This window comes from Prevotella sp. tf2-5 (assembly GCF_900115435.1).
In the GTDB taxonomy this organism is placed as follows: Bacteria; Bacteroidota; Bacteroidia; order Bacteroidales; family Bacteroidaceae; genus Prevotella.
The window spans coordinates 57,672-115,342 of record NZ_FOWK01000006.1 but is presented as its reverse complement, the minus strand read 5'-3'; the positions used below and the strand labels follow the sequence as shown (position 1 = coordinate 115,342).

At 47.7% G+C, this 57,671-nt stretch carries 50 protein-coding genes; 23 read left to right on the top strand and 27 right to left on the bottom strand.

The annotated features are described in order from the left end of the window. Nucleotides 1–47: 47 nt before the first annotated feature. From BM257_RS08035 to BM257_RS08025, 3 genes are read right to left on the bottom strand one after another with little or no spacing between them, the layout of a single operon-like run. Nucleotides 48–1,472, bottom strand: a complete 1,425-nt coding sequence (locus tag BM257_RS08035) for a TolC family protein (protein ID WP_092070822.1) — start codon at nt 1,470–1,472, stop codon at nt 48–50. Nucleotides 1,473–1,475: 3 nt separating this feature from the next. Beyond that, nucleotides 1,476–4,631, bottom strand: coding sequence for an efflux RND transporter permease subunit (locus BM257_RS08030; protein WP_092070820.1), 3,156 nt, complete (start codon nt 4,629–4,631; stop codon nt 1,476–1,478). A 33-nt stretch (nt 4,632–4,664) separates the two neighbouring features. Next, nucleotides 4,665–5,798 (bottom strand): efflux RND transporter periplasmic adaptor subunit, encoded by a 1,134-nt coding sequence (locus tag BM257_RS08025; protein ID WP_092070816.1) that lies wholly within the window; start codon nt 5,796–5,798, stop codon nt 4,665–4,667. Nucleotides 5,799–6,030: 232 nt separating this feature from the next. Here BM257_RS08025 and thrS point away from each other — a divergent pair, with 232 nt between their 5' ends. The 5 genes from thrS (at nt 6,031) to glmM (ending at nt 12,126) form a co-directional block, all read left to right on the top strand. Further along, on the top strand, nt 6,031–7,974 hold the full coding sequence (thrS, locus tag BM257_RS08020; RefSeq protein WP_092070813.1) for a threonine--tRNA ligase: 1,944 nt from the start codon (nt 6,031–6,033) through the stop codon (nt 7,972–7,974). A 49-nt stretch (nt 7,975–8,023) separates the two neighbouring features. Then, nucleotides 8,024–8,965 (top strand): glycosyltransferase family protein, encoded by a 942-nt coding sequence (locus BM257_RS08015; protein ID WP_092070810.1) that lies wholly within the window; start codon nt 8,024–8,026, stop codon nt 8,963–8,965. Then, nucleotides 8,965–9,999 (top strand): DHH family phosphoesterase, encoded by a 1,035-nt coding sequence (locus BM257_RS08010; RefSeq protein WP_092070807.1) that lies wholly within the window; start codon nt 8,965–8,967, stop codon nt 9,997–9,999. The genes BM257_RS08015 and BM257_RS08010 overlap by 1 nt, the downstream gene beginning before the upstream one ends. 66 nt (nt 10,000–10,065) lie before the next feature. After that, complete coding sequence (locus tag BM257_RS08005; RefSeq protein ID WP_092070804.1) at nt 10,066–10,722, top strand: DUF4827 domain-containing protein; 657 nt, start codon at nt 10,066–10,068, stop codon at nt 10,720–10,722. 12 nt (nt 10,723–10,734) lie between these two features. Then, the gene (glmM, locus tag BM257_RS08000) at nt 10,735–12,126 is read left to right on the top strand and encodes a phosphoglucosamine mutase (RefSeq protein ID WP_092070801.1); all 1,392 of its coding nucleotides are present in this window, start codon (nt 10,735–10,737) and stop codon (nt 12,124–12,126) included. 163 nt (nt 12,127–12,289) lie between these two features. Here the strand turns inward: glmM and BM257_RS07995 are convergent, their stop codons facing one another. From BM257_RS07995 to BM257_RS07965, 7 genes are all read right to left on the bottom strand, one after another. Next, complete coding sequence (locus tag BM257_RS07995) at nt 12,290–13,120, bottom strand: hypothetical protein (protein ID WP_143096804.1); 831 nt, start codon at nt 13,118–13,120, stop codon at nt 12,290–12,292. Between the two features lie 4 nt (nt 13,121–13,124). Continuing rightward, complete coding sequence (gene trmB / locus BM257_RS07990; RefSeq protein WP_092070795.1) at nt 13,125–13,895, bottom strand: tRNA (guanosine(46)-N7)-methyltransferase TrmB; 771 nt, start codon at nt 13,893–13,895, stop codon at nt 13,125–13,127. Continuing rightward, nucleotides 13,892–14,500: a DUF975 family protein gene (locus BM257_RS07985; protein ID WP_092070792.1), complete on the bottom strand. Its 609-nt coding sequence runs from the start codon at nt 14,498–14,500 to the stop codon at nt 13,892–13,894. The genes trmB and BM257_RS07985 overlap by 4 nt, the downstream gene beginning before the upstream one ends. A 24-nt stretch (nt 14,501–14,524) precedes the next feature. Further along, a complete protein-coding gene (locus BM257_RS07980; RefSeq protein WP_092070790.1) occupies nt 14,525–15,541 on the bottom strand; it encodes a branched-chain amino acid aminotransferase in 1,017 nt (338 codons plus the stop codon). Nucleotides 15,542–15,623: 82 nt separating this feature from the next. Beyond that, entirely contained in the window at nt 15,624–15,806 is a 183-nt protein-coding gene (gene xseB, locus BM257_RS07975; RefSeq protein ID WP_092070787.1) for an exodeoxyribonuclease VII small subunit, read from the bottom strand. 5 nt (nt 15,807–15,811) lie between these two features. Continuing rightward, nucleotides 15,812–16,984, bottom strand: a complete 1,173-nt coding sequence (xseA, locus tag BM257_RS07970) for an exodeoxyribonuclease VII large subunit (RefSeq protein WP_092070785.1) — start codon at nt 16,982–16,984, stop codon at nt 15,812–15,814. 58 nt (nt 16,985–17,042) lie between these two features. Then, complete coding sequence (locus BM257_RS07965) at nt 17,043–18,443, bottom strand: S8 family serine peptidase (protein WP_092070782.1); 1,401 nt, start codon at nt 18,441–18,443, stop codon at nt 17,043–17,045. A 194-nt stretch (nt 18,444–18,637) separates the two neighbouring features. On the opposite strand from BM257_RS07965, the gene BM257_RS07960 reads away from it, so the two are divergent. The 3 genes from BM257_RS07960 to dnaB are packed head-to-tail and all read left to right on the top strand — an operon-like array spanning nt 18,638 to nt 23,411. Continuing rightward, nucleotides 18,638–19,861, top strand: coding sequence for an S-adenosylmethionine:tRNA ribosyltransferase-isomerase (locus tag BM257_RS07960; RefSeq protein ID WP_092070779.1), 1,224 nt, complete (start codon nt 18,638–18,640; stop codon nt 19,859–19,861). Between the two features lie 54 nt (nt 19,862–19,915). After that, nucleotides 19,916–21,838, top strand: coding sequence for an NAD(+) synthase (locus tag BM257_RS07955; protein ID WP_092070776.1), 1,923 nt, complete (start codon nt 19,916–19,918; stop codon nt 21,836–21,838). Between the two features lie 40 nt (nt 21,839–21,878). Then, nucleotides 21,879–23,411 (top strand): replicative DNA helicase, encoded by a 1,533-nt coding sequence (gene dnaB / locus BM257_RS07950; protein ID WP_092070773.1) that lies wholly within the window; start codon nt 21,879–21,881, stop codon nt 23,409–23,411. A 2-nt stretch (nt 23,412–23,413) separates the two neighbouring features. Here the strand turns inward: dnaB and BM257_RS07945 are convergent, their stop codons facing one another. Genes BM257_RS07945 through dnaN form a run of 6 tightly spaced genes read right to left on the bottom strand, consistent with a single transcriptional unit; the run spans nt 23,414 to nt 30,931 of the window. Then, nucleotides 23,414–25,084 (bottom strand): serine protease, encoded by a 1,671-nt coding sequence (locus BM257_RS07945; RefSeq protein WP_143096803.1) that lies wholly within the window; start codon nt 25,082–25,084, stop codon nt 23,414–23,416. A 5-nt stretch (nt 25,085–25,089) separates the two neighbouring features. Then, nucleotides 25,090–26,754: a DNA repair protein RecN gene (gene recN, locus BM257_RS07940; protein ID WP_092070769.1), complete on the bottom strand. Its 1,665-nt coding sequence runs from the start codon at nt 26,752–26,754 to the stop codon at nt 25,090–25,092. A gap of 3 nt (nt 26,755–26,757) precedes the next feature. Beyond that, nucleotides 26,758–27,663, bottom strand: coding sequence for a type IX secretion system protein PorD (locus tag BM257_RS07935; protein ID WP_092071067.1), 906 nt, complete (start codon nt 27,661–27,663; stop codon nt 26,758–26,760). 17 nt (nt 27,664–27,680) lie between these two features. Beyond that, nucleotides 27,681–28,889 (bottom strand): bifunctional phosphopantothenoylcysteine decarboxylase/phosphopantothenate--cysteine ligase CoaBC, encoded by a 1,209-nt coding sequence (coaBC, locus tag BM257_RS07930; protein ID WP_092070767.1) that lies wholly within the window; start codon nt 28,887–28,889, stop codon nt 27,681–27,683. 3 nt (nt 28,890–28,892) lie between these two features. Next, nucleotides 28,893–29,750: a 3'-5' exonuclease gene (locus tag BM257_RS07925; protein ID WP_092070765.1), complete on the bottom strand. Its 858-nt coding sequence runs from the start codon at nt 29,748–29,750 to the stop codon at nt 28,893–28,895. A gap of 56 nt (nt 29,751–29,806) precedes the next feature. Continuing rightward, nucleotides 29,807–30,931 carry a DNA polymerase III subunit beta gene (dnaN, locus tag BM257_RS07920; RefSeq protein ID WP_092070762.1) on the bottom strand — a complete coding sequence of 375 codons (1,125 nt, stop codon included), beginning with the start codon at nt 30,929–30,931 and terminating at the stop codon, nt 29,807–29,809. Between the two features lie 165 nt (nt 30,932–31,096). On the opposite strand from dnaN, the gene BM257_RS07915 reads away from it, so the two are divergent. Next, nucleotides 31,097–31,501: a DUF3127 domain-containing protein gene (locus BM257_RS07915; RefSeq protein WP_092070760.1), complete on the top strand. Its 405-nt coding sequence runs from the start codon at nt 31,097–31,099 to the stop codon at nt 31,499–31,501. A gap of 757 nt (nt 31,502–32,258) precedes the next feature. Here BM257_RS07915 and rpsA read toward each other — a convergent pair. Both rpsA and proS read right to left on the bottom strand, forming a co-directional pair. Further along, entirely contained in the window at nt 32,259–34,040 is a 1,782-nt protein-coding gene (gene rpsA / locus BM257_RS07910) for a 30S ribosomal protein S1 (protein ID WP_092070758.1), read from the bottom strand. 227 nt (nt 34,041–34,267) lie between these two features. Beyond that, entirely contained in the window at nt 34,268–35,749 is a 1,482-nt protein-coding gene (gene proS, locus BM257_RS07905; RefSeq protein WP_092070756.1) for a proline--tRNA ligase, read from the bottom strand. A 111-nt stretch (nt 35,750–35,860) separates the two neighbouring features. On the opposite strand from proS, the gene BM257_RS07900 reads away from it, so the two are divergent. Then, nucleotides 35,861–36,532, top strand: coding sequence for a YiaD family glycine zipper/OmpA-like lipoprotein (locus BM257_RS07900; protein WP_092071064.1), 672 nt, complete (start codon nt 35,861–35,863; stop codon nt 36,530–36,532). Next, complete coding sequence (gene mtgA, locus BM257_RS07895) at nt 36,532–37,224, top strand: monofunctional biosynthetic peptidoglycan transglycosylase (RefSeq protein ID WP_092070754.1); 693 nt, start codon at nt 36,532–36,534, stop codon at nt 37,222–37,224. Before BM257_RS07900 ends, mtgA begins: the two co-directional genes overlap by 1 nt. An 11-nt stretch (nt 37,225–37,235) precedes the next feature. On the opposite strand, the gene pyrF is transcribed toward mtgA, so the two are convergent. The 4 genes from pyrF to BM257_RS07875 are packed head-to-tail and all read right to left on the bottom strand — an operon-like array spanning nt 37,236 to nt 42,733. Next, nucleotides 37,236–38,090 carry an orotidine-5'-phosphate decarboxylase gene (gene pyrF / locus BM257_RS07890; RefSeq protein ID WP_092070751.1) on the bottom strand — a complete coding sequence of 285 codons (855 nt, stop codon included), beginning with the start codon at nt 38,088–38,090 and terminating at the stop codon, nt 37,236–37,238. Nucleotides 38,091–38,093: 3 nt separating this feature from the next. Continuing rightward, complete coding sequence (gene prfA / locus BM257_RS07885; protein ID WP_092070748.1) at nt 38,094–39,203, bottom strand: peptide chain release factor 1; 1,110 nt, start codon at nt 39,201–39,203, stop codon at nt 38,094–38,096. Nucleotides 39,204–39,222: 19 nt separating this feature from the next. After that, nucleotides 39,223–40,023 carry a TrmH family RNA methyltransferase gene (locus tag BM257_RS07880; protein ID WP_092070746.1) on the bottom strand — a complete coding sequence of 267 codons (801 nt, stop codon included), beginning with the start codon at nt 40,021–40,023 and terminating at the stop codon, nt 39,223–39,225. A gap of 1 nt (nt 40,024) precedes the next feature. Beyond that, nucleotides 40,025–42,733, bottom strand: coding sequence for a valine--tRNA ligase (locus BM257_RS07875; protein WP_092070743.1), 2,709 nt, complete (start codon nt 42,731–42,733; stop codon nt 40,025–40,027). A gap of 115 nt (nt 42,734–42,848) precedes the next feature. Here BM257_RS07875 and mazG point away from each other — a divergent pair, with 115 nt between their 5' ends. The 8 genes from mazG (at nt 42,849) to BM257_RS07835 (ending at nt 48,598) form a co-directional block, all read left to right on the top strand. Beyond that, on the top strand, nt 42,849–43,703 hold the full coding sequence (mazG, locus tag BM257_RS07870; protein WP_092071061.1) for a nucleoside triphosphate pyrophosphohydrolase: 855 nt from the start codon (nt 42,849–42,851) through the stop codon (nt 43,701–43,703). Between the two features lie 10 nt (nt 43,704–43,713). Beyond that, nucleotides 43,714–44,376, top strand: coding sequence for a lipocalin family protein (locus tag BM257_RS07865; protein WP_177216054.1), 663 nt, complete (start codon nt 43,714–43,716; stop codon nt 44,374–44,376). A 7-nt stretch (nt 44,377–44,383) separates the two neighbouring features. Continuing rightward, a complete protein-coding gene (locus tag BM257_RS07860) occupies nt 44,384–45,298 on the top strand; it encodes a ribonuclease Z (RefSeq protein WP_092070737.1) in 915 nt (304 codons plus the stop codon). Nucleotides 45,299–45,372: 74 nt separating this feature from the next. Continuing rightward, on the top strand, nt 45,373–45,690 hold the full coding sequence (locus tag BM257_RS07855; protein ID WP_255405646.1) for a T9SS type A sorting domain-containing protein: 318 nt from the start codon (nt 45,373–45,375) through the stop codon (nt 45,688–45,690). Between the two features lie 152 nt (nt 45,691–45,842). Further along, nucleotides 45,843–47,243: a L,D-transpeptidase family protein gene (locus BM257_RS07850; RefSeq protein ID WP_177216053.1), complete on the top strand. Its 1,401-nt coding sequence runs from the start codon at nt 45,843–45,845 to the stop codon at nt 47,241–47,243. Beyond that, complete coding sequence (locus tag BM257_RS07845) at nt 47,243–47,788, top strand: RNA polymerase sigma factor (protein WP_092070731.1); 546 nt, start codon at nt 47,243–47,245, stop codon at nt 47,786–47,788. The genes BM257_RS07850 and BM257_RS07845 overlap by 1 nt, the downstream gene beginning before the upstream one ends. A 39-nt stretch (nt 47,789–47,827) precedes the next feature. Continuing rightward, the gene (locus BM257_RS07840; RefSeq protein WP_092070728.1) at nt 47,828–48,160 is read left to right on the top strand and encodes a hypothetical protein; all 333 of its coding nucleotides are present in this window, start codon (nt 47,828–47,830) and stop codon (nt 48,158–48,160) included. A gap of 12 nt (nt 48,161–48,172) precedes the next feature. Continuing rightward, nucleotides 48,173–48,598: a hypothetical protein gene (locus BM257_RS07835; protein ID WP_092071055.1), complete on the top strand. Its 426-nt coding sequence runs from the start codon at nt 48,173–48,175 to the stop codon at nt 48,596–48,598. On the opposite strand, the gene nth is transcribed toward BM257_RS07835, so the two are convergent. Beyond that, nucleotides 48,534–49,202 carry an endonuclease III gene (gene nth / locus BM257_RS07830; RefSeq protein WP_092070725.1) on the bottom strand — a complete coding sequence of 223 codons (669 nt, stop codon included), beginning with the start codon at nt 49,200–49,202 and terminating at the stop codon, nt 48,534–48,536. The genes BM257_RS07835 and nth overlap by 65 nt on opposite strands. Before the next feature lie 206 nt (nt 49,203–49,408). Between nth and BM257_RS07825 the strand changes: the two genes are divergently transcribed. Next, nucleotides 49,409–50,110, top strand: a complete 702-nt coding sequence (locus BM257_RS07825) for a glycoside hydrolase family 25 protein (RefSeq protein ID WP_092070722.1) — start codon at nt 49,409–49,411, stop codon at nt 50,108–50,110. Here BM257_RS07825 and BM257_RS07820 read toward each other — a convergent pair whose 3' ends face one another. The 4 genes from BM257_RS07820 to BM257_RS07805 are packed head-to-tail and all read right to left on the bottom strand — an operon-like array spanning nt 50,111 to nt 54,798. Continuing rightward, nucleotides 50,111–50,911, bottom strand: coding sequence for a nucleotidyltransferase family protein (locus tag BM257_RS07820; protein ID WP_092070719.1), 801 nt, complete (start codon nt 50,909–50,911; stop codon nt 50,111–50,113). Then, nucleotides 50,912–52,195: a Na+/H+ antiporter NhaC family protein gene (locus BM257_RS07815; RefSeq protein WP_092070716.1), complete on the bottom strand. Its 1,284-nt coding sequence runs from the start codon at nt 52,193–52,195 to the stop codon at nt 50,912–50,914. Nucleotides 52,196–52,204: 9 nt separating this feature from the next. Then, nucleotides 52,205–53,701, bottom strand: a complete 1,497-nt coding sequence (locus BM257_RS07810; RefSeq protein ID WP_092070713.1) for a UxaA family hydrolase — start codon at nt 53,699–53,701, stop codon at nt 52,205–52,207. A gap of 26 nt (nt 53,702–53,727) precedes the next feature. Further along, on the bottom strand, nt 53,728–54,798 hold the full coding sequence (locus BM257_RS07805; protein WP_092071052.1) for a LacI family DNA-binding transcriptional regulator: 1,071 nt from the start codon (nt 54,796–54,798) through the stop codon (nt 53,728–53,730). A gap of 12 nt (nt 54,799–54,810) precedes the next feature. On the opposite strand from BM257_RS07805, the gene BM257_RS07800 reads away from it, so the two are divergent. The 3 genes from BM257_RS07800 to BM257_RS07790 are packed head-to-tail and all read left to right on the top strand — an operon-like array spanning nt 54,811 to nt 57,657. Beyond that, nucleotides 54,811–56,370, top strand: a complete 1,560-nt coding sequence (locus BM257_RS07800) for a DUF5113 domain-containing protein (protein WP_255405645.1) — start codon at nt 54,811–54,813, stop codon at nt 56,368–56,370. Then, complete coding sequence (locus BM257_RS07795) at nt 56,357–57,073, top strand: DUF5932 domain-containing protein (RefSeq protein ID WP_092070707.1); 717 nt, start codon at nt 56,357–56,359, stop codon at nt 57,071–57,073. The genes BM257_RS07800 and BM257_RS07795 overlap by 14 nt, the downstream gene beginning before the upstream one ends. Continuing rightward, a complete protein-coding gene (locus BM257_RS07790) occupies nt 57,070–57,657 on the top strand; it encodes an AbgT family transporter (RefSeq protein WP_092070704.1) in 588 nt (195 codons plus the stop codon). Before BM257_RS07795 ends, BM257_RS07790 begins: the two co-directional genes overlap by 4 nt. The last annotated feature ends 14 nt before the right edge of the window (nt 57,658–57,671 follow it).

Below are 57,671 nucleotides of genomic sequence, written 5' to 3'. Positions count from 1 at the left end.
AAGGAGTACCCTTTACTTTCTTACTTGTTACCTTTTCAGTACTTCCTTTATTTCGATCCTCCTCCTAAGGCGATATAAAGTCCTATGACGGCATCGGCAGCATCATACATATTCATTGCCTGAGCGAGTTGTGCGTCCAACAGCGACTCCTGAGCCTTCAGCACTTCAAGGTAGTTCGCCTTGCCGTTGTCCATCAGTTCGTGAGTACCTTTATAAGCTTCGTTCAGCACTTCCACCTGACGAGTATAGTACTGATGTTTCTCGCGGGCAGCCATGCAGTCAGCCATTGCCTCGTTCACCTGGTTACCAGCATTGATAACGGTCTGCACATACTTCTTCTGCAGGTCCTCTTCCGTCAGTACGGCAATCTTCTTATTGGCAATTAATCTGCCACGTGCGAAGATCGGCTGTGTCAACTGTGCTACGGCACTCAGCAAGATCTTGCCAGGGTTGACGATGAGTCCGCCAGCAGAGTTAGTCCATCCTGCAGAGCCGTTGAGGGTGATGCTGGGGAAGAAAGCCGAACGAGCAGCTTGTGTATTATAGAACGCCTCCTCCATGGCATGGTTTGCCATGCGGATGTCAGGACGCATCTCAAGCATGGTGGCAGGTACGCCAATTCTCAAGAACTTCGTGTCGAACATACGCTCAACTTCATCACCATGAGCCTCAGCATGGTGTAGGGGAGAACTTCCCCATTTCTGACGATTGATATGCTGCGGCGTAATTGCCAGCAGTTGACAGATAGCATTCTCGACAGCCCTGATGTGGCGTCGTGTGTCCACTATCTGTGTCTTCACACTCAGATAGGAAGCCTCCATCTGATTGACGGCAGTGCTATAAGCCTTACCATTCTCCCAGAGCGACTTCTCTGTCTCAAGAGATGCGTTCCATAGTTCGTCAGTCTGCGTAAGAATCTCTAATTGTCTGTCGAGTACCTGCAACAGAAAATACTGTTGTGCCGTCGTAGACACGAGGTTGGCACGTACCGCCTCCTCACGCATTTTTGCCTGCAGCATCACAGCTTTTGCCGCACGTTTCTTATTGGTGATGGATCCGAACACATCAATATCCATTGACAATTGCAACGGAATGTCGTAGGTCTTTGATGCCTTGCCCCCATCGAAACTGGCAATAGTACCCGATGGAGAGAAATAGAGTGCCGGCAGGTAAGCCAGCCGGGCTGCTTTCAGAGACGCCTCACTCTTCTCCACGGCAAGGCGTGCGGAGTTCAGATCAGTATTATTAGCGAGTGCCTGTTCGATGAGCTGTTGCAGCATCGGGTCAGTAAAGAACTCCCTCCACGATGTCTGTGCGATGGTCGTCTCACTATTGGCAACCTTCAAGTCCTGACTGGCGCCAAAGGCATCAGCCGGTGTTTCCACCTTCTGCTCATACTTATTATATATGCCGCAGCCCGTAAGCATCATGCCTACGGCTGCGACTGCGATCATATTCTTAAGTTGTTTCATAATTTACTCCTCCTCTTTTTTTGTTACGACATGACCTTGGAAACGCTCATGCAGTTTCTGGAACACGATGAAGAAGGCCGGCACGACGAAGAGCAGGGCAACAGTACCGATGCTCATACCGCCGATGACGCCAAGGGCGAGGGCACGGTTACCATTGGCACCGGCACCACCTTCGATGACAAGTGGTATCATACCGATAATCATCGTTGCCACGGTCATCAAGATAGGACGCAGACGCTCCTTACATGCCTCGAAGGCTGCCTCAGGAATGGTCAAGCCCTGTTTGCGACGCTCAGTGGCGAACTCGGTAATCAGGATAGCCGTCTTTGCCAACAGACCAATCAGCATAATCACACCAGTCTGTAGGTAGATATTGTTATCCATACCAGGAATACCTTGTGTGTAGCCCAAGTATGCAAATATGAAGGCACCCATCAGTCCGAAAGGCACACTGAAGAGTACTGCCAATGGTGTGAACCATGAGTTATACAGAGAGGCAAGGATGAGGTAAATCAAGATGGCACAGATCATATAGATGAGTGCTGTGGCATTAGAGCCGGCAGTCTCCTCTACCTCACGCGACATACCGCTGTACTCGTACGTGGCTGTTTTGGGCATCTCCTTCTCGAACACCTCGGCAATGGCCTTATGAGCGTCGCCCTCAGTGTATCCACTGCCGGGGGATACGATACAGGTGATGCTCTGGAACAGGTTGAAGTGCTCGATATTAGACGGACCGACAATCTGCTTCAGCGAGACGAACTGGGAGATGGGGGTCATCTTGCCGCCTTTCACCTGCATGAAGATATTTCGCAGCGACTGCGGGTCGAGACGATACTCGGGTGACGCGGCAGCCATGATACGGTAGACCTTACCAAACTGGTTGAAGTTACCGATATAGGCGCCACCGCAGAAAGAGCCAAGGGTATTGAGTACAGCTTCAGGTGTCACACCGGCACGGTCGCACTGGGCGGCATCGACATCAACCCGATACTTCGGGAAACGCTCAGAGTATGTTGACATGGCAGTGGCTATCTCCGGGCGTTCAGACAGTTTGGCAAGGAATTGCTCTGTCTTCTTGGCGAATTCCGACAGGTTACCGTCGGTGGGATCTTCTACCATGAGCATGATGTCGTTACTGGTACCATAGCCTGGAATCTGAGGCATCTCGAACGGAATCACCCGCAAGTTCTTGATGTCTTGGCAGTCAAAGTAGAAACGATACCTGACGAGAGTTATCAGGTGGTTCATGCCAGGACGGTCATCCCAGTTCTTCAGACGTACCACCATCGAACCGTAGTTGGAACCGGCACCCGATATCATACCATAACCACAGACTAAAGCGAAACTCTCCAGTTCGGGAATATTCTTCACCTTAGCCTCCACCTGCTTCGCCATCTCACGGGTCTGTTTCAGTGTGGAGCCTTCCGGAGCTTGTATCTCAACCAAGAACACACCCTGGTCCTCCTGCGGCACAAGACCTGAAGGCAGGCTCTTCATGAAGAACACCAGCAGCACGGCAGCCAGCGCCAGCACGCTCCAAGCCAATATGGGGCGCTTGATGAACTTCTGGACACTTTTACTATACTTATTATATATAGCATTGTAGCTGACTTCATATGCTTTCTTGGTGTAGTAGGTAAGACCCTTACCTTCCTTCTTGCCTTCCGTCATTCTCATCATGATAGCACAGAGGGCAGGACAGAGTGTGAGGGCAGAGATACATGACAGACCTACGGACGAGGCAATCGTGATACCAAACTGCGTGAAGAACGTACCTGAGGTACCCGGCATGAAGGTCACGGGGATGAACACAGCCATGAATACCAAGGTACACGATACTACGGCTACCGACACCTCGTTCATAGCCTGACGGGTGGCTTCGCGTGCATCGCTGATGCCGCCCTCCATCTTTGCCATGACCGCCTCCACTACTACGATGGCATCGTCCACCACCGTACCGATGGCAAGCACCAGTGCGAACAGCGTCAGGATGTTGAGTGAGAAACCGCATATTGACACGACGGCAAAGGTACCCAACAGCGACACGATAATAGAAATGGAAGGAATAATGGTAGCTTTGAGGTTCTGCAGGAAGAAGAACACTACAAGCACCACAAGGATGATGGCGATAACCAGCGTCTCCACCACATTGTGGATGGCAGCGAAGAGGAAGTCGTCACTGGTCATCATGGTCACGAACTCCAGACCGGCAGGCATCGTTGCCTTCATCTCCTCAAACGTTTTGTTGATGCTGGCGTTCACCTGAGTGGCATTAGCACCTGGAGCCGCAAACACCATGCAGAGAGCACCTGGCTTGTCCTGGATGTTCGAGGTGAAGTTGTAGCTCATGGCACCGATCTTCACCTCAGCGACGTCGCTCAGGTGAAGTATGCCACCACCACTGGTACGCAGCACGATGTTGTTGAACTCCTCGATGCTCTTCAGCGTACCCTTATATTGCATAGAGTACTGGTAGGAGTTCTCAGACTGTTCACCCAAAGAACCCACACCAGCCACAAAGCTCTGTCCACCGATGGCAGCGAAGATGTCGTTAGGGGTCAGTCCGTACTGTGCCATCACGTCGGGCTTCAGCCAGATACGCAGGGCGTACGTGTTACCTAAGCTCAGTACGTTACCCACACCGGTGACACGCATCAGTTTCGGCTTGATGTTGATATCTATGTAGTTCGACACGAAGTCCTCGTCGTACTTGCCGTCAGCACTCCTCACAGCGAAGATGCGCAGGATGTTGTTCTGTCGCTTCTCCACCTTCACACCGACCTTGTTCACGTCAGCAGGCAACAAGGCCTGTGCACGTGTTACGCGGTTCTGCACGTTCACCGTCGCCATATCGGGGTCGGCACCCTGCTTGAAATAGACGTTGATTTCCACCTCACCATTCGACGAGGCTTTTGAGGTCATATAGGTCATGTCATTCACGCCATTGATGGCCTCCTCAAGTGGCTGGATGACCGACTTCATCACTGTGTTCTCGTCAGCACCAGTGTAGCTGGTTGTGACATTGACCGTAGGCGGTGCAATGTCGGGATATTGCTCTACTGGAAGTGTGCTCATCGAGATGTAGCCCACCAGCGCTATCACGATTGAGATGGCACAAGCCATCACATATCTGTTAATAAAAATATTATTCTTCATAATTCAGAATATCGATATTACGTGATCACGATATTACTTTTCACTCTTCGCTCCCTCGGGAAACAGCACTTTCTGACCCTCCGTCACGTTGTTGGCACCCACGGTAACGATGCGGTCACCCACATTCAGACCGCTGGTCACGATGAATTCCTTACCGTTACCAGTATCCTCTGTGGTTACCTCCACAGCTGTTGCCGTACTGTCAGCATTCACCTTATAGACCTGTGCCTTATCCTGCAGGCGTACCACGGCATACTGTGGAATGACGATAACAGATTTCTCAGCGAAAGGCATGACGATGGTACCCTGAATACCTGAGTACAGATGACCATCAGGATTGGGGAACGATACCTTACTGGTCAGCGAGCCCGTCTCTGCATTAACAACACCAGTAAGACTGATAATGCGCCCTTTGTGGGGATACTCCGTACCATTCTTCATCACAAAGGTTGCCTCAGGCAGTTGGGCGATATACTTGTCCAACTCGGCTGCTTTCATACCCTCCTTCACCATAGCCTCTACAATGGCTTCCGTCACAGAGAACTCAGCATACATCGTGGTATTGCCACTCAGCATGGTCAACTGCGTCATAGGTGATACCTGATCACCAACTCGCACGGGAATCTCACCAATGATACCAGACACGGAGGCCGTGATGGTGCAGAAGCCAAGGTTTACCTTCGCACGGTTTACTGAGGCACGAGCCTGAGCCACTGCTGCCTGTGCCTGCTTGTAGGAGTTCTCAGAGTTATTCAGCATATAGCTGCTCACTATCTTCTTGTCGAACAGGTTCTTGTTAGACTCATACTCCAGTTTAGCAGAATTCTCCTGTGCTAAAGCTGCCTGCAGGTTAGCCTGTGCTGCCTCCAGCTCCAACTGGGCATTGCGTGAGTCGATGATGAAGAGTGTCTGACCCTTCTTCACCTGCTGACCCTCCGTCACGCAGATCTTCATTAACTGACCACTTACTTGTGGCGTTACCGTTACATCGTTCTGACCTTTCATCCTGGCACTGAACTTGTAAGGCAGTTCTATGTCCGACTTCTTCACTGTCATCGTTTCGAACGACGAATCTTTCATTTGGGGCATGTCAACGCCACATGAGGTCAGACCGCCGACCATCATAGTGAGTGTGAGAAACCATTTTACAGAATCTTTTCTTTTCATTTTAATTAATTATTATGATTGTTTTATATTATTTGTTTTAGGGGGATGACAAAGGAACTATTTGCTCTTGTCATTTAAGTCATTGAAATGCAAAGGTAACCAAAAAAATCAAAAAACCATAGAAAACTTTATTTATTTTAAGTTATAGTATAAAAAATGTGTTTTTATTTGGTGTTTTGGTTGTTTATTAGTACTTTCGCAGGCGATTTAAACTTAAACATATATTGTAGATATGATCAACATTACTTTTCCGGACGGGTCTGTTCGCTCGTATGAGCAGGGCGTTACCGGACTTCAGATTGCCGAGAGTATCTCACCAGCTCTGGCACGCAGCGTGATTGCCTGTGGTGTGAATGGGGAGACCGTGGAACTCAATCGCCCTATCAATGAGGATGCGACGATTGAACTTTACAAGTTTGATGACGAGCAGGGTAAGCATACCTTCTGGCACACATCAGCCCACTTGTTGGCTGAGGCACTGCAGGAGTTGTATCCTGGTATCCAGTTTGGTTTCGGACCTGCCGTGGAGAACGGCTTCTTCTATGACGTGCTGTTGCCTAATGGCGAGATGATCAAGGAGAGCGATTTCCCGAAGATTGAGGATAAGATGCGTGAACTTGCCTCTAAGAAAGAGCCTGTTGTTCGCAAAGAGGTGGCTAAGGCAGACGCCCTGAAGGAGTTTGCCGCTGACGGTCAGACTTATAAGTGCGAGCATATCGACCAGGATCTGGAGGATGGCAGTATCACAACCTATACACAGGGTAACTTCACCGACCTCTGCCGTGGTCCGCACTTGATGGATACAGGCGAGATCAAGGCAGTGAAACTGACGAGTGTCGCTGGTGCTTTCTGGCGTGGTGACGCTACCCGTGAGCAGATGCAGCGTCTGTATGGTATCTCGTTCCCGAAGAAGAAGATGCTCGATGAGTATCTCGTGATGTTGGAGGAGGCTAAGAAACGCGACCATCGTAAGATTGGTAAGGAGATGGAACTCTTCATGTTCTCCGACAAAGTAGGTAAGGGTCTGCCTATCTGGCTGCCAAAGGGAACGGAGCTGCGCCTGCGCTTGCAAGACCACTTGCGTAAAGTTCAGAAAAGATTTGGTTATCAAGAGGTTATCACTCCGCATATTGGTTCTAAGAACCTCTATATTACCAGTGGTCACTATGCCCATTATGGTAAGGATTCTTTCCAGCCGATCCATACCCCTGAGGAGGATGAGGAGTATATGCTGAAGCCGATGAACTGTCCTCACCATTGTGAGATCTTCGCTTGGAAGCCCCGTTCCTATCGTGACCTTCCCTTGCGCATCGCTGAGTTCGGAACGGTATATCGTTATGAGCAGAGTGGTGAGCTGCACGGACTGACCCGTGTACGCTCCTTTACACAGGATGATGCCCACCTGTTCTGTCGTCCAGACCAGGTGAAGCAGGAGTTCCTGAATGTGATGGATATCATCGGTATCGTACTGTCTGCCTTCGGATTTAACTTCGAGGCACAGATCTCCTTGCGTGATCCTAACGACCATGATAAATATGTAGGCACTGATGAGGACTGGGCTCTTGCCGAGAAAGCTATTGTTGAGGCTTGTGAGGAGAAGGGCTTGCCTGCCAAGGTAGAATATGGTGAGGCTGCTTTCTATGGTCCTAAGCTCGACTTCATGATCAAGGATGCCATCGGTCGTCGTTGGCAGCTGGGTACGATCCAGGTAGACTACAACCTGCCGAAGCGTTTCCAACTCGAGTATACCGACGAGGACAACCAGAAGAAGACACCAGTGATGATTCACCGTGCTCCGTTTGGAAGTATGGAGCGTTTCTGTGCCGTGCTCATCGAGCATACCAGTGGACACTTCCCCTTGTGGCTGACACCAGATCAGGTGGCTATCCTGCCATTGTCTGAGAAATATAACGACTATGCGAAAGAGGTGGCTAAGAAGTTCGACCTCGGTGGTGTTCGTCCTACTATCGATTTGCGTAATGAGAAACTCGGTCGTAAGATCCGTGATAATGAGTTGAAGCGTATTCCATATATGGTCATCGTCGGTGAGAAAGAACAGGCTGACGGTACTGTTGCTGTTCGTCCGCAGGGTGGTGGTGAGCAGAAGGTGATGACGATCCAGGAGTTCATCGACCATATCAATGCTGAAGTCGCTGAGATGACGAAGGAGTTCTGATTCGGATAAAGTTATAGTTTAAAGTGTAAAGTTTATAATTTAGAGATTTATGAAACCGACATTATTTCTATTAGCTGCTGGTATGGGAAGCCGCTATGGCGGTCTGAAGCAGTTGGACGGTCTGGGTCCCAATGGGGAGACCATCATGGACTATAGTATCTATGATGCTATCCAGGCAGGATTCGGCAAGATAGTATGGGTTATCCGTAAGGATTTTGAGGAGCAGTTCCGTACCCAGATTCTCTCGAAATATAAGGGACATGTTCCCTGTGAGCTGTGTTTCCAGGGTATTGACGCCCTGCCCGAAGGCTTCAAGGTTCCTGAGGGACGTGTGAAGCCTTGGGGTACCAACCATGCTGTATTGATGGGCAAGGATGTGATCAAGGAACCATTCTGTGTCATCAACTGTGACGACTTCTACAACCGTGATGCCTTCATGGTGATTGGCAAATACCTCTCAGAGCTTCCTGAAGGTGCCAAGAACCAGTATGCGATGGTAGGTTTCCGCGTAGGTAACACGTTGAGTGAGAATGGTACCGTGGCTCGTGGTATCTGTACGAAGAATGACAAGGGACACTTGACGGATGTCGTAGAGCGTACGGAGATCGTACGTTGTGCGGAGGATGGCTCCAATGCCGGTGCCGCCACAGAACCGATCCGTTATAAGGACGAGAATGGCAAGTGGGTGGTCGTAGACGACAATACCCCTGTATCTATGAATATGTGGGGCTTTACGCCTGACTATTTCGAGTATTCTGAGGCATACTTCAAGGAGTTCCTGAGTGACCCGAAGAATATAGAGAACCTGAAGGCAGAGTTCTTTATCCCATTGATGGTCAACAAGCTCATTACAGAGGGTACCGCTACCTGTGAGGTGCTGGATACCACTTCTAAATGGTTTGGTGTGACTTACGCCGCTGATCGTGAGGATACGGTGAAGCGTATCCAGCAATTAGTCGATGAGGGTGTTTATCCGAATAAATTATTCTGATGCTGAAAGAGATCATGACAGAAGGGGAGTGCAGTCAACTGCGCTCCCTTATCGATACCGCGGAGACCATTGTGTTGTGTTGCCATGTGAATGCGGATGGTGACGCATTAGGTTCCATGCTGGGATGGGCAGAGGTGTTGCGAGGAATGGGGAAAGACCCGCTGATCGTTGCGCCAGACCAATATCCCGATTACTTGAAATGGTTGCCGAATACGGAGAAAATCGTACGCTATGACAAGCGTAAGGATTATGTCGATATGGTATTGAAAATCGCTGATCTGGTGTTCTGTCTTGACTTCAATACCCTGTCTCGGACGGAGGCTATGGCAGCTGCATTGGCAAGTTCCCCGGCGAAGAAAGTGCTCATAGACCATCATTTGGAACCTGACGTGGATGCTGTCCTGACCATCTCACATCCGGAGATGTCGTCTACTTGTGAACTGGTGTTCCGGATAGTCTGGCAGATGGGGCTGTTCGAGCAGCAGGGGAAGCATTTCGCCATTCCTGTCTATTGTGGAATGATGACGGATACTGGCGGGTTTACCTATAACTCCTCCTCTCCTGACATCTATTTTATCATCAGTCAGTTGCTGACCAAGCATATCGACAAGGACAAGATCTATCGTCATGTCTATCATAACTATAGTGAGCACCGTATCCGTATGGTGGGTTATGTGCTTTGTCATAAACTGGTAGTCGATGAGCAGCGTCATGCTGCGTTTTATACGTTGACCCGTGAGGACCTGCAGCGTTTCCATTTTATCAAAGGCGATGCGGAGGGCTTGGTCAATATGCCGTTGCAGATCAAGGGACTGAAACTGAGTATCTCTCTGCGTGAGGACTCGGAGCGTGATAAGCTGATATGGATCAGTCTTCGCTCTGTTGACGATTTCCCATGTAATAAGATGGCGGAGATGTTCTTCAATGGGGGAGGGCATCTGAATGCCTCAGGAGGAAAGTTGATGTGTACGATGGACGAGGCTGTTGAGGTGGTCAAACAAGCCATCCTTCACTTTGAAGACACGTTAAAGTAGCCTAATATTGCAGATAATTGTTTTTTTATTTGTAATTTTGTGCCCGAAATATAATGATAGCGTAAAATGAAGAAAGTTTATAGTCTGTTGGTATTGCTTTGCGGCATCCTTTTTCTTACCAGTTGTAATAAGGGTGAGACCTATTCTGACCTGAAGGATGCGGAGCGTGAGGCGATAAATCGATATATCTCTAAGAATAATATCAAGGTGATAAGCCAGACACAGTTTACTGATCAGGGAGAGACGACGAATGTCGCCAACAACGAGTACGTCTATCTTGAGAGAAGTGGTGTCTACATGCAGATCGTCCGTAAGGGATGTGGCGAGAAGGTGAAAGACGGCGAGACATTGGAGATACTTTGTCGTTTCTCAGAATATAATATTAAGGAAAACAAGCTGGTGACGAGAAATGACATCGTTTATTTCTATGACGCTTCTTATGGAAACTATTCCTCTCTTCCTGACAAGATGATGGTGGAGCGTATTGGTAATACTTACACAGGGTCTTTTGTATATGGTTTGATGAGCTATACTCATAGTTCCACCTCCGTTCCTGCAGGCTGGCTGGTGCCGTTGACGTATGTGAACATTGGACGTCCTGTCAATGATGACGACGAGATTGCCAAGGTTCGCCTGATCGTTCCTCATTCCCAGGGTACGGTGGATGCCTCATCCAGTGTCTTCCCTTGTTATTACGAGATTACTTACGAAAGAGATAAATAAAACCAAGAAAACATGACACTTATTAAATCCATTTCTGGTATCCGTGGAACGATAGGCGGTTCTACGGGCGATACCTTGAACCCTCTTGATATCGTGAAGTTCACCACAGCCTATGCACAGTTTATCCGCCGTAACGGGAAGGGTTCCTCCAACAAGATCGTGGTGGGACGTGATGCCCGTATCTCCGGCGAGATGGTGAAGAATGTGGTATGTGGTACTCTGATGGGAGTAGGGTATGATGTCATCAATATCGGTCTTGCCACTACACCTACTACAGAGCTTGCCGTCAGGATGTCTGGTGCCGATGGTGGTATCATCATCACTGCCTCTCATAATCCTCGTCAGTGGAATGCCCTCAAATTGCTGAATAGCGAGGGTGAGTTCCTGACTGCGGCAGACGGTGCTGTCGTCCTTGACATTGCTGAGAAGGAGAATTTCGAGTATGCGGATGTCGACCATCTGGGACATTATATGGAGGACAATACTTTTGATGCCCGTCATATCGAGGATGTCCTCCGCTTGAAGTTAGTGGACACGGAGGCTGTCAAGAACGCTCATTTCAAAGTATGTGTGGACACCATCAATAGTGTGGGTGGCATTATCCTGCCTCAACTTTTGAAGGCGTTAGGGGTGGAGTATAAGATTCTCAATGGGGAGGCTAATGGCGACTTCGCCCATAACCCGGAGCCATTGGAGAAGAATCTGCAGGGTATCATGGACGAGATGAAGACAGGAGCGTATGACCTGGGTATCGTCGTTGATCCTGATGTCGACCGTCTTGCCTTTATCTGTGAGAATGGAAAAATGTTCGGTGAGGAGTACACACTGGTCAGCGTCGCTGATTACGTGTTGTCGAATACTAAGGGTAATACCGTTTCTAACCTGTCATCTACCCGTGCCCTCCGTGATGTGACGGAGAAACATGGTGGCAAGTATACGGCTGCCGCTGTGGGTGAGGTCAATGTGACGACGAAGATGAAGGAGGTGAATGCCATTATCGGTGGTGAGGGTAATGGTGGTGTCATCTATCCCGAGAGTCATTATGGTCGTGATGCCTTGGTGGGTATCGCCCTCTTCCTGACCTCTCTTGCCAAAAAAGGTTGCAAGGTGAGTGAGCTGCGTGCCACCTTCCCTGACTATCAGATTGCCAAGAACCGTATCGACCTGACCCCGGAGACGGATGTGGATGCTATCTTGGTGAAGGTGAAGGAGATGTTTGCGGCTGATCCGACAGCACAGGTGAACGATATCGACGGTGTGAAGATTGACTTCCCCGACAAGTGGGTACATCTGCGTAAGTCGAATACCGAACCGATTATCCGTGTCTATAGCGAGGCGAACACCATGGAGGAGGCCGACGCTATCGGCAAGAAGCTCATGCAAGTGGTTTACGACATGCAGTAATTTCACCTTAGGTAGTTTCCTACCGAGAAATTATTCCGAAATGCGAAGGCGGCACCTCCTGTTTGCGAAGGTGCCGCCTTCGACCTTTGAAGGTGCCGCCTTCGACCCGAGGAAGCGGCACCTTCGAGGGCAGGAAGTGCCGCCTTCGTAAAACACCTCTATTTTAGTGATAGGTATATGTCATTCTCATGGAGACGTAGCCCTTGGGCCATTTCACCTTGTCCACGAAAAACTTTGCCGTACCTTGTGAGAGCAGGAAAAGATCAGGTCTCACTTCCTTGAACTCATATTGCATGTTATTCTGTTTCTCCTGCCAGTTGATGCGTGAGATCTGCCAGCAACCGTCAGCAATATGCACCCGCATGTTGTCGAGCTTGACAATATAGAAGGTCCTGTTGCCCACCGTATAACTGCCAACATACTTCATGCCTGTCTCCTTCTTCTTCCTATATTTCTTCTGCAGCTCCTTCACTTTCTCGCGTACCTTCTTATAGAACTGGTCGTACACGTTGGCACTCATCATCCCATCGTGCTTGAGGAACGAGGCTATCTGCTTCTTCGTCAGTTCCTGTTTCATCTCTACCATCCGCACATTCGAGGTCGTAATCCTTCCATTATTGAACAGCACATCCTCCGCCATTGTGATACTGAAATACTTATGTTCCCTGAGGGCGCTCACGATAGGACCATAACCAGCCAGACGGGCGGCGAAGGTGATAGTCCTGCGATTTGGAAATGTCGTCAGGTCAATATCCTTCTCCATTTGGCAAGTTACCGAGTAGCGCAGTGCCCGAACTCGTGTCTTGAGCGGTTTGGCATTGTCAAGCACCTTTTTCAATATGTACTCCTCGAAAGTCATACCATCTGGCAGTACTACTGTCTCAGCCAGACTGAGTGAATAGGCAATACTGTCATCCTCGTCCTGTGCGCAAACATTCAGTGTTGCGAACAAGACCGCGATAGTAAAGACGAATCGTATAACTTTCATTTCCATATTCTTATTTCGCAGTATCTAACGAGCTGCGCTTGTCACGCCGGTAGGAACGGTAGTCGTCTAATGGTATCTCGATGTCCGGTTCTACTAACTCTCCATCGTGAGGAAGGTGGAACTTCATGTATTTGATGTTCAATCCACGGTCTATCCACATCTGCTCGTAGTAGGTTTGGATGGAGGCAGCTTCTGAGAACTCAGAGTACTCGGAGTTCTCAGAGTATAAATCATTAGTGCGGAGAACTAAAGGCAGTCGGTTCTTTTCCACCATGTAAGTAGTATAGGTGAAAAGGAAATTGGAGTCTGTCTTCAGATGAATCAGTCCTCCATCTATGAGGAAGCGGCGATAGCGGTTCATGAAATAGGTGGAGGTCAGTCGCTTACGGGGGTTCTTCATCTGCGGGTCGCTGAACGTCAGCCATATCTCCGTTACCTCATCAGGGGCAAAGAAACGGTCAATAATCTCTATATTTGTACGCAGGAAGGCAACATTCCTCAGTCCTTCCTTGACAGCCTGTGTGGCACCTGTCCACATCCTCGCTCCCTTGATGTCCACTCCGATGAAGTTCATGTCAGGATAGCGCTTGGCAAGACCTACTGTATATTCTCCCTTGCCACAACCTAGTTCCAGCACGATAGGGTTGTCGTTATGGAAATACTCCTCGTGCCAGTGACCCTGCATCTCAAACGGAACGTGTTCCACCACCGAATAGGGGTACTGGAACACGTTCTCATAAGTCTCCATGTCGGCGAATTTCGCCAGCTTGCCTTTACTCATGCGTTCTCTGCTTTCAGATCCTCATAGTAGTGAGCCATTGTGCTGTTAATATAAGGAAGCAGGAAGATAAAGCCGAAGCCCAGGGTGAGACAGCACAGGATAGCCCAGCCGATGAAACTCAGTATCAGCCAGAACAGCTCCATCTTGTGTCCCTTCATCATCTCCGCACTCTTCTTCATAGCGTCAGCGGCACTAATCTGCTTGTCATCCTTCAGAATATACTCGGTCTGTGAGAACATGAGGGAAAGGATGATTCCAGGAATAATCAGCAAGAACATGCCGATAACAACACAGAGTGATACCAGGAAACCTGCGAGGAAGATACGGATGAAGTCCTTATAACCATCGAACAGACGCTCGTAGGCAATATCCTCGTTACGGATGAGATTCAGGAAATAAACAGTAATTCCCCATTCCAGGGGCAGACAGAGGATATACCAGAATCCTGAGATTCCATAACCTGTCGCTACGTCAAAGAACATAGCTGCTCCCTGACCTACACATCCACTGATCAGCAGATAGATAATGGCAGCGATGATACCATTCGTCCAATTACCTTCCAAAGAGGCAAGTGCACGATTCTTGTAACCTTGATTATTGTCCATAATAGTTTGATTTATGTTGGGTTATTATTCTATCACAACAGTCGTCCAACCGTGCTTGTCCTCTATCTCTCCATACTGGATGCCACGGAGGGTATCGAAGAGCTTCTTGGAGATAGGACCTGGCTTCTCACCGAAGTCATAACGCTTACCAGTCTCTAAGTCGTCAATGTAGGAGATAGGACTGATGACAGCTGCCGTTCCACAAGCACCAGCCTCCTCGAAAGTCTCCAGCTCCTCCTCAGGGATAGGACGACGCTCTACCTTCAGACCTAAGTCCTCTGCTACCTGCATCAGACTCTTATTGGTGATAGAGGGCAGAATAGAGGTAGACTTTGGAGTGACGTAGGTGTTGTTCTTGATTCCGAAGAAGTTGGCGGCACCACACTCGTCAATGTATTTCTTCTCCTTGGCATCGAGGTAGAACTCACAGGCATAACCCTTCTCATGAGCCAGGTTGTTGGCAAAGAGAGAAGCGGCATAGTTACCACCTACCTTATATTTACCAGTACCGAGAGGAGCACTGCGGTCGTAGTCACGTACAATCACATAAGGATTGCTGGAGAAACCGCCCTTGAAGTATGGACCTACAGGGGTGACGAAGATAAGGAAACAATATTCCTTGGCAGGGTGAACACCCACCTGTGCACTTGTTCCGATAAGCAACGGACGGATATACAGGGTAGCACCACTCTCGTAGGTGGGAATCCACTCCTGGTTGAGACGAACTACCTTCTTCACCATCTCTACGAAACGCTCCGTAGGAAGTTCTGGCATCAGGATGCCACGACAGGTGGATTGCAGACGTGCAGCATTCTCCTCCACACGGAAAATACGCACCTTACCGTCTTTGCAGCGATAAGCCTTCAATCCCTCGAAAGCCTCCTGTCCATAATGCAGACAGGTAGCTGCCATATGCAGGTTCAGATACTCGTCGGAGCATACTTCTATCTCGCCCCATTTTCCATCGCGATAGTAACAACGTACGTTGTAGTCGGTCTTCATATAACCGAACGACAGGTTTCCCCAGTCTAAGTCTTTCATATCGTAATAATTTTAGTCCTTTTTGTTATAAATTGTGTGCAAAAGTACATAATTTGTGGCACACTTGCAAATGAATTGTGCATTATTTCTCGTCATCGAGTATCTTTTTGATGTCCTCGTCCGTTTTTGTCAGTTTATCTTTACACTCTTTGATGAGTTCTTTCGCCTTTTTCAACTGCGTTGTCAACTCATCAATCCCATATTCGTTGCGCTCCATTTTCTGCACAATCTCATCCAAATCCTTTAATGCTTCTTCGTATTTCATAACCTTTAAACTTTGACCACAGAAATAATCTTTCCTTTCTCTACTATTGTCTCCATCTCGTCCCCAACTTTCAACTGTTGAGGGTCGCGAACGACCTTCCCGTTAAACAGTGTGATACTATAACCTCGCTGAAGCAACAGGGTGGGGTCGAGTAGTTCTATTCGCTGGGCGGCAAGTTCCAAATGATGCCGCTCTTGTACGATGCGTTGTTGGATAGCATGACAGATACGCTCATACCGCTGATCCAACTGGTGTTCAAAGTTCGTCTTGAACATGGTCAGCATAAATGACAACCGTTGTTGCAGGTCATTCAGATGCTGCAGGGTATCAGCGAGATGGGCGACAAGGAAGGCGGCAGCTGCTGTAGGTGTCTTCACTCTGGTGTTCGACACCATGTCGAGTACGCATTCGTCCCTGTCGTGTCCGATTCCTGTAATAATGGGTAAGGGGAAATTTGCCACATTCTCCGCAAGGGGCAGGGTGTCGAAACCACTCATGTCACTCGTCGAACCACCACCGCGGATGATGACGACGATATCATATTCCTCAGCATGCTCGTTGATCTGGTTTAGTGCCGCTATCACACTCTGCTCCACCTGTTCACCTTGCATGATGGCAGGGAAAAGGGTGGGATAGAATTGTAATCCGTATTCATTATCTTCCAGTTGTCGACAGAAATCGCCATAGCCTGCCGCAGTAGCTGCGGAGATAACAGCGATACGTTGACAGAAACGGGGTATTGTTAGCTCTCGTTGTAGGTCAAATACGCCTTCCGCTTTCAGCTGGGCGATAATCTTCTGACGGCGTTGGGCCATATCACCTAATGTAAAGGTGGGGTCGATATCTGTGACAATCCATGAGAAACCGTATGCTTCATGAAACTGCGGATAGACTTTCAACAGCACCTTCATACCGGCTCTCAGCGGTTGTCCTGTGGTACGCTCGAAATAAGGTTGCACCATTGTCCAAGTCTGTTTCCAGCATTTGGCGGAAGCCTTGGCGACAGGTGTGTTGGAGGTCTCGTCCTTCTCTACGAGTTCCATATAACAGTGTCCGCGACTCTCCCTGCATTCCGACAACTCCGCCTCTACCCAATACTCATCAGGCAGTTCCGCTTCAATAGCCTCTCTCACAAGACTGTTCAGCACTTGCAGGGTATATCGCTTCTCATTAACCATTAACCATTAACCTTTAACCTTTAATCCTTAACAATTAACCTTTAATCCTTAACCATCCTCACATTCTTCCCACCATATAGGCACGCCAGAAATTAGGTAATCCAAAGCCAGAGATATTGTCTGGATGTTCTTTGTTATTGCCAGACTGACGGATCAGTTCCATGATTTCCAAAGCGGTCTTATGAGGTAAAGCCTGCCATAGACATGCCGTCAACCCGCAGATGATAGGAGCGGCGAAGGAGGTACCCATGTCCTGGGCGATAGACCCTCTACCTGTGATAACCGTTGTGGGACTGCCAATGGCGACGATGTCTGGTTTTACACGACCGTCCTGTGTGGGTCCTACAGAGCTAAAAGGTGCATTCGTCAACAAGTCCGTGACGGCTCCTACGGTCAGACAGTCATCAGCATCAGCAGGGAAGGTGATTTTCTTCCAGGGACCCATTCCTGAGTTGCCTGCCGAGTTGACGAGTATCATCCCTTTCTTTGCCACCATCGAAGCCGAATGACTGATAAAAGTCGAGTGACCGTCGAGCTGCCACAGCTTATGTGACACATGTCCTTTGTCGAAGTTATTATAGCCCAACGAAGAGTTGATAAGGTCACAACCAACAGAGTCGGCAAACTCCGCCGCTATAGCCCAATAGTCTTCCTCCACCTCTTGCTCCGATTGTCCGTCTTCACAGCGCAGGAGCCAGTAACTTGCCTTGGGGGCTGTTCCTATATAATAATGAGGTTGCTGGATGGTCATCGTCGACAGTACCTTTGTACCATGATCTAACTCGTAATAAACGGAAGGGGATGCGGGATAGATGAAGTCACGGGTACCCCTGATGTCAACCTTGCCAAAAGCGGGAATCTTATCCACATTCTTAAAGCCGCCATCCAGTACGGCAATCATCATTCCCTCACCCATACAGTTGATGTCGTGTAGTCTGTTGCCGTTGAGGCTTTTGATCTGGGCATCAGCACGTCCGTAAAGGGTCGTCGCCACAGAGTCCCATTCGTGGAAAGACTCCTCATATCTCGTTTTGAGTGCCGTAGGCTCGATGGAGTCGGGGGCATGCCATACCAGATGACAATCCTTCACACAAGGAAGTTGACGGATACGCTGGAGCTCACTGGTGTCTTTCATCTGTGCCAGTATGGTATTGTTCCATTTGCTGGTTCCCACGACGGTCGTCTTCAGCGACTCTATCTGTCTCACATACTTAGGACTGACAGGCAGGTCGGTAGTGTCCAAGGGAAGTCCTTGTCTCTTCCTACGCTCTACAGCACGTTTTGACAGAAAGCGGGTAGGGCGTTCCAACGAGTAGGGGGTGTTCTGCTTGTCATGCAGTGTCACCCTGTAGATATATGACGGATATTCTTTGTTGCGAATCTTTTTGGCGCGATCCTGTGCCCAGCAGCTGTTGACTGCTGTTGCCAATATGGTGAGTATCAGTATAATGCTCCGCATGGTCAGTTTGAAGTTTCTTGAATGCAAAAGTACAAAGATTTTTTGAGATACGTTCGAAAAAACTCAAGATTCTCTTGGTTTTTTGCTCACTTAATCGTACCTTTAACTTCGTTGAAGGTACTCTCGTTCGAAAATGCTCAAATAAATTTGGCATTTTGCTCACTTATTCGTACCTTTGTCAGCGTTTACGGTTTATGGATACGAAAGAGATACATATAAGTGATTATAGTTATGAGTTGGCGGACGAACGCATCGCGAAGTTTCCGATGGCGGAGCGTGACCACTCAAAACTCTTGATATATAATAAAGGTAAGGTCGGAGAGGATATCTTCTACCACCTGCCCCACTATTTGCCTTCGGATGCCCTTATGGTATTCAACAACACGAAAGTGATACAGGCACGTCTGCATTTCCGCAAAGAGTCAGGAGCACTCATTGAGGTATTCCTGTTGGAACCTTCTGAGCCAGCTGACTACGAACTGATGTTCCAGACACATGGGCGTTGCTCATGGCTCTGCCTGGTAGGAAACCTGAAGAAATGGAAAGAGGGAGCACTCTGTAGGATGTTAGAGGTAGGAGGCAAGAGCATTGAGTTAAAGGCTACGCGTCGTGGAGAAGTGGGGACGAGTCAACTCGTCGATTTCGAATGGGATGGTGATGTGCCCTTCTCGGATATCATTGATGCCATCGGTGAACTGCCTATCCCTCCATATCTGAATCGTGAGACACAGGAGAGTGACAAGACGACCTATCAGACGGTCTATTCGAAGATCAAAGGTAGTGTCGCTGCTCCAACGGCAGGACTACATTTCACCGAGCGTGTCCTTGCAGATATTGATGCTCATGGTATTGAGCGGGAAGAACTGACCCTGCATGTGGGAGCTGGTACATTCCGCCCAGTGAAGAGTGAGACCATTGGTGAGCATCCTATGCACACAGAGTATATTGCAGTACGCCGCCATACGATTGAGCGGCTTATCGCCCATGAGGGGAAGGCTATTGCTGTCGGCACTACCAGCGTGCGTACTTTGGAGAGTCTCTATTACATGGGACTAAAGGTGATGGCGAATCCCAATCTGACAGAGGAGCAACTGCATGTCAACCAATGGGAGCCGTATGAGAGTTTAAAGATAAGAGTTGAGAGTCTGGCGGTGAAAGAGGTGTTGCAGGCATTGCTTGACTGGATGGATCGTCATGAGTTGACAACGTTGCATTCCTCCACGCAGATTATCATAGCTCCAGGCTACGAATATCATATCGTCAAGATGCTTGTCACAAACTTCCACCAGCCACAGTCAACACTGTTGTTATTGGTGAGCGCCTTCGTCAAAGGTGATTGGCGATGTATCTATGACTATGCCTTGTCTCATGATTTCCGTTTCCTAAGCTATGGCGATTCCTCGCTGTTGATTCCATAGCCTCGAAATCCCGAAATATCGAAATAAAGAAAAAAACCAAAATAACAATAAGATATGAAACATGGACTGATTACTGTGGCAGCCGCTGTGCCTGCCGTCAAAGTAGCAGATGTCGAGTATAACGTGCTCGAAATAGAGAAACTTATTGCCAATGCAGAAGGACAGGGAGCAGAGCTGATCTGTTTTCCGGAACTTGCCATTACAGGATATAGTTGTCAGGATCTCTTCAAGGAACAGCTGTTGCTGTCGAAGGCGGAAGAGGGTTTGATGATGTTATTGGACTTTACGCGTAAACTGAATATTATTTGTGTGGTAGGCATGCCGATACAGGCAGGAGGATTGTTGCTCAATTGTGCTGCTGTCATACAATGTGGTAATTTGCTGGGTTTGGTCCCCAAGACTTATCTGCCTAACTATAATGAGTTTTACGAGAAACGGTGGTTCGCCTCCGCACAGGACCTGAATCCGACAGACCTTTATATTGCCGGTACGCGTATTACCTTATCGGCAGAGGCGAAGGTCTTCCAGACAGCAGGAGGAGTGAAGTTCGGTGTAGAGATCTGTGAGGATGTATGGGCACCAGTGCCGCCCAGCAATAACCTGACGATGGCAGGTGCGGATATCATCCTGAATTGTTCTGCGAGTGATGAGGTTCTTGGTAAGCATCAGTATTTATGTGCTCTTCTGACCCAACAGAGTGCCCGTACCATCAGCGGCTATGTCTATGCCTCCTGTGGTTTCGGGGAGTCGACACAGGATGTCGTCTATGGCGGTAATGCGATGATTTTCGAGAATGGCCATCTCTTGACAGAGGGGGAGCGTTACTCCTTCCAGCCACAGTTGCAGATTACACAGATTGATGTGGAGCGGTTACGTACTGAGCGTCATACCAACTCGACTTTTATCAGTGCCCAGCGTGACGCGAAGGCACTCTTGATAGATTGTAAGGCGGTAGAACTCTCGGAGTTCAAGATGCTCCGTCCTGTCAACCCTCATCCCTTTATTCCTAGTAAGGAGGAGATGGCATCGACCTGCGAGGAGATTCTCAATATACAGACGGCAGGACTTGCCAAACGATTGGTGCATACCAACTGCCAGCATGTGGTGGTGGGTATCAGTGGCGGTCTCGACTCTACACTCGCCTTGTTGGTATGCGTCCGTACTTTCGATAAACTGGGACTCGACCGTAAGGGAATCGTAGGTGTGACAATGCCGGGATTCGGAACGACAGACCGTACGCATGATAATGCCACCTCGCTGATGCAGACATTGGGCATCTCACAGATGGAAGTGTCTATCGCCAAGGCGGTGACTCAGCATTTTGAGGATATCGGTCATGATATCAAGAAACACGATACGACGTATGAGAACTCGCAAGCCCGTGAGCGGACGCAGATCCTGATGGATCTTGCCAACCAGCTGAACGCGATGGTGGTGGGTACTGGTGACTTGTCGGAGCTGGCATTGGGATGGGCGACCTATAATGGTGACCATATGTCGATGTATGGTGTCAATGGTAGTGTTCCCAAGACCCTTATCCAGTATCTGATCCGTTATATAGCGGAACTACCTCAGTATAAGGCTCAGAAAGACACGTTGCTTGACATTGTTGACACTCCGATATCACCAGAGTTGACACCAGCGGATGAGGAGGGAAATATCAAGCAGAAGACGGAAGACCTGGTGGGACCGTATGAGTTACATGATTTCTTCCTGTATTACTTCCTGCGTTATGGTTTCCGACCCTCTAAGATATTCTTCCTCGCCCGTCATGCCTTTGGTAATCAATACGACAGGGAGACCATCAAGAAATGGTTGACGACATTCTGTCGTCGTTTCTTCAATCAGCAGTTCAAGCGCTCTTGTCTGCCTGACGGTCCAAAGGTGGGTAGTGTGAGCCTGTCTCCCCGTGGTGACTGGCGTATGCCAAGTGATGCATCCAGTGCGTTATGGCTGAAGGAGTGTGAGTCCCTATAATCACTATAGTTCCTATAGTCCCTATAAATAATAAAAGAATATGCCCGAACAAAATAACCAGCGCAGGACGCGAAAGACAATTCCGACGGATAACACCTATGCCCATGTTCAGCCGCAGGCAACAGAGATAGAACGTGCGGTACTTGGTGCCTTGATGATTGACAAGGATGCCTATACCGTAGTTTGTGAGATGCTCTATCCAGAGAGCTTCTATGAACCTCGCAACCAAAAGGTATATACAGCCATCCGTGACTTGGAGATGAAAGAACAACCTGTCGACGTGTGGACTGTGACGGAGCAGCTTGCCAAGCAAGGGGACTTGGAGGATGTGGGTGGTCCTGCCTATGTGATGGAACTCTCCTCACGTGTGGCTTCTTCTGCGAATATCGAGTATCACGCCCGTATCATCGCCCAGAAATTCCTGGCACGTCAGTTGATCTCTTATGCGAGCTTTATAGAGACGAAGGCTTTTGACGAGACGATAGATATAGAGGACTTGATGCAGGAAGCGGAAGGCTCACTCTTCGAGCTCACTCAGAAGAACATGAAGAAGGACTACACGCAGATAGACCCTGTCATCAAGACGGCTGTGGATGTCATCCAGAAGGCTGCTGCCAATAAAGACGGTCTGACGGGTGTGCCGACGGGTTATCACAAACTTGATGATATCACCAGTGGATGGCAGTCTTCTGATTTGGTGATTATCGCTGGTCGTCCTGCGATGGGTAAGACATCTTTCGCCCTCTCGATGGCGAAGAATATCGCTGCAGACTATCAGGTGCCGATGGCTTTCTTCTCTCTTGAGATGAGTAACACACAGTTGGTGAACCGTCTGATATCTAATGTCTGTGAGATACAAGGCTCTAAAATTCTGAACGGACAGTTACACCCTGACGAGTGGGACCGTCTGGACAAACGTGTCAACAACCTGTTGGGTGCTCCGCTATATGTGGATGATACTCCGGGCCTCTCTGTCTTTGAGTTACGTACGAAGGCTCGCCGACTGGTGCGTGAGCATGGGGTGAAGATCATCATGATTGACTACCTGCAGTTGATGAATGCCAACGGCATGCGATTCTCGAGTCGTCAGGAGGAGGTGTCTACCATCAGCCGTTCGCTGAAAGGTCTTGCCAAAGAGTTGGAGATTCCTATTATCGCCCTGTCACAGTTGAACCGTGGTGTGGAAAGTCGTGAGGGACTGGAAGGTAAGCGTCCGCAACTCTCAGACTTGCGTGAGTCGGGAGCCATCGAGCAGGATGCGGATATGGTACTCTTTGTCCATCGACCGGAATACTATCATATCTATCAAGATGACAATGGTCGTGACCTGCATGGTATGGCGCAGATTATTATTGCCAAGCATCGTAAGGGTGCTACAGGTGATGTGCTGCTGACCTTCCGGGGAGAGTTCACCCGTTTTGAGAACCCAGAGGACAACCGTCTGGGTCATCGCAAGCAAGGTACTGGTGATGACAATGGGGGAGAGATCCTCGGAAGCAGGGTCAATGGCGACCAGCCGGATATGAGTCAGTCTCCCTTTGGGAGTGGAGATAATGGACCAGTACCGTTCTGATCTTATTTGGCATATTTATCGATGAGAGATTGAGCTTGGTCATTGCCAAGCTCTTTTGCTTTCTGGAGATTCTTGGAACCTTCAGCTTTCTGGTTAGTGAGACATTGGGCAATCCCCAGGAAGAGATAACCGTCAGACTGTTCTGGTGACAGGCGGATCAACTGCTGTGCTGTCTCTATAGCTTCCTTGTGCATACCGACACGTATCTGCAAGGAGGCTTTCTCTCCATAATAAGTAGGTTCTGCAGGTTCTAACTCAATGGCTTTGTTGATGTCATTCAATGCTTGTTGGTACAGATGACCTCCTACCTCGGCAAGTTCACGCTGATAGTAGAACGGAGCTTTTAACTGTGTCTCCATTAACTGGGCATATTCGTTATAGTCATTGACGGAAAGACGATACTTCCCGTTATTATACAATGCCTGGGCTCGTGCCAGCAGATAGGGAGCGGCAGTTATGACATAAGGGCGTGAGAACTGTGCGACAGCACTGTCGAGGAGGGCAAGCTGTTGGTCGGACTCCCCTAACTGTGCCTTACACTGAGAAGCAGCGAAGAATATATCTGCACTGCGGAGGTCGCTATGGGTGAGCTGGTCATATATCTGGTAAGCATCGGCATACTGACCTTGTGCATAGCGAATCTGTGCCTGTTGTTGCAGGTAGATGGGCATTGGATTTGTCCGGTACGCCTCCTGTGACTCACTGAAAGCCTTGTCGAGCGTCCATGCGTCGAAAGGTTTGTCGTTCTGATAGAGTTCCTTCTGGTAGATGAGCTCCGCATACTGGTAATGGGCATCGTCTTTCTTCTCAGCAACCTTAACGGCTTTCTGCATATCCTCGTCGGCTTTACTGAACATCCCCTTTGCCGCCTGATAGCGGGCACGGTAGATATAGCCGTTTGCTTCATTAGGGAATTTCTGGATAAAACGCTCCAACATACTGACATATTGGTTTTCCTTCAATGATGAGGAGGCGAGGAAAAGGGTTAGGATGGCTTCATCCACCTTGTCAGGTAAGGCAATAGCGATATTAGTCTGTTTTAAGTTCGGGTCGTTGATACTCAATCCAGAGATCTTAAGGTCTGCGGCAAAGCGGGCGTCAACGGCATAGGAAATACCTTTTTGGTCTCCTGCGGATGGCTGGATCAAACCTACCACCTGACCGTTTTGGTTGAGGACGGGGCATGACACATGGCTCTCTTCTGCATTCAACTGAAGGGTATAATATTGGTAGGTGTCCTGAAACTTCTCAGCACTTTTGAGTGTTCCCTGAATACAAGAGGGTGTCTTCTTAACGGCATAGGGAAGTAACCAGATATTACTGCCATTTGCTGCCGTAGAGGCAATAGCCAAGGGTGTCGCTTTCCTGAAGGCTGTCTGGAACTTCACAACATCATAGGTGTCGTTAGCACCGAGGATCAACTCCACAGGATACTCCTTTCCCTCCGCATCGATAATCACGGCACGCTGTGCACCCTTGAAAGGGGCGAAGCTACTGATACCCACACCGTCTGGAGTAATAAAGAAACCAGTACTGCTTGCCAGTAGGGTACCGTCTGCGGCAAAGGTCTTCAAGGTGAAAACCGACTTAGCGGCTTTGGAGACCCATGACTGTGCGGAGCCAGGTAATAAGGATAAAAGGAAAAAAGGTAAAAGGATAAATATTCTCTTCATAATTCTTAATTCTTTGTTCTCAAAAGTTCTTTTGCGTTTTGAATGGCTGCGGCGGTGATATCACTGCCACTGAGCATCTGTGCTATCTCATGGATGCGCTCTTCGTCAGAGAGTAGTCGCATCTGACTAACTGTTCCCTTGGCGGTCTCTTCCTTGGATACCCGGTAGTGGGTAGTCCCGAGTGCGGCAATCTGGGGCAGGTGAGTGATGGAGATGACCTGACGGTCGTTGGCTCCCATCTCCTGCATGATCTCAGCCATACGTTCCGCAATCTTGCCACTGACTCCTGTGTCTATCTCGTCAAAGATAATGGTAGGTAGTTTGACGGCTCCACTGATCATTGCCTTCAAGGAGAGCATCACACGGGCTATCTCACCACCGGAGGCTACCTGTGCGATGGGTTGTAAGGGACTGGAGGTGTTAGCGCTGAACAGGAAAGCGATGTCGTCTTGTCCGTTCTTGTGAAGGTCGGTTTTGTTGACTTTCACCTCAAAACGGACGTTAGGCATCCCCAGTGGCACCAGACGCTCATGCATCTGCCGCTCTATCTCCTTGGCTGTTTTCTGTCGGTATTTGGTGAGCTCCTCAGCCTGTCGCAGACAATTCTTTCTCAGCTTGTCCAACTCTTCTTGCAGGGTAGAAAGTGTCTCATCACTGTTCTCTATCTGACTGAGTTGACGTTTGAGTTCATCGCGTTGCTGGATGAGTGCCGCAACAGTATCGACATGGTATTTTTTCTGTAAGTCATACAACTTGTCTAACCGCTGGTTGATACGTTCCAGCTCTGCAGGGTCGAAATCGATAGCGTCCAGTCGCGCCTCTACATCCTGGACGATGTCCTTGAGTTCTATCTGACAGCTCTCCATGCGTTCTGTCCATTCTTCTGAGGCAGGATAGACCTTCGTGATGGTTTTGATGGCGGAGAGCGATTTGCGGAGTAGGGAGAGGACCCCCTGCTCATCGGCGGAGAGATGCTGCTGGGTCTCGTAAAGAGCCGTCTTGATATCCTCGCTGTGTGTCATCGTCTCCCGTTGTTGTTCCATTTCCTCTTGTTCGTCCTCCACTAACTGGGCATTGGCAAGTTCCTCATACTGGAACTGAAGGAAGTCAAGATTATGTCTGTTACGCTCCATCTCCTCCTGTAACTCGCGTAACTGTCGCTGCTTGTCATGATAGGCGGCATAGGTCTGCTGATAGGCAGTCAGCGCATCCTGGTCTTTGGCAAGGGTGTCGACGACCTCCAGTTGGAAGTCCTGTTTACCGAGTAGCAGGTTCTGATGTTGGGAATGGACATCCACCAGCATATCACCTAATTCCTTTAATAATGCCAGGGATACTGGTGTGTCATTGATGAAGGCACGGCTCTTTCCTGCTGCAGTCAGTTCACGTCGGATGATACAGTCACTGGCGTCATAGTCAATGTCGTTATCTGTAAAGAAGGGTTCCAACTGATATCGGCTGAGATTGAAATGTGCCTCTATGACACAACGGTCGGCACCTTGTTTGATGGTCTTGGAGTCTGCCCGTTGTCCCAGTAAGAGCCCGATGGCACCAAGGATGATACTCTTACCAGCGCCTGTCTCTCCTGTAATGACGGAGAAACCAGGGTGTAACTCGATATTGAGCTCATCAATTAGTGTGAAGTTTTTAATGTATAGTTGTTGAAGCATCTCTTAGTTCTTGATTTTGTCCCATGCGTTACTTTGGGAGGCATTGATGGAGAACAGCAGGTCATAGACCTGTTGCTTCTCTTTCTGGGTTCCTTTTCCATGATAGACAGAGGCAAGCTCATCACGTTTGTAGTCTGTCCATATCTGAGGCAACAGACTCAATGGCTTGTTCTCATGAGCTTCTTTCAGAAGATTAAGTGCTGTTGTGATATTTGCCCTTCCACGCTCGGAATTATTCGCCATCTCGTCAAGTCCGGTACGATAGTAGTCATATTGTAACTGACGTAAGGGTTTCATGGCTTCATCCAGGTAATCGTTGATGATGGCAAACCGGTTGCGGCTGGTCTCGAACGCTTTCCATCCAGGGAAACCGAGGTTCTGGGTATTATTCACCAGGTTGAGACACCGCTGCAGGACATCTGTTCCACCTAGAGGGGCGAAGCTGTCGAGGTTGAGTCCGATAATAAGGTATGCGTAATAGGCGAAGAGTGCCGTCAACTGGTTGTCAATGATTTCCTCCTGGAAGTTCAGTTGGTCGTACTGCGCATAGTCGAAATGGAAGTCGTCATCCTTATTATTATATAAGGTGGAGGTATAGGTGGAGTAATAGACAGGGCGGTTTGCCTGTATCATCGCCGTAGCCTCGAAACGATTGGTGGTCTTGTCGTATTTGGTGACTGTGATATTGAAGTTACAGGTGATACGCTCATGCTTCTGAAACTGATAGTCAGTCCATTGACGCTCATTGATGAATTGCTCGAGTGCCTGTTGAAGCGTCTCAAAGACACTGGCGTCCGTTCCTTGTATCTGTGCGTGGTTAATCGTGACTTTGGCATTCAGCTCCTGTGCCGCGATATTCGCTGCGATGAAGAGATTAAACAATGATAGAATTAAAATGCTACGCTTCATCTTATACATTTATCATTTTACATTGTCTTTGCTAATTCATTGACAATATCAGTGGCAACCTCACACTTGGGCTTACGAGGGAAGTCTTTCTGTCCCTGGCGGGAGATGATGCTGATCTGATTCTCATCAGACTGGAAACAGGTACCCTCATTACGTAATGAGTTTAAAACGATAAAATCGAAATTCTTCCGTTCCAGTTTCCCTTGTGCGTTCTGTTGCTCGTCATTGGTCTCCAGGGCGAATCCTACCAGCCGCTGGTCAGTCTTCTTCATCTTCCCTAACTCCGCGGCAATGTCGTGAGTGGGCTTCAGACGGATAACCAGATCGTCTTTCTCACGTTTGATCTTCTCTGTGGCAATCGTCTCTGGACGGAAATCCGCAACGGCGGCGCATAGGATAGCGGCGTCACAGGAGCTGTAAAGACGGATCGCCGCTTGATACATCTCCTCACAGCTCTCCACGTCAGTACGGTGAATCCGTGGATGACTGGTCGTCAGTGCCACAGGTCCTGCGATAAGCTCTACCTCCGCTCCCTGACGGGCACATTCTTCTGCCAGGGCAAACCCCATCTTGCCACTGGAGTAGTTGCCAATGAAACGGACGGGGTCTATCTTCTCATAGGTGGGACCTGCTGTGATGAGGATGCGCTTCTCTTTTAGTTGAGCGTTGAGCGTTGAGGGTTGGGCGTCGAAAAATTCGGATAGTTTCTCCACGATTCTCTCAGGCTCTTCCATACGTCCTTTCCCTTCCAGTCCTGAGGCAAGGAAACCACTCTGCGGCTCGATCATCTGATTGCCGTATGACAGCAGTTTCTTGATATTCTCCTGTGTGGTGGGATGTTGGTACATGTCCAGATCCATGGCAGGGGCGATGAAGACAGGAGCCTTCATGGACAGGTAGGTGGTGATCAGCATGTTGTCTGCCACACCATTTGCCATCTTACCAAGGGTGGAGGCTGTGCAGGGTGCGATCAGCATGGCATCTGCCCACAGACCTAATGCCACATGGGAATGCCAGGTGCCGTCCCGTTGGGAAAAGAAATCGCTGATGACTGGTTTCTGCGTCAACGCAGAGAGGGTGATAGGAGTGATAAACTCCTTTCCGGAAGGAGTGATGACCACCTGCACCTCAGCACCTGCCTTGATGAGTCCCCGGATGATATAGCAGGCTTTGTATGCAGCAATAGAGCCTGTGATTCCTAATACGATTTTCTTTCCTTTGAGCATTCTCTATGAGTTCATTTGACTCTCACGAAGACGAATCCGTGTGAGTACTTGTTTCGTGTTATATGTGAAATCACCAGCCAGTATCCAACTGTAATAGCCTGGATCAAAGCGTAATACTTGTGCGACAGCCTGTCCTTTGTACTTACCGAAGTTGAACACCTCTGTAATCACGGGCTTCCCTTCTTTGTCGAGAACAGGTTTTCCTGTACGGTCAGTCAACTCTCCCCAGATGATACGTCCGGCAAAGTCCACGTTGTTATTGGACTTCGAAAAATCCGCAAGATACTGCATGTCATTCTGCAGGACACGCTCAGGGTCTTCTTGGTTCTCTGCGGTGTACATGTCCAATTGCCCTTGTAACACCCGGTAGGTCGCCTCAGTGTCCTCGTCGGCACGGTGTGCCGTAAAGTCGTCCTCCATCTTTCTTCCGCAATAGAACTTGTAAGCGGCGGCGAGGTTGCGACGCTCCATCTTGTGATAGATGGTCTGAACGTCTATCAGACGACACTTGGAGAAGTCGAAGTCAACACCAGCGCGAAGGAACTCTTCTGCCAATAAAGGTACATCAAAATGGTTGGAGTTGTAACCGGCGATGTCACTGCCGCTGAATATCTGATACAACTGCTGTGCCATCTGCTTGAAAGTCGGCTTGTCTTTCACGTCCTCATTCTTGATACCTGTCAGGTCCTCGACGAGCTGGGGAATCATCTTCTCCGGGTTGATGAGATGGTTGCCGCGTTCTTCCCTTCCGTCTGGGAAGACTTTAATATAGGATATTTGAATGACACGGTCCTTGACTAAGTCAAGGCCCGTGGTCTCCAAATCGAATATAACGAGTGGTTTCTGTAAGTTCAGTTTCACAATAAAGTCTTTAATCTTTCATTTTTAATCTTTCATCTCGATGGTCAAGACTTGTCTTAATCGTTGATGAGCATAGGCATCATCAGCATCAGCACGTCTTGATTCTCTGGCTGCTCAGAGGGTAATACCAGACCGGCGCGACTGGGGTCGGCAAGCTGGATGATAACCTCCTGGCAATCGAAATTACTAAGGATCTCAATGAAGGAGGCTCCCTTGAAACCTATACTCATGGGTTGACCGTTATAATCACATGACATGCGCTCTGTGGCAGTCTTGGAGAAGTCGTAGTCCTCTGCGTCCAACTGAAGCGTACCACCTTCTACGTGGAAACGGATCAGGTTACTGGAGTCGTTGGAGAATGGTTGTACACGGCGCAGGGCTGCAAGCAGTCCCAGACGGTCAATGGTAAGGATATTAGGGTTGCCCTGTGGGATGACAGAATTGTAGTTCGGATAACGTCCTTCTATCAGGCGACAGATAATCTGTCCCTCACCGTAGTTGATCTGGGCATTACGCTCGTCGAAACGAATCTCAATGTCACCACCGTCTTTCTGCAAGATATTTTTCAACAGGGAAGCGGGTTTCTTTGGCAGGATAAAGGCTGCCGGCTGCTCACTCTGAATCGTGAAGATCTTGTTCCGTACCAGTTTGTGACCATCAGAGGCAACGACTACAAGACATTCGGGGGTGAGGTCAAAGTATATACCGTTCATCACAGGACGGAGTTCGTCTTGTGCCGTGGCGAATATCGAGCGGTTGATGTTCTCTGCCAATAGGTTGCTGGAAATCGTAATCACGTGAGCGCCCTCATTGATCATCTGTGCCTGTGGGAATTCGTCGGCATTCTCTATAGGCAGTGAGAACATACCATTCTGGTAACTGATCTTAACGGCGTTCTCCTGTAGGTTAACATCAAAGGTGATGGGTTGCTCCGAGAACCCTTTGACAGCCTCTAACAAATCGTGATTACCAATGGCAAAACGGGCGTTACCGTCACACTCTGTCAGTTCCAGATGTGTGTTCATCACGTTCTCGCTGTCGGAGGCGGTCAGATGGAGCACATTGTCTTGAATGTCGAATAAGAAGTCTGATAAGATAGGCAAGGAGTTCTTGCTGTTGATGACTCTCGAAAGAGCATTGAGTTTGCTGCTTAGCGCAGTGCTTGATACGGTAAATCTCATGAGTTATTATGTTTTTTTGTTTTAAGTCCTTAAATTGAGTACAAAAATACAAAATAACTTGCTCAATAGCAAAAATATTCCGTAAAATATTCTCAAATTAAAAGTATTTTTCGTAATTTCGCAATCTGAAACGTAAAATCAACAATTTATAACGAAACAATAATTATGGAATTAACAGGTAAGATTATTGCCGTGCTTCCGGCAAACAGTGGCGTGTCTTCACGCACTGGTAATCCATGGATGTCGCAGGAATATGTGATTGAGGTTCCTGGACAGTATCCCCGTAAGTGTCTTTTCCGTATCTTCGGAGAGGATCGTATTAAACAGTTTAATATCCAGATGGGGGAGGATGTGACCATCAGTTTTGATATTGATGCTCATGAGTATAACGGACGTTGGTTCAATGAGATCCGTGCCTATAATGTGACTCGTGGCGCTGCTCCTGTAGCTGGTGCCCCGCAGGCAGCTCCATTCCCTCCGCAGCAGGCTGCTCCTCAGGATGCTGCAGCCCCGTTCCCTCCAGCACAGGAACCGGCAGGCGAGGGTAGTGCTGACGACCTTCCCTTTTAGGATAGCCTTTTAAAAGGCTATATAATATAATAATAAGGTGGAAGACTTCACGGTCCTCCACCTTATTGTGTCTCATAGGCATCTACATGTATAATTCTTTCAAGGTGTCACCTTCATAGTGTCATGGAAGTATCTCCCAAGGGTCATGGCAGTATCTGTTATACCCCCATAACAATATCTAGTATCACACATAACAATGCCTGTTATACCCCCATAGGAGATATTGGAAGGGTTCATGGTTAAGGGTTCATGGTTAAGGGTTCATGGTTAAGGGTTCATGGTTAAGGGTTCATGGTTAAGGGTTAGGGTGATTAGCAAATGAAGGCTTTAATTAACTTGAATGAGGGCTTTAATCGGTATGAAAGTGGGCTTTAGTCGGTAGGAAAACAACAGTCAGTCGGTAACAAAGTACCCTTCAGTCGGTAACTGATTTTTATGAATTTTCGAAAAACATATAACCTTATAACATGATGTGGCTCAAATGTCGATAAACAGGGGCTTTGCGGTATGTTAGATATTCTGACAACATATAACATACATATAACATGGATATATTAATTTTGGTGAGATGTATGTTAGATGTATGTTACATGTTTGAGCAACATATAACATGCTTCAATCCCTTTGTACAAGGGCGTTTGAAGGGGGTTATGTTATATGGTTATATGTTTTTGAAGAATCTCCTATGAAAGTAAAAAAGAAAAAGCCTGAGCGTGATGCCCAGGCATTCTTTTGTCGTATTGGAAGGAGTAGGGGATTACTCGCCCTTCTCCATCTTAGCCTTCAACTCTGCGAGAACGTCGATGTCACCCAGTGTGGTGCTGGCAGCAACATTCTCAATCTTTGGAGCGTCGTCCTTCTTGGCAGCACGTGTCTTCTTGGCAGCAGCCTTCTTCTCCTCACGCTGAGGATCCTCGAAAGTGCGGCTGTGAGACAGGATGATGCGCTTAGAGTCCTTGTTGAACTCAATCACCTTGAAGGGCAATTCCTCATTGAGCTGAGCCTGTGTGCCATCCTCTTTTACAAGGTGCTTAGGAGTAGCAAAGCCCTCAACATCCTTGTCGAGTGATACAACGGCGCCTTTCTCGAGCAACTCAATGATCTTACCCTCGTGGATAGAACCAACGGTGTACTTAGCCTCGAAGACATCCCAAGGATTGTCCTCTAACTGCTTGTGACCAAGAGACAGACGACGGTTCTCCTTGTCGATGTCGAGAACGACAACGTCAATCTCAGCACCTACCTGTGTGAACTCTGAAGGATGCTTAACCTTCTTAGTCCAGCTGAGGTCACTGATGTGGATCAGACCGTCAACACCCTCTTCCAGCTCAACGAATACACCAAAGTTGGTGAAGTTGCGAACCTTAGCAGTATGCTTGCTGCCTACAGGGTATTTCACGTCAATAGCCTCCCATGGGTCTTCCTTCAGCTGCTTGATGCCGAGAGACATCTTACGCTCGTCACGATCGAGGGTCAGGATAACAGCCTCAACATCGTCGCCTACCTTCAGGAACTCCTGAGCAGAACGCAGGTGCTGGCTCCATGACATCTCAGAAACGTGAATCAGACCCTCTACACCAGGCTGAATCTCAACGAATGCACCATAGTCTGCGATAACGACTACCTTACCCTTCACGTGGTCACCCACCTTGAGGTCAGCATCCAGAGCATCCCAAGGATGTGGAGTGAGCTGCTTCAGACCAAGAGCAATACGCTTCTTCTCATCGTCGAAGTCGAGGATAACGACATTAATCTTCTGGTCGAGCTCTACTACCTTGTGAGGATCATCTACGCGACCCCAAGAGAGATCGGTGATATGGATGAGTCCGTCAACACCGCCGAGGTCAACGAATACACCGTAAGAAGTGATGTTCTTAACGGTACCCTCGAGGATCTGACCCTTCTCCAGCTTGCCGATGATCTCTTTCTTCTGTGCCTCTAACTCAGCCTCGATGAGAGCTTTGTGAGAAACAACTACGTTGCGGAACTCCTGATTGATTTTCACAATCTTGAAGTCCATGGTGGTATTTACGAACTGGTCGTAGTCGCGTATGGGGTGAACGTCAATCTGACTACCGGGCAAGAATGCCTCGATACCAAATACGTCAACAATCATACCGCCCTTCGTGCGGCACTTGATGTAACCCTGGACAATCTCCTCGTTGTCGAGAGCGGCATTGACGCGATCCCAACTCTTAGAGAGACGAGCCTTCTTGTGTGACAATACAAGCTGTCCTTTTTTGTCCTCAGCATTTTCCACATACACCTCAACGGTGTCGCCAACCTTCAAATCAGGGTTGTAACGGAATTCAGAAGCGGGGATAATACCGTCGCTCTTGTAGCCGATGTTAACGACTACCTCTTTCTTGTCGACGCTGATGACTTTACCATCGACAACCTGATGCTCACTGACTTTGTTCAGTGTCTCATCATACGCCTTGTCAAGCTCTTCCTTGCTGACGTTTACTGCCATGCCATTCTCAAACTGCTCCCAGTCGAAATCCTGCAATGGCTGGACGTTCTTTGTTAATTTTGACATAAAATATAATTGTTGCCCCTCCAATCGGAATTGGTGTCAGGGCGTGGTCTGAACAGACGTTTACCAGACCGTGTTTAATGGGTTAATAATGTATAGGTGTCAGCGCCTGTTCCAGCACCTATCGTCCCCTTTGGGACATAAAACGGCTGCAAAATTACAAAAACTTCCGGTCATCACCAAAAGATTTGACCAGAAGTTTCCGTAATTTATTGATTTTTCGCTAAATACTAATAGCTGCGTGCAATAATGACACGGTATTTGGCTGGTTTTCCGCTGACCATGTCAACACCAGGAGTCTGTTCGTAAGCGAAAGGCACACAACGAATCGTTGCCTGTGTCTCTTCCTTGATCTGCGCCTCCGTCTCAGCGGTGCCGTCCCAGTGGCAGAGGAAGAAGCCACCATCCTTCACACGCTCTTTGAACTCCTCGTAGTTGTCGCACTCATAGACATGCTCATCACGGTATTTGCGGGCTTTCTCGAAGATGTTCTTCTGGATGTCCTCCAGCAGTTGCTCTACATACTCGGCGATGCCCTCGATGCTACGAGTCTCTTTTTCTAAGGTGTCGCGACGCATGACTTCTATCGTGCCGTTCTCCAAATCACGGGCACCTAATACGAGACGAACGGGAACACCTTTCAGTTCATAGTCGGCAAATTTGAAACCAGGACGCTTGTTGTCGGCATCGTCGAACTTAACGGTGATACCAGCCTTGCGCAGTTTCTCGATAATGGGTGTTACCTCTTTGTTAACTTGCTCCAACTGCTCGGGCTTGTTGGCAATAGGAATGATAACAACCTGAATAGGAGCCAGACGAGGAGGCAATACTAAACCATTATCATCAGAGTGTGTCATGATCAATGCGCCGATGAGTCGGGTAGAGACACCCCATGAGGTAGCCCATACATACTCTGGCTTGTTATCTTTATTTAAATAGGTGACTTCAAAAGCCTTGGCAAAGTTCTGACCCAGGAAGTGGGAGGTACCACTCTGTAGTGCCTTTCCGTCCTGCATCATCGCCTCGATGGTATAGGTGTCAAGGGCACCGGCGAAACGCTCTGTCTCACTCTTCACACCTTGAAGAACGGGTACTGCCATCCATTCCTCTGCGAATTTGGCGTATACACCCAGCATCTTCTGTGCCTCTTGTTCTGCCTCTTCTTTCGTGGCATGAGCAGTGTGTCCCTCTTGCCACAGGAACTCAGAGGTACGAAGGAAGGGACGGGTACGCATCTCCCAACGCATCACATTACACCATTGATTACACATCAAGGGCAGGTCACGCCAAGAGTGAATCCAGTTCTTATAGGTGTTCCATATAATGGTCTCTGAGGTAGGACGCACGATCAGTTCTTCCTCCAGTTTGGCAGCAGGGTCAACCTCTACACCGCTCTTGTCTTCCTTGGCACGTAGACGATAATGCGTTACGACGGCACATTCCTTGGCGAAGCCCTCTACATGCTCTGCTTCACGACTGAGGAACGACTTGGGGATGAGAAGTGGGAAATAGGCGTTCTGGGCACCTGTCTCCTTGAACATCTTATCCAGTTGCTGCTGCATCTTCTCCCAGATGGCATAGCCATAGGGTTTGATGACCATACAACCACGAACGGCGCTCTGCTCAGCAAGGTCAGCCTTCACCACCAGGTCATTATACCACTGACTGTAATTGTCAGCTCTTTTTGTCATTTCTTTGAGTTCTTTAGCCATAAAAGTCTTTATTTTTTCAAAATTTGGTGCAAAATTACGAAAATAATATGAATATTACAAATTAATTTGTATCTTTGTCCCAAATTAGTAATTGTTTCACTAAACACAAGTATTATGAAATTAAAATTAGTTTCCCTGTTACTTTGCGTAGGTATGCTCTTCGCATGTAACAACACCCAGAAGGGTGCAGGTATTGGTGCCGGTGGCGGTGCTTTATTAGGTGGTATCATTGGTGCTATTGCCGGTAACACTGCGGTAGGTGTTGCAGTAGGTGGCGCAGTAGGTGCTGGCGCAGGTGCTATCATCGGTAATAAGATGGATAAGGCTAAGAAGCAGGCTCAGCAGGTTCAGAACGCTCAGGTGGAGACCGTTAAGGATACCAATGGTCTGGATGCAGTGAAAGTTACTTTTGACTCTGGTATTCTCTTTGCTACTGGTAAGGCAGATTTGAGCACCAGCGCAAAGAACTCACTCGCAGAGTTTGCCCGTGTACTTAACTCTAATACTGATTGCGACGTTGCTATTATTGGACATACTGACAATACCGGTACTGATGCCGTCAACCAGCCACTGTCAGTTAATCGTGCTAACAGCGTAAGCAACTATCTCCGTTCATGTGGTGTGCAGGGTAAGCAGATCAAGAGTGTGGAAGGACAGGGCTCTACCAATCCTGTTGCCGACAACTCAACTGCTGCTGGTCGTCAGCAGAACCGTCGTGTGGAGGTTTATATGTATGCCAGCAAGGAGATGATCCAGAAGGCTGAGGCTGGTACTCTTCAGTAATGAAGGCATTACTGCATAAGATAAAAAAGATTCTTATATGGATAGTGGTGGCATTTTTTGCCTCCACTATTCTTTCTGTTGTAGTATTACGTTGGGTCCCTGTTTGGTTCACCCCTTTGATGTTCATCCGTCTGGGACAGCAGGTCTCCCAGGATAAGGAACTGACTCTTCATCACCATTGGGTCCCCTATGAGGAGATATCCCCCTCGATGTCACTTGCCGTCATGGGAAGTGAGGATGCCCGTTTCTTAGAACATCATGGATTTGATTATAAGGCAATAGAGCATGCCGCTATCCGTAACCTCAAGCATCCGGAGAAGCGTAAGCTGGGTGCCTCTACGATTTCCCAGCAGACAGCGAAGAATGTGTTCCTGTGGCCTGGTCGCTCTTGGCTGAGAAAGGGCTTTGAGGTGTATTTCACCGTGTTGATAGAGCTGATATGGTCGAAACAGCGTATCATGGAGGTCTACCTTAACTCCATTGAGATGGGGGATGGTATCTATGGTGTTGATGCTGTGGCGGAATGGCATTTCCATAAAACCGCCTCTCGACTGACGAGTGCGGAGTGTGCGTTGATAGCTGCCACACTGCCTAATCCTTTGCGTTATAACTCGGCGAAGCCCAGTGCTTATGTCTTAAAAAGACAAAAGCGCATCCTTCATGAGATGCGCTATGTGAAACCATTGCCGTAAGAATTTCCTTCTTACATTCTTTTCTTAATCTCTTCCGCCATCTGCTCTTGCAGTTCCTTTGCCTTCTGAGCAGCCACCTCTGCGAAGTCTTCTCCATTGCTGGCATAGATGATACCACGTGAGGAGTTGACGAGCAATCCACAGTCTTTCGTCATACCGTATTTGCAAACCTCTTGCAGACTGCCTCCTTGTGCACCAACACCGGGAACGAGCAGGAAATGGGTGGGGGCTACCTTACGGATGTCTTCAAACATACGCCCCTGTGTAGCTCCGACAACATACATCATGTTCTCGTCGTTACCCCATTGCTGGGAAGTCTTCAGTACCTTCTCAAAGAGGCGTTCTCCATTTGTGTCCTCTGTCAGTTGGAAATCATGTGAGCCCTTATTACTGGTCAGGGCAAGCAGGATAACCCATTTGTTGTCATAACCAAGGAAGGGAGTCACTGAGTCCTCACCCATATAGGGAGCCACTGTCAATGCATCCACGTCATACTCCTCGAAGAATGTCTTGGCATACATCTTTGATGTGTTGCCAATATCCCCGCGCTTGGCATCTGCGATGATGAAGTGGTTGGGATATTCTTCCTTCAAATAATCGATGGTAGCCTCAAAAGCCAATATACCATCCACACCGTATGCCTCATAGAAGGCGAGGTTGGGTTTGTATGCTACACAATAGGGTGCTGTGGCATCGATAATCAACGCATTGAACTCACAGATGGCGCGGAAGATATAATCCTCACCATCCTTCTCCTTTGCCTCGTCAATGATGCATTGTGGAATCTTATTGATATCTGTATCAAGACCCACACAGAGAAACGACTGTTTCTCCTTGATTTGGTTTATTAATTCTTGTCTGTTCATATTTTATAACTCCGTTTCTTTCATTCTTTCAGCATTCTCTGCAACGGTAAGGGCATCAATCATGGGTTGGATGTCACCACCAAGGAAACCCTGCAGGTCATGGGTGGTATAACCGATGCGGTGATCTGTCACACGTCCCTGAGGGAAGTTATAGGTACGGATTTTCGCAGAGCGGTCACCCGTAGATACGAGAGTCTTACGACGGGAAGCGATATCGTCCATATATTTCTGGTGCTCCTTATCATATATAAAGGTATAGAGACGAGAGAGGGCACGCTCCTTGTTCTTGGGTTGGTCACGCGTCTCCGTACACTCGATGAGTATTTCCTCGGTCTCTCCAGTATTCGGGTTCTTCCACATATAGCGGAGACGGACACCAGACTCGACCTTATTAACATTCTGACCACCGGCACCACTGGAACGGAAGGTATCCCATTTGATTTCTCCCTCGTTGATATGCACCTCAAACTTATCAGCCTCAGGGAGTACGGCAACAGTAGCAGCACTGGTGTGCATACGTCCCTGTGTCTCTGTTGCAGGAACACGCTGTACACGGTGTACACCAGACTCGTATTTCAGCGTACCATAGACATCAGCACCACTGACGGCAAAGTCGATTTCCTTATATCCACCGACAGCACCTTCCGATACACTGGTGATAGAGAGGTTCCATCCTTTAGAATCGCAATAGCTCTTATACATCTTAAAAAGGTCACCGGCAAACAGACAGGCTTCATCACCACCTGTTCCTGCACGGATTTCCATCTGTACGTTCTTCGCATCCTCAGGGTCCTTTGGGATGAGGGCAATCTTGATCTCCTCTTCCAGTTTTGGTTGCAGAGCCTCGTTCTCAGCCAGTTCCTCGCGTGCCATCTCTTTCATTTCTGCATCATCCTCGTTGGCAAGGATGTCCTTTGCCTCCTTAATACTGTTCAGACAGGAGATATAACGCTTGCGGGCATCCATGATATCCCCCAAGTCCTTATATTCCTTCGTGAGTTTCACGAAACGGTTCTGGTCAGCAATTACGCTGGGGTCGGTAATCAATGTTGACACCTCCTCGAAGCGTGCCTCCAGTCCGTCGAGTTTCTGTAATATACTATTATTCTCCATATTCCAAATAGATACTTGTTTATTTCCTCACCAACTCCCAGAATGCAATGGCAGATGCCGCGGCTACATTCAGCGAGTCCACACCATGTGACATAGGGATTTTTACCACATAGTCTGCTTCTGCTATGGTCTCCTTCGGCAGTCCATCTCCCTCTGTTCCCATGATGATGGCAAGTCGCTCCTCTTGTTTAAGAACAGGGGCATCGAGTGGGAGAGAGTTGTCTGACAGTGCCATTGCCAGTGTCTTGAATCCCCAATCGTGCAGTTGGCTGATGTCACCTTCTATCCAAGTCCAAGGGACGAGGAACACTGCCCCCATCGACACTCTGACAGCCCTTCGGTTCAGCGGGTCACATGAGTTCGTCGTCAGTAGGACGGCATCAACCCCCAGTGCCGCCGCAGAGCGGAAGATGGCACCAATATTAGTGGTATCGACTATACCATCTATGACCACGATACGATGTGTGTCCTTGCAAATGGCTTCCACGCTCTTCAGGGTGGGGCGACGCATGGCACAAAGCACTCCTCTTGTAAGAGTATATCCTGTCAGCTTGGCAAGAAGCTCACGACTGCCAGTATATATTGGTATGTCGCCACATTGCTGGATGATATCAGCAGCATCTCCATGGATATGTTTCCGTTCGCAGAGCAGTGCCACAGGCTGATAACCAGCTTCCATTGCCACTCGAATCACTTTTGGGCTCTCCACAATGAAAATGCCCTTTTCTGGTTCTATCCTGTTGCGCAGTTGTGCCTCAGTCAGTGTACTGAACAACTCCACACCTGGATGTGTGAGTGCTGAAATCTCAATGACGGGCATTTTATTTCTGTGCACGAAGTGCGGCAAGGCTTTCTTTGAGAGCAGCAATCTTTTCCTCAGAGTCACTCTGCTTCTTGCGCTCTAAGGCTACAACCGCTTCTGGCGCATTAGCGACGAACCGCTCATTGGAGAGTTTTTTCATGACACCAGCAAGGAAACCTTCGAGGTGTTTCAACTGGGTCTCCTGCTTCTCTATCTCAGCATCGATATCAATCATATTACCCAGAGGAACGGCAAACTCGTCTGTTCCTACCATGAAGGCAGAAGCCGTTGCATCTTTCTCGTTGACCACTTGGATGGCACTGACATTTGCCATTTTCATGACAGCGGCGGTATATGTCTCGTAGTGGTTGACAGTAACAGCCTGCAGCTCCAATGCTTCTTTGGGTGCGATGTTCTTCTGGTTGCGTACCATGCGGACACCACTGACAATCTGTTTCACCAGCTCAATATCATCAACAAGTTTTTTCTCTGCAGCTGTAGGAGTCTCCAACTTCAGACTTTCACGCATGATGCTCTCTCCTGCCTTCCGCTCATAGAGTGCCTGCCATAACTCCTCTGTGATAAAGGGCATGAAGGGGTGTAACATCTTCAACAGGATATCGAAGAAATGCAATGTCGCCTCGTAGGTGGTCTTGTCGATAGGCTGTGCCTCGCCATTGATATAGGCAGGCTTTACCATCTCCAGATACCAACTTGAGAACTCGTCCCAGAATAACTTGTAGACAACCATAAGTGCCTCGGAGATACGATATTTTGAGAACAAATCTTGCAACTCCTCATTGACAAGTTTGAGCTTGGCTTCGAACCATGCCACGGCAATCTTGCTTGCCTCTGCCTGGTCGGTGTCAGCAACCTGCCATCCCTTGATGAGACGGAAAGCATTCCATATCTTATTATTAAAGTTACGTCCTTGCTCACACAGACTCTCATCAAAGAGAATGTCATTTCCGGCAGGGGCGGAGAGCATCATACCCATACGCACACCATCTGCACCGAATTTCTCAATCAATTCAATGGGGTCAGGAGAGTTGCCCAGTGACTTGGACATCTTGCGTCCCAGTTTGTCACGGACAATACCTGTGAAGTAGACATGTCTGAAAGGCATCTTGCCTACATACTCATAGCCTGCCATGATCATACGTGCCACCCAAAAGAAGATGATGTCAGGACCTGTTACAAGGTCGGAAGTGGGGTAGTAATATGCCAATTCCTCGCTCTTGGGGTTGTTGATGCCATCAAACAGGGAGATGGGCCACAACCATGAAGAGAACCATGTGTCCAGAGCATCCTCGTCTTGTTTCAAGTCAGCATCTGTTATTGCAGGATTTTTCTGCTTGGCAAGCTCAAGAGCTTTCTCTCGAGTCTCTGCCACTACGAAGTCGCCCTCCTCATTATAATAATAGGCAGGGATACGGTGACCCCACCAGAGTTGACGAGAGATACACCAGTCTTGAATGTTTTCCAACCAGTTCTTGTAAGTCGTCTTGTATTTTGTGGGGTAGAATTTGATATCATCGCTCATTACAGGTGGCAGGGCGATATCTGCAAAATGCTTCATTTTCAAGAACCACTGCAAAGAAAGGCGTGGCTCGATAGCTGTATCCGGATTACGCTCAGAGTAACCTACCTTATTGGTATAGTCCTCAATACGCTCCATTAGTCCTGCGTCCTGTAGGTCTTTTGCAATCTGTTTACGACAGTCGAAACGATCCATGCCGACGTATAATGGTGACTGCTCGGAGATGGTGCCGTCGGCATTGAAAATGTCGATGGTCTCCAAGTTGTGGGTCTTACCAAGCATATAGTCATTAGTGTCGTGGGCTGGTGTCACCTTCAGACATCCCGTACCGAATTCAATGTCTACATAACGGTCCTCTATCACAGGAATCACGCGGTTGACTAGTGGAACAATGACTTTACGTCCTTTCAACCACTGGTTCTTGGGATCTTTTGGGTTGATACACATCGCCGTATCACCCATGATGGTCTCTGGACGGGTGGTGGCAACAACGGCATAATAACCTTTGGCATCCTTATGGATAATATTACCCTCTTTCTCTAGACTCTCTTGGTTATCTAAGGCCTCCAGACCATCAACATAATATTTCAAATGGAATAGATGACTCTTCTCCTCACGATAAATAACTTCTTCGGTAGACAATGCTGTCAGAGCTTTGGGGTCCCAGTTGACCATGCGTAAACCCCGATAAATGAGTCCTTTGCTGTAGAGGTCAACGAAAACTTTGATGACACTCCTCGAGCGTTTCTCATCCATCGTAAAGGCAGTACGGTCCCAGTCACAGGAAGCCCCTAGGCGACGTAACTGCTTAAGGATAATGCCCCCATGCTCATCGGTCCAGTCCCATGCATGTTTCAGGAATTCCTCACGTGTGAGGTCGTGTTTCTTGATACCCTGCTCTGCCAGCTTCTTTACTACCTTAGCCTCAGTAGCAATAGAGGCATGGTCTGTTCCTGGCACCCAGCAGGCATTCTTTCCCTCCATACGGGCACGGCGCACCAAAATATCCTGGATGGTATTATTTAACATGTGTCCCATGTGAAGCACACCCGTTACGTTGGGTGGCGGGATGACAATTGTATAAGGCTCGCGACCATCAGGTTTGCTGGCAAACAACTTGTTGTCCAGCCAATACTGATACCATTTCGATTCGACCTCTTTGGGATCGTATTTACTTGCTAGTTCCATAACTTATTTAATAATGACGTGCAAAGGTAAACAAAAAAAACGAAACTGCCAAATAGGTCGTGGAAATTTGGTGGTTTCGTTTTTATTTTGTACTTTTGCATGGATTATGGAGCAGATGCATACAAGAGAAGAAAAAATGGCTGCCTTTGGGCGAATGCTTGATGTGCTGGACACATTGAGGGAGAAATGTCCTTGGGATAAGAAGCAGACGAATGAAAGCCTGCGTCCCAATACGATAGAGGAGACTTATGAGCTGTGTGATGCTTTGATGAAGGGTGAGGCGTCCGAAATATGCAAGGAATTAGGTGATGTCTTATTGCATGTCGGCTTCTATGCAAGAATAGGAGAAGAGAATCGTCAATTTGATATAGCAGATGTTTGTAATCATCTGGTTGACAAACTGATATTCAGGCACCCACATGTGTATCATCCTTCTCAGATCGGAGCCCCAGCTCCTCAGCCTTTACCCTATGGTGAGGATGCAGGAAAGAGTGAATTCTCAGAGGCGAAAAACGTGGAGCAGGTTCTTGATAATTGGGAACAGATTAAGCAGAAGGAAAAGGATGGTAATAAAAGTGTGCTGAGCGGAGTCCCAATAGCCCTTCCCTCTATGATCAAAGCATATCGTATACAAGACAAGGCTCGTCATGTGGGTTTTGACTGGGAGGACAAACAAGATGTATGGTCGAAAGTCCGTGAGGAGTTGGATGAGTTGGAGGTGGAGTTGAAGCGGGAAGACAAGAAGCGCTCTGAGCAAGAACTGGGAGACTTTCTCTTTGCTGTTATCAATGCGGCGCGTCTGTATCACCTGAATCCCGACAATGCGTTGGAAACAACCAATCAAAAGTTTATCCGACGATTTAATTTTATAGAACAACATAGTATTAAGGAAGGGAAACCCCTGACAGAGATGACCCTCGGGGAAATGGACGCTCTGTGGGATGAGGCAAAGAAAAATGAGAATTATTAAATAAATGATTATGAAGAAAATAGTATTTGTATCGATGTTAATGACTACTATAGTAGTTATGACAAGTTGCGGCGGAAAGACACAGCCTGTTCCTTTCGACAATGGTGACTCTACGGATATGAGCGCCATGCAGGATCCTACCATCTATGGTATTTGTGGCGAGAGTACGGCAATGAATACACTGCAGGTCGTCACGGATTTGGGTGACACTATTCAGCTGGATATCACTTATGCTCGTGAGAACAACCAGGTTTTTGGTGGCTTACAGGCAGGCGACCGTATGGCAGTAGTTCCCAATGCCAAGAAGACAGAGGCGTTGATTGTTATCAACCAGGCTGCATTATTAGGAAACTGGGTTATGCCTAATCCGTTGGATGGTAGTGATGAAGTCGGTTTCAAGATTAAGGAAGGTGGCATTGTAGAGGGTATAGAACAGAGCACTCTTTCCTATAAGACTTGGCGGCTGGTTCGTGGTAAACTTGAATTGGTTGATGTCCGTGAAGGTGCTGGCGAGGAGGAAGAGGTGAATCTGTATGATATAGTGCGGTTGTCTCCTGATTCTTTGATACTCAAAGACGGTGAGGATACTTATGAGTATGGACGCCAGCAGTTGAAGAAACCTGATTCGGATATCAAACTGGAGGAGGCTTCAGAGGACGACTATAAGATTTGATGAATTCTTGGAACCGTTTAAGATTCATATTTTAGGTTGTGGGAGTGCTTTACCCACGCTTCGCCATTATTCTTCGTCGCAAGTAGTGGAGATAAGGGGAAAGCAATTCATGATAGATTGTGGAGAGGGAACGCAGATGCAGTTGCGGCGTTCCCGTATCCGTTTTACCAAGCTCTCTGCAGTGTTTATTAGTCATCTCCATGGCGACCACTGTTTCGGACTTATCGGGATGATCAGTACTTTTGGTTTGCTAGGACGAACTGCAAAACTGGATGTCTATGCTCCGGCGGCGTTAGAGCAGATGCTTGATGAACAGATGCGTCTATATTGTCATGGACTCGAATTTGAGGTGGTCTTCCATGTTGTCGATACCACCCAACAGCAGGTCATCTATGAGGATCGTAGTCTGACAGTGGAATCTGTCCCCTTGGAACATCGTGTGCCTTGTTGTGGCTTCTTGTTTAAGGAAAAACCAACGATGCCGCATATCAAGCGTGATATGATGGATTTCTATCATATTCCTGTTAGTCAGATTTACAACATCAAGGGTGGGGCAGACTGGATGACACCAGAAGGGGAGGTGATTCCCAACAGTCGTTTGGTAGAGCCAGTAGAGCCAGCCCGTAGTTATGCCTATTGCAGCGATACCAGGTATATCCCTACTTTATACGAGCGTATCAAGGGTGTGACGGCACTATATCATGAGAGCACCTATGGGGAGGATTGTATACAACATGCAGAGAAATACTACCATTCCACAGCTCTTCAGGCGGCAATGGTGGCTCGTGATGCTCAAGTCGGGAAATTGCTGTTAGGCCATTACTCTTCGCGTTATGAGGATGAGAACGTCCTGCTTGAAGAGGCAAAAAAAGTGTTCGAGGACAGCTTTTTGTGTGATGAACAGATGATTTTTGAGCTGTAAACGCATTTTTTCACATTAAAATTTGGCATTTTCAAATATTATTCCTACTTTTGCATTTGTAATATGTATAGCGTATGACAAAACGAGTACTTATAATAACGCTTTTCGTCGCATGTTTCTTCATGCTACCAATAACTATTCAGGCGGTTCCGTCAGAGAGTTTTGGTATTGAGCAGAATGATGAGAAGAACGAGGCGCAGATTAGTGTGTCTAAGTCTACTGTCCATATTATAAACGCAGAAGGGCAGGTGATGGAGGTGATCTCATTGACAGGTCGTCATGTGATGTCTGTACGTATTGAGAGCCCGGCACAAAGAATTGAATTAACAAACATACCTAAAGGTTGCTACATTATCAAAGTCGGAAAGGTTGTCAGAAAGATAGTCATCTGACATTCCTTTTATTCTTGATGCTTTCTTGTCTCCTCGTGGGATGTGGAAAAGATTCTATCAGGAAAGGTGATATCACAATAGAGGCGTTTTCAGATCTGAAAACGCCTACTTTTCAAATAACACCTGCTGAAATCCAGTCTGTACTGAAGAATATGGGTAAGGTTGGCAAGGATTCCATGTCACCCGCTTGCCGTACGGCTTTGTATTACCATGAAGGTGGATCGATGTTGTGGATTGGAAGACAGGGAATTACAAACATGGCGGATACACTGATACAACAGTTATCTCAAGTCAACCAGATAGGTTTCTCCAAAACGCAATTTAAGGTCAAGGAATTAGAGGCAGAAATACACCGTTTCAAAACCTTGGACTTTGACCAACATCATTCGGTAAATGATGTGATTGCTCATTTGGAATATAACCTGACATATGCTTATCTGACATATGTGGCAGGACAGCAGTATGGTTTTGTGAATCCCAAGGTGGCTATGAACAGATTTGACTCGAAGCCTGACAGTACTGGACAAGTAAAGACGCATTATGTGAACCAATACGATACTCCAGTTTTACGTCCGGCTCCTGCTTTTTATCAGAAAGCCTTAAGGAAAATCAGAAACGACAGTGTTGGTCCTATGATGCGAGAGGTGGAGCCGCAGTCTCCGCTCTATCGTAGTCTCCTTCGCCAGTTGTCTGACTCTTCTTCGGAGAAGCGAATGAAAGTCCTTGTTAATATGGAACGCTGTCGCTGGAAAGAGAAGAATCCCATGCCGACAACAGGAAAATGGGTAGTCGTCAATATCCCTGCATTTATGTTATATGCTTTTGGACCAGACTCTACTATGTCAATGCGTATTGGGTGTGGTAAGACGAGTACGAGAACTCCTTTGCTGACCAGTGCGATTGAGTATATGCAAATAAACCCGGAATGGAATATCCCACAGAGTATCATTAATAATGATGTGCTTCATCATGCCGGGGACAGTAGTTACTTTGCCCGTCATCGCTATTATATCGCAGAGCGTTCGACGGGTAAGAAGGTGGCTATTAGCAGTGTTTCACGTGCAATGCTCTCAAGTGGTAAATACCGAGTGTCGCAAGATGGTGGAAGAGGTAATTCCTTGGGTCGTATCGTTTTTCGCTTTAAGAATAACTTCTCGGTCTATCTGCACGACACCTCTACACCAGGTTTCTTCCAGAACAGTTGGCGAGGTGTGTCACATGGTTGTGTCCGTGTGCAGCGTCCTTTCGATCTTGCCCATTTCTTGTTGGGGGATGTTGACGATTGGACATTGGATAAAATCCGTATCTCGATGGATATCTCTCCTCAAACAGAGCAGGGTAAGGACTATGTCCGTTCTCATGCACCGGAAGAAAATGAGAATGGCAGGAAGTTGCCACATAAATTAATCAGCTATATGCCTGTGAAGCCTCACGTACCTCTTTATATTATATATTACACCATATATCCAGATGAGCATGGGCTAATTCAGACTTATCCGGATGTCTATGGCTATGATAAGCTTGTCTGGAATCATCTCAAGAAATTTATCTAATGACTGTTGACGAGAGACAGTTGGTTACCATGCTCTCCGACCCATCAACACAACGGAAGGCTTTTGAGCAGGTGGTACGACAGTATAGCGAGCAACTATATTGGCAGGTTCGGCGTATCGTACTCTCCCATGAGGATGCCAATGACGTGATGCAGAATGTGATGTTGAAAGCATGGAGCAGCCTTGATTCTTTCCGCCAGGACTCTAAGTTATCAACATGGCTTTATCGCATTGCCATTAACGAAAGCCTTGATTTCGTGCGCCGTCAAAAAGTGGCAGATATGGTCAGTGCAGATGATTCTGTGGGAATAGCCAATACGTTAATGGCTGATCGCTATTTTGATGGCGATGAGACAGAGGCACAATTGCAGGAGGCGATTGCACAGTTGCCGGAAGTACAGCGAACAGTATTCAATCTCCGTTATTATGACGAGATGAAATATAGTGAGATGAGTAAGATTCTCAACACTTCAGAGGGTGCGTTGAAAGCATCCTACCATATTGCCGTGAAGAAAATTTCAGAGTTTTTTAAACAACGGGATTAAACTTTCCGAAAGAGTGAACGTCCAATAAATAAAGAAACAATGATGAACGAAGAGAAATATCTTGAAGAACGACTGTCAAAAAAGAATCCTTTCCAAGTTCCGGAAGGATACTTCGATAGTTTTACCGAACAGGTGATGCGTCAGATTCCAGAGCGTCAACAGGGGGCTCGACGCATGTTGCTTCGTCCGTGGATGTATGCCGCAGCCTGTCTGGTGGTTATCGTATTCAGTGTGGCTTTATACTTCTCAAAAATAGATCCAGACACTCCTGAGTTGCCTCAGGTTGCTGTCACGGAGTCTTATATTGATGAGGCCGCTGACTATGCAATGATTGACAATACTGATATTTATGCCTGTCTGGCAGAAAACTAAAAGGAGATGTGTATGAAAAGATTAGTATTACTTGGCTGCTCTATCATGTTGTTCATGTTTTGTATGGCACAGGAGAAAAAATTCTCACCAGAGAAGTTTGATGCTGAGATGACTGCCTATATTACCAAACAGGCACGTCTTACAGACGAAGAGGCGGCCAAACTCTTTCCTCTGCTTCGCGAGATGCATAAGCAACAGCGTTGTCTGTACCAGAAGAAACGGAGTTATGGAAAGGAGAAACCTGCCACTGAAGAAGGTTGTGCTAATGCTATCCACAATCGTGACAAACTGGACATAGAACTCAAACAACTGGAGCAGACTTATCATAAGAAGATGATGTGTGTGCTTCCGGCGTCAAAGGTATATGATGTCATTAAAGCTGAGAGTCAGTTCCACCGCCAGATGATGAAAGGGTGGCAGAAGGGCAGACGCCCTTGAGGTCACATTTCCCGCAATGGGGCTTTCTGGAGGTACATACATATCTGCCGTGAAGCAATAACCAATGGTGTGCCCGTGGAATATCTTCCGCGGGTATGTTTTTTACTAGCACCTGTTCAACTTTATAAGGAGTGTCGTCATTCTTCGTCACCAGTCCTAAACGATGACTGACACGGAATACGTGTGTGTCAACAGCCATGGTCGACTTTCCGAAGGCAACACTCTGTATGACATTTGCTGTCTTCCTGCCCACACCAGGTAGGTCAAGCAACTGATTCATGTCTGACGGAACTTCTCCTCCGTATCTCTCCATCAACGCACGGGCCATCCTTACCAAATGGTCTGCCTTTGAGTTGGGGTAGGATACACTCTTGATGTACTCCAGCACGTCCTCCGCTTCTGCTTTTGCCATCGCTTTCGCATCGGGATAATGGCGAAATAGTTCTGGTGTGACTTGGTTGATACGTTTATCCGTACATTGTGCGCTCAATATGACAGCTACCAACAGTTGGAATACACTACCGAACTCTAATTCAGTTTGTACCTCCGGCATCTGTTTGCGGAAATATTGAAGGATATACGCATATTTTTCTTTTCGTGTCATAACTTATGCTGTTTATATTTTCTATTTTGCTGCGAAAATACGAAAAATGAAACAAATATCAAAGTCCTAGAGCAGATTTCTTTAGAAAGACACCGCTTGGGAGAAGGAGGAAGATCTTCTATGACAAGATATAATAAAAGATGTGAAAGGCTTTTGTGGTTTAGTCTTTTCTTGTTAAATTTGCATTCGCTAAAAGAAAAAAGATAATGAGACGTACAATAATATATACATTATTTGTTTTATTTGGGACAGTAACAACAGTGGCGCAGAACTATGAGGATGTACAGTGTGAGGACACTTGTACACATGTGCATGGTATTGATATGAGCCACTATCAGGGTAATGTGTTCTGGGAGACTGTAGGTGATAACACAAAAATGTCATATGTCTACCTGAAGGCGACGGAAGGTGGTGACAGGATAGACGAGATGTTTGAACGCAACATCAATCTGGCGCATCGCTATGGATTGAAGGTGGGTAGTTATCATTTCTATCGTCCAAAAGTCAACCAGAGAATACAACTTGAGAATTTTAAGACGCAATGCCTGCCTGGTGAGCAGGATTTGATTCCAATGATTGATGTGGAGTCTATGGGAGGGCTTCCTGTGGAGGAATTCTGTGACTCACTGTTAAAGTTCCTTGACTTGGTAGAGGAGGCATATCGTCAGAAACCATTGGTGTATACCTATCGAAATTTTTACAATAAGTATTTGGTGGGAAAATTGGACGACTACAAATTAATGATTGCCATGTATACTGATGAGGAGCCTGTCTTGGCTGACGAGCGTGACATCGTTGCCTGGCAGTATACTGGTAAGGGCCGACTGACGGGTGTCAACGGCTATGTGGATAAGAGCCGGCTGATGGGACAGCATAAGTTGCGTGAGTTACGCTTTCATCATCATTAGTTATTCTTCGATATGGGAGAGGGAGTGGGCGAAATTGGCAAAGAAATTAGTGATAGCCTCGCTCGGATAATAGCTCATATATTTGGCAGAATGGCGGACATGCCACATCATAGCGTCGGAATTGTTGGTACGTACGAACACATTCTTTCCTTGTGTGAAATACCAGTCAACGGCTTGTTCGCTTGACGTGTTCATGATATCTTCGGCAATGCGGATGGTGCTCTTGCCAATGTACGCTTTGGTGAAAGGAATTTCTTCTGGCTTGAAGTCGAAGAAATGTACTAACAGTGCGGCTTCCAGTCGGACGATTTTCCCCATGTGTAACTTCTTGATCCAGTCTGCCAGTTGCTGGTAGTCAATCTGATCCTTAGTAGTACGGAGGTAGATACCTAGTTCCACCAGATGACGCATATTAATACCTTGTGTGAGGATAAAACGAGCCAGCCGAATGATATTATAGAGCAGTTCCAGAGTCGGTGAGTTGCCTTCCTTCTCAGTCCATTGTTGCAGTTTATGATTTAACAGGGGGTTGGTGAGCCGTTGTTCCTCGTCCTTCACGATTTCTGTATCAGCCATCATGGCACTTTCTTTCCATTGTATCATCTGTTCCTGACGAATCTGAAGAAAGAAATCGTCATGACTAGTCTGGATGCCGTCATAGACCCATGGTGTCACATCGTGCATCTGTGAGAGTTGGTAAAGTCTTTTCCATTTCCATGCACTCATGGGCTCTATCCGTTCGCGTTGTCCGAAAGCGCCACTCTTGAGCAGTCTGAGAAAGTTACGTTGTATGATATCCATTTATGAGAATTTTTTAGGGTAACGGAACAGAATGGAGAAAAGGGACATAATGCCTAGAAGGAAAGGATAGTAGAGGTAGGGCACAATACTGACGGGGTTAAGGGCAGCCAGTCCTCCTGCCATCAACAGCTGTGCGCCATACGGGATGATCCCCTGCATCATACAGGAGAAAGTATCGAGTATCGAGGCACATTTACGGTTGTCTACCCCGAAACGGTCACCGATCTTCTTGGCAATACCTCCTACCGTCAGGATGGCTACAGTATTATTTGCCGTACAGATATTCACTAGTGAAACTAAGGTAGCAATTGACAGTTCGGCACCCCGTTTGTTATTTACGTGACGGGTCATCAATTTAATGATGAAATCAATACCTCCATTGTGCTTGATGAGTTCCAGTAGTCCTCCTGCCATAATGGTGATGATAATAAGCTCACCCATGTTCAGAATGCCGTCACCCATCGCCTTCATCCATCCGTAGATGTCGAAGGCGTCATAACAGAGTCCGATAATACCAGAGAGTAATAGTCCGAGTGCAATGACTGCCATTACATTCATACCGAAAATCGCAGTAACAAGTACCGCTAGGTATGGCAATACTTTCCAGAATTCCACGTTGCCCGTTGGTTGCTGCATAGGGGTGTGAATACCCATAAACAGATATATCAGCAACATGACGATTGCTACAGGCATTACGATATAGGAGTTGACACGGAATTTATCGCTCAGTCGGCACTCTTGTGTGGATGTTGCCACAATCGTTGTATCTGAGATAAACGAGAGATTGTCGCCAAAGAAGGAGCCTCCTACAACAATTGCCACTATCATCGGTAAATCCTCCCCCAAATGATTGGCGATACCTGCCGCGATGGGTGTAAGTGCCACGATGGTCCCCACACTCGTACCAATGGATATAGAGATAAAGCAGGCGGCGATGAACAGACCGGCAAGTAACATGTTGGCAGGTAATAATGTGAGGGTGAGGTTAACGGTGGCATCAATAGACCCCATCGTTTTCGCAGTGTTTGCGAAAGCACCGGCAAGGATGAATATCCAGATCATCAGCATCATCTGTGACGTACCTGCTCCACGACTGTAGATATCGATGCGCTTTCTGATGGGGATGCCTCCAGAGATAACGACAGCATAGATGCTCGCTACCATGAAGGCAACGGTGATGGGTACTTTATAAAAGTCACGAGCGATGATGCTCGTGACTAAATAAAGTACTATAAACACCAGAAGCGGTGATAATGCGATCAGACCTTTCTTCAATTTTTTAATCTTTCAATTCTACAAAGTAACGCCATTCTTGAAGATAGAAATCTCACGATAGCCGTTAGCTTCATTGCGAGCCTGTTCTCCAGAGGCTACAGCAAGAACTTTATCGATGAATTCCGGAACGAGTTCTGTCATGGTTCGTCCCTCAACCAACTGTCCTGCGGAGAAGTCTACCCAATGGGGTTTGTTCTTGGCGAGGGTAGGGTTGGTCGCTATCTTCATTGTGGGCACAAAAGTACCGAATGGTGTTCCACGTCCAGTGGTGAAAAGTACGATATGGCAACCACAAGAGGCGAGAGCCGTAGACGCTACGAGGTCATTGCCAGGAGCAGATAGTAGATTGAGTCCGGGATTCTTCAAACGGTCGCCATATTCCATGACACCACTGACAGGAGCCTTACCGCATTTCTGAGTACAGCCTAAAGCCTTGTCCTCAAGAGTTGAGATGCCACCAGCTTTGTTTCCAGGGCTGGGGTTCTCACCAACGGGCTCGCCGTGTGAGAGGAAATAGTTCTTGAAATTGTTGATCATCGAGACTGTCTGGCTGAAAAGCTCTGGTGTCGTACAACGGTTCATGAGAATCGTCTCGGCACCAAACATCTCAGGTACCTCAGTCAATACACTGGTTCCGCCTTGTGCCACCAACCAGTCGCTGAACTCACCCACCAACGGGTTGGCTGTGATGCCACTGAATCCATCAGAGCCACCACATTTCAGACCGACTCTTAATTTCGAAACAGGGACATCCACTCGCTTGTCCTGCTTGGCAATACCATAGAGGTCACGCAGTATTTCCATACCAGCCTCTATCTCGTCACCCTCCACTCGTTGGGTAACGAGCAGTTTGATACGGTCTTTGTCATAGTCGCCCAACATCGCCATAAAATCTTCAGGCTGGTTGTTCTCACATCCAAGACTTAACACTAATACGCCACCGGCATTGGGATGCAGACAGATGTCTCGCAGTACCTTTCGCGTATTCTCATGGTCATCAGAAAGCTGTGAACAACCATAGTTGTGATGCCATGTCCAGATGGCGTCGACACCTTCACCCTTAGTCTCCATCATCAGACGGTGACTCAATTGTTCTGCGATGCCGTTGACGCATCCTACGGTGGGCACAATCCATATCTCATTACGAACACCCACATCCCCGTTCTTCCGAATATATCCCTTAAAGGTTCGCTTCTCGTCTTTGATTCTAAGAGGCTCGTTAACAGGGTTGTATGTGTATTCAAGTGTTCCGCTGAGGTTGGTCTTGAGGTTATTCTCGTTTACCCAATCTCCAGCTTTCATGTCTTGACGAGCATGACCGATTGGATAACCGTATTTGATAATATTCTCTCCCTCTTTCACTTCTTTAATAAGAACTTTGTGACCAGCAGGAGTATCTTGATTCACGGTGATTTGTTTGCCGTCAATCTCGATGATTTCACCCTTCTTCTTGGGTTGCAGACAAACCACGACGGAGTCGGCGGGATTGATTTTTAAAAATGTAGCTTGTTCCATAATTATATTGTATTTGTTTAAGTAGTTTATCCGATATTCTTACGGCGGTAGAAGTCAATGTTCTCCTTCGTTAATAACTCGATAGGCATGTAATTGATGGGCTCAACCTCTTTTTTCAGTACAATCGCATTGAAGAGTGTCTCGATACAGGAGTAACCCTGCATATATCCATGCTGTGCGATGAGGAAGGAAATACTGCCTTGACGTACACATTCCGCATTCTTCGGCACCATGTCGTAGCCCATAATCTGAATGTTACGACGGTTGGAGCGTAACAGATACTCGCCTACCAGATGCGCTTTTGAATTGAAGGTGATACAATGGTGGGTATGTGGGTGCTTGGTGAAAAACTCATCGAGAATGGCATCATAATTCTCGCGTTTCTCGTCCAAAGAGAGATTCACCTCGTTAATAGTCACATCAGGATAATGGTCGTGCATATAATGGCGGAACCCCGTCTCACGATTCTCCTGCTGCTTCGATGCCACATTGCCGTTGCGCATCTGTTTCATCAGCATGATCTCTTTCTCATGAGGAGCCAGCATCATCAGCATCCGGGCGGCAAAGTAGCCACTGGAAAAAGAGTCTTGACCATAGAACGACAATGGCTTAAGATCTGGCATGTATGAGTCAAGCAGGACAAAGGGAATCCCTTGTTCGTGCAATTGATCCGTGAATTTACGAGTGACATCCAGTTTAGAGGGGACGATAATCACACCATGGGGCTTCTGCTTCAGACACTCGTTGGTGACTTTTGTGAATGTCTCCGTCGAGAAACGGTTGTAATACATCATCTTCTGACTAATACGGAAGTCGCTACGACGGTCACAGGCATCAAGGACACCTTCTTCCACCTCTTCCCAATAAGCCTCCGACTCGTGCTTGGGGATGATGCAATAGAATGTATACGATTTGTTATAAGCTAGGGCGGAGGCATACATGTTTGGCTTGTAGTCCATTTCCTTCAGCGCCTTCTCTACCTTTTCCAAAGCACTTTTCGATACGTTAGGGCGTTTATGCAGTACACGGTCTACCGTGCCCACACTCACACCAGCTCTTTCGGCAATATCCTTGATCCTGATTTTACCTGTATCCATTGTTCATTTCAAATGAAGGGAATAACACTGCAAGTGGAGCCCACGGAGACTGTGGTAAAAGCAGACCGTGTGCTGACACTCTTCATGCTCAACACCCTTGCCGATAATGCCCGTAAGTTTACGGAGCGGGGTGGGGAGGTCTGTGTCTCTGCTGTGGAGACCGCTGATTATGTGGAACTCTCAGTTAAGGATACAGGAAAAGGTATTCCAGAGACAGAACTGGCACAGGTGTTCAATCACCAGGTGAAGGGCGGACATGGTTTTGGACTGATGAACTGTAAGGGCATTATTGAGAAATATCGTAAGATCAGTCAGATATTCCAGGTGTGCCACCTCTCTGCAGAGAGTGAGGAGGGTAAGGGGAGCCGTTTCTTTTTCCGTCTGCCCAAAGGAATCATGAGACTATTGGTTGTTGGCATACTCCTGCTGACATCTGGTACTCTTCCTGCCTATAGTCAACGGCAGACAGCTAACAGTGATATCGACCAGGCTCATATCTTTGCCGATTCTGCCTATTTCTCAAATATCAATGGCACTTATGCGAGAACATTGGAGTTTGCCGACTCTTGTCGTAAATATCTGAATGCCCACTATCTGTCACAGCATCCTAAAGGCAGCTTGTTGATGCAACGTCAGGGTAATGCTTCCTTGGTGGCACCAGAGATACAATGGTTGTACGACAGTGTGAGCACGAACTATCAGATTATCCTTGATATCCGTAATGAGAGTGCAGTGGCGGCTCTTGCCCTCCATGAATGGGAATTATACGCTTATAATAATAAAGTTTATACCCAGCTCTTCAAAGAACTCTCTGCGGATAACACGTTGGCGGACTATTGCCGTATGATGCAGCAGTCACAGTCGAATAAGCGTATCGCCATCATCTTGCTGATTCTGATTCTTATGCTGATGATACCTGCCTATTACATGCTTTACTACAGACATCGTCTGTATAACCGCTTCCGCAAGGAACGACTGCAACAAACCAATCTGGAGATGGCGGAAGATGAGTTGCGTAGGGCAGAGTTAGAAGACAGCAACCTGCATGTGTCGAATGCCGTCCTGGATAATTGCCTGTCGACACTCAAACACGAGACGATGTATTATCCCAGTCGTATCCGTCAACTGGCAGACAAAGGTGAAACACAGTCGATGCTGGAGGTGGCATCCTATTATCGGGAACTCTACGGGCTATTGAGCGAACAGGCTCTCCGTCAGACAGAGCAGGTGAAATTGCATCTGAAGAAAGTGGAACTTTACGGACAGGAGGTCTTAGGCGATGAGCACATGCTGCGCTACCTTTTTGAACTGCTGAAAGGCGATGTGACTGTGGAGGTGAAGGATCAGCAATACCTGCTATATACCATTCGCCGTGCCGACTTGCAGATAACGGAAGAAGAAGCTGCCAATCTTTTCTCTCCCCAGATGAATACCATACCGTATCTGCTCTGTCGTCAGATCGTGCGTGACCATGGGGAGGCGACCAACCGTCGTGGTTGTGGTATCTGGGCGAAAGTGGCAGAAGGAATAACATGGATTCAAATAACACTACCAAGATATGGAAAACTTTAAGTTGATGATCGTTGAGGATGTGCCCCTCGAACTCAAAGGCACGGAGGGTATTGTCCGTCATGAGATTCCAGAGGCGGAGGTGATAGGTACAGCAACTAATGAGGTGGAATACTGGCGGTTGATCAAGAAACAACAGCCGGACCTCGTGTTACTTGATCTTGGACTTGGCGGGTCCACCACTGTGGGTGTGGAGATCTGCCGGCATACCAAGGAACAGTATCCGCAGGTGAAAGTACTGATCTTCACTGGTGAGATACTGAATGAGAAACTATGGGTGGATGTCCTTGACGCTGGTGCCGATGGTATCATCCTGAAGAGTGGTGAGTTACTCACCCGTGCCGATGTCCGTGCGGTGATGGAAGGAAAACAACTGGTGTTCAATGAGCCTATCCTCCAGAAAATAGTGGAGCGATTTAAGTATGTCGTATCCTCACAGCTGGTACGCCAGGAGGCGTTGGTTAACTATGAGATCGACGAGTATGACGAGCGTTTCCTTCGTCATCTTGCCCTTGGCTATACCAAGGAGCAGATAACTAATCTTCGTGGTATGCCCTTTGGAGTGAAGAGCTTGGAGAAAAGACAGAACGAGCTGGTACGCAAACTGTTTCCTGGTGGGGAGAGTGTCAACGCCACCCGTCTGGTCGTTCGTGCCCTTGAGCTTCGTATCCTTGACATTGATAATCTTGAGCCCGATACTGAATGAGGAGACTGGTTCCATATATGGCACTTGTCCTGGTATTGGCAGAGTTGGTGTTGATACTGGTTTCATGGCTGCTGAGTGCGGCCCTGCCGAATAGTGGGGTACGCTCCATGCTGTCAGGAGAGGGTATCCGTTGGTTCATGGGACATTTCGGGACAATCCTTGCTACACCCATCTTGTCTTGGCTGATATTGGCAGCGATAGCCATTGGCTGTCTGAAGTGCTGTGGTCTCTTCCCTCATCCTATGCGCTTTAACTATCGTGAGCGTCGTGCGTTTCTGATAGGGGGAGGGGTATTGCTGGTTTGTGTCGTCTCTCTCTTGTTACTGACGGTCGTCCCTCATGCCGTCTTGGTCAGTGCGACAGGTGGGTACTTCCCCTCGCCATTCTCATATAGCTTAATACCTTTTCTCTCGTTCAGTATTTGTGCGTTCAGTATAGTATATGGCTTGATAGCAGGTACCTTCCAAACACTCCGTGATGTCTACGACTCTTTATTATACGGAATTCGCTGGGCGGCACCTTGTGTTCTTTTTTATATCTTGTTCATCCAATTTTATGAGTCGTTGAGGTTCGTCTTCGGCTAAAACACCAATTTTTA

Bases quoted from the DNA above. Each gene is read 5' to 3' on its own strand.
- BM257_RS07865 (WP_177216054.1), top strand. From the start codon at position 43,714: ATGAAGAAAATAGTATTTGTATCGATGTTAATGACTACTATAGTAGTT.
- BM257_RS07935 (WP_092071067.1), bottom strand. From the start codon at position 27,663: ATGAAGCGTAGCATTTTAATTCTATCATTGTTTAATCTCTTCATCGCA.
- BM257_RS08005 (WP_092070804.1), top strand. From the start codon at position 10,066: ATGAAGAAAGTTTATAGTCTGTTGGTATTGCTTTGCGGCATCCTTTTT.
- nth (WP_092070725.1), bottom strand. From the start codon at position 49,202: ATGACACGAAAAGAAAAATATGCGTATATCCTTCAATATTTCCGCAAA.
- rpsA (WP_092070758.1), bottom strand. From the start codon at position 34,040: ATGTCAAAATTAACAAAGAACGTCCAGCCATTGCAGGATTTCGACTGG.
- BM257_RS07960 (WP_092070779.1), top strand. From the start codon at position 18,638: ATGGATACGAAAGAGATACATATAAGTGATTATAGTTATGAGTTGGCG.
- BM257_RS07985 (WP_092070792.1), bottom strand. From the start codon at position 14,500: ATGGACAATAATCAAGGTTACAAGAATCGTGCACTTGCCTCTTTGGAA.
- mtgA (WP_092070754.1), top strand. From the start codon at position 36,532: ATGAAGGCATTACTGCATAAGATAAAAAAGATTCTTATATGGATAGTG.
- BM257_RS07820 (WP_092070719.1), bottom strand. From the start codon at position 50,911: ATGGATATCATACAACGTAACTTTCTCAGACTGCTCAAGAGTGGCGCT.
- BM257_RS07835 (WP_092071055.1), top strand. From the start codon at position 48,173: ATGAAAAGATTAGTATTACTTGGCTGCTCTATCATGTTGTTCATGTTT.
- BM257_RS07845 (WP_092070731.1), top strand. From the start codon at position 47,243: ATGACTGTTGACGAGAGACAGTTGGTTACCATGCTCTCCGACCCATCA.
- xseB (WP_092070787.1), bottom strand. From the start codon at position 15,806: ATGAAATACGAAGAAGCATTAAAGGATTTGGATGAGATTGTGCAGAAA.
- xseA (WP_092070785.1), bottom strand. From the start codon at position 16,984: ATGGTTAATGAGAAGCGATATACCCTGCAAGTGCTGAACAGTCTTGTG.
- BM257_RS08025 (WP_092070816.1), bottom strand. From the start codon at position 5,798: ATGAAAAGAAAAGATTCTGTAAAATGGTTTCTCACACTCACTATGATG.
- recN (WP_092070769.1), bottom strand. From the start codon at position 26,754: ATGCTTCAACAACTATACATTAAAAACTTCACACTAATTGATGAGCTC.
- BM257_RS07855 (WP_255405646.1), top strand. From the start codon at position 45,373: ATGACAAAACGAGTACTTATAATAACGCTTTTCGTCGCATGTTTCTTC.
- prfA (WP_092070748.1), bottom strand. From the start codon at position 39,203: ATGGAGAATAATAGTATATTACAGAAACTCGACGGACTGGAGGCACGC.
- pyrF (WP_092070751.1), bottom strand. From the start codon at position 38,090: ATGAACAGACAAGAATTAATAAACCAAATCAAGGAGAAACAGTCGTTT.
- BM257_RS07955 (WP_092070776.1), top strand. From the start codon at position 19,916: ATGAAACATGGACTGATTACTGTGGCAGCCGCTGTGCCTGCCGTCAAA.
- BM257_RS08015 (WP_092070810.1), top strand. From the start codon at position 8,024: ATGAAACCGACATTATTTCTATTAGCTGCTGGTATGGGAAGCCGCTAT.
- BM257_RS07795 (WP_092070707.1), top strand. From the start codon at position 56,357: ATGGAAAACTTTAAGTTGATGATCGTTGAGGATGTGCCCCTCGAACTC.
- dnaN (WP_092070762.1), bottom strand. From the start codon at position 30,931: ATGAGATTTACCGTATCAAGCACTGCGCTAAGCAGCAAACTCAATGCT.
- BM257_RS07840 (WP_092070728.1), top strand. From the start codon at position 47,828: ATGATGAACGAAGAGAAATATCTTGAAGAACGACTGTCAAAAAAGAAT.
- BM257_RS07945 (WP_143096803.1), bottom strand. From the start codon at position 25,084: ATGAAGAGAATATTTATCCTTTTACCTTTTTTCCTTTTATCCTTATTA.
- BM257_RS07850 (WP_177216053.1), top strand. From the start codon at position 45,843: ATGGGTAAGGTTGGCAAGGATTCCATGTCACCCGCTTGCCGTACGGCT.
- BM257_RS07800 (WP_255405645.1), top strand. From the start codon at position 54,811: ATGAAGGGAATAACACTGCAAGTGGAGCCCACGGAGACTGTGGTAAAA.
- BM257_RS08010 (WP_092070807.1), top strand. From the start codon at position 8,965: ATGCTGAAAGAGATCATGACAGAAGGGGAGTGCAGTCAACTGCGCTCC.
- BM257_RS07915 (WP_092070760.1), top strand. From the start codon at position 31,097: ATGGAATTAACAGGTAAGATTATTGCCGTGCTTCCGGCAAACAGTGGC.
- coaBC (WP_092070767.1), bottom strand. From the start codon at position 28,889: ATGCTCAAAGGAAAGAAAATCGTATTAGGAATCACAGGCTCTATTGCT.
- BM257_RS07790 (WP_092070704.1), top strand. From the start codon at position 57,070: ATGAGGAGACTGGTTCCATATATGGCACTTGTCCTGGTATTGGCAGAG.
- BM257_RS07805 (WP_092071052.1), bottom strand. From the start codon at position 54,798: ATGGATACAGGTAAAATCAGGATCAAGGATATTGCCGAAAGAGCTGGT.
- BM257_RS07980 (WP_092070790.1), bottom strand. From the start codon at position 15,541: ATGAAAGACTTAGACTGGGGAAACCTGTCGTTCGGTTATATGAAGACC.
- glmM (WP_092070801.1), top strand. From the start codon at position 10,735: ATGACACTTATTAAATCCATTTCTGGTATCCGTGGAACGATAGGCGGT.
- BM257_RS07875 (WP_092070743.1), bottom strand. From the start codon at position 42,733: ATGGAACTAGCAAGTAAATACGATCCCAAAGAGGTCGAATCGAAATGG.
- BM257_RS08035 (WP_092070822.1), bottom strand. From the start codon at position 1,472: ATGAAACAACTTAAGAATATGATCGCAGTCGCAGCCGTAGGCATGATG.
- BM257_RS07880 (WP_092070746.1), bottom strand. From the start codon at position 40,023: ATGCCCGTCATTGAGATTTCAGCACTCACACATCCAGGTGTGGAGTTG.
- thrS (WP_092070813.1), top strand. From the start codon at position 6,031: ATGATCAACATTACTTTTCCGGACGGGTCTGTTCGCTCGTATGAGCAG.
- BM257_RS07965 (WP_092070782.1), bottom strand. From the start codon at position 18,443: ATGCGGAGCATTATACTGATACTCACCATATTGGCAACAGCAGTCAAC.
- mazG (WP_092071061.1), top strand. From the start codon at position 42,849: ATGCATACAAGAGAAGAAAAAATGGCTGCCTTTGGGCGAATGCTTGAT.
- BM257_RS07825 (WP_092070722.1), top strand. From the start codon at position 49,409: ATGAGACGTACAATAATATATACATTATTTGTTTTATTTGGGACAGTA.
- BM257_RS07995 (WP_143096804.1), bottom strand. From the start codon at position 13,120: ATGGAAATGAAAGTTATACGATTCGTCTTTACTATCGCGGTCTTGTTC.
- trmB (WP_092070795.1), bottom strand. From the start codon at position 13,895: ATGAGTAAAGGCAAGCTGGCGAAATTCGCCGACATGGAGACTTATGAG.
- BM257_RS08030 (WP_092070820.1), bottom strand. From the start codon at position 4,631: ATGAAGAATAATATTTTTATTAACAGATATGTGATGGCTTGTGCCATC.
- proS (WP_092070756.1), bottom strand. From the start codon at position 35,749: ATGGCTAAAGAACTCAAAGAAATGACAAAAAGAGCTGACAATTACAGT.
- BM257_RS07810 (WP_092070713.1), bottom strand. From the start codon at position 53,701: ATGGAACAAGCTACATTTTTAAAAATCAATCCCGCCGACTCCGTCGTG.
- dnaB (WP_092070773.1), top strand. From the start codon at position 21,879: ATGCCCGAACAAAATAACCAGCGCAGGACGCGAAAGACAATTCCGACG.